The sequence below is a fragment of the Pseudodesulfovibrio indicus genome (assembly GCF_001563225.1).
In the GTDB taxonomy this organism is placed as follows: Bacteria; Desulfobacterota; Desulfovibrionia; order Desulfovibrionales; family Desulfovibrionaceae; genus Pseudodesulfovibrio; species Pseudodesulfovibrio indicus.
This window is the reverse complement of sequence record NZ_CP014206.1, coordinates 1821885-1879555: the sequence shown is the minus strand read 5'-3', so window position 1 is coordinate 1879555 and position 57671 is coordinate 1821885. Positions and strand designations below refer to the sequence as shown.

General features: G+C 64.4%; 47 protein-coding genes and 1 pseudogene (2 of these 48 cut by a window edge). 27 read left to right on the top strand and 21 right to left on the bottom strand.

The window, feature by feature from the left end; all coding sequences use genetic code 11:
- Positions 1 to 340 carry the start of an ATP-binding cassette domain-containing protein gene (locus tag AWY79_RS08375; RefSeq protein WP_066802442.1) on the bottom strand. 1166 nt of this gene lie to the left of the window's left edge, so the window shows 340 of its 1506 coding nt (coding positions 1-340); the start codon lies at positions 338 to 340; the stop codon falls past the left edge of the window.
- Between the two features lie 78 nt (positions 341 to 418).
- Between AWY79_RS08375 and AWY79_RS08370 the strand changes: the two genes are divergently transcribed.
- Genes AWY79_RS08370 through AWY79_RS08360 form a run of 3 tightly spaced genes read left to right on the top strand, consistent with a single transcriptional unit; the run spans position 419 to position 4414 of the window.
- Positions 419 to 1342 (top strand): DUF362 domain-containing protein, encoded by a 924-nt coding sequence (locus AWY79_RS08370; RefSeq protein ID WP_066802440.1) that lies wholly within the window; start codon positions 419 to 421, stop codon positions 1340 to 1342.
- Positions 1343 to 1382: 40 nt separating this feature from the next.
- Positions 1383 to 3701 (top strand): carbamoyltransferase HypF, encoded by a 2319-nt coding sequence (hypF, locus tag AWY79_RS08365; protein ID WP_066802438.1) that lies wholly within the window; start codon positions 1383 to 1385, stop codon positions 3699 to 3701.
- 11 nt (positions 3702 to 3712) lie between these two features.
- Positions 3713 to 4414: a DUF3298 and DUF4163 domain-containing protein gene (locus tag AWY79_RS08360; protein ID WP_066802436.1), complete on the top strand. Its 702-nt coding sequence runs from the start codon at positions 3713 to 3715 to the stop codon at positions 4412 to 4414.
- Between the two features lie 75 nt (positions 4415 to 4489).
- Here AWY79_RS08360 and AWY79_RS08355 read toward each other — a convergent pair whose 3' ends face one another.
- The 3 genes from AWY79_RS08355 to AWY79_RS08345 form a co-directional block, all read right to left on the bottom strand.
- Positions 4490 to 6649: a methyl-accepting chemotaxis protein gene (locus AWY79_RS08355; RefSeq protein ID WP_066802434.1), complete on the bottom strand. Its 2160-nt coding sequence runs from the start codon at positions 6647 to 6649 to the stop codon at positions 4490 to 4492.
- 160 nt (positions 6650 to 6809) lie between these two features.
- Positions 6810 to 7994: a phosphoglycerate dehydrogenase gene (locus AWY79_RS08350; protein ID WP_066802432.1), complete on the bottom strand. Its 1185-nt coding sequence runs from the start codon at positions 7992 to 7994 to the stop codon at positions 6810 to 6812.
- Positions 7995 to 8162: 168 nt separating this feature from the next.
- Positions 8163 to 9305 (bottom strand): pyridoxal-phosphate-dependent aminotransferase family protein, encoded by a 1143-nt coding sequence (locus AWY79_RS08345; RefSeq protein ID WP_066802430.1) that lies wholly within the window; start codon positions 9303 to 9305, stop codon positions 8163 to 8165.
- Between the two features lie 409 nt (positions 9306 to 9714).
- Here AWY79_RS08345 and AWY79_RS08340 point away from each other — a divergent pair, with 409 nt between their 5' ends.
- From AWY79_RS08340 to AWY79_RS08320, 5 genes are all read left to right on the top strand, one after another.
- Positions 9715 to 13239: an FAD-binding and (Fe-S)-binding domain-containing protein gene (locus tag AWY79_RS08340; RefSeq protein WP_066802428.1), complete on the top strand. Its 3525-nt coding sequence runs from the start codon at positions 9715 to 9717 to the stop codon at positions 13237 to 13239.
- Positions 13240 to 13299: 60 nt separating this feature from the next.
- Positions 13300 to 13710, top strand: coding sequence for a PaaI family thioesterase (locus AWY79_RS08335; protein WP_066802426.1), 411 nt, complete (start codon positions 13300 to 13302; stop codon positions 13708 to 13710).
- Between the two features lies 1 nt (position 13711).
- On the top strand, positions 13712 to 14125 hold the full coding sequence (ruvX, locus tag AWY79_RS08330) for a Holliday junction resolvase RuvX (protein WP_066802424.1): 414 nt from the start codon (positions 13712 to 13714) through the stop codon (positions 14123 to 14125).
- A complete protein-coding gene (mltG, locus tag AWY79_RS08325) occupies positions 14101 to 15165 on the top strand; it encodes an endolytic transglycosylase MltG (protein WP_066802422.1) in 1065 nt (354 codons plus the stop codon). The genes ruvX and mltG overlap by 25 nt, the downstream gene beginning before the upstream one ends.
- Positions 15166 to 15242: 77 nt before the next feature.
- Positions 15243 to 16271 (top strand): Ppx/GppA phosphatase family protein, encoded by a 1029-nt coding sequence (locus AWY79_RS08320; protein WP_133987091.1) that lies wholly within the window; start codon positions 15243 to 15245, stop codon positions 16269 to 16271.
- Between the two features lie 4 nt (positions 16272 to 16275).
- On the opposite strand, the gene lepB is transcribed toward AWY79_RS08320, so the two are convergent.
- The 6 genes from lepB to AWY79_RS08290 form a co-directional block, all read right to left on the bottom strand.
- Positions 16276 to 17109 carry a signal peptidase I gene (gene lepB / locus AWY79_RS08315; protein WP_066802418.1) on the bottom strand — a complete coding sequence of 278 codons (834 nt, stop codon included), beginning with the start codon at positions 17107 to 17109 and terminating at the stop codon, positions 16276 to 16278.
- On the bottom strand, positions 17109 to 18230 hold the full coding sequence (locus AWY79_RS08310; protein WP_066802416.1) for a threonine synthase: 1122 nt from the start codon (positions 18228 to 18230) through the stop codon (positions 17109 to 17111). The genes lepB and AWY79_RS08310 overlap by 1 nt, the downstream gene beginning before the upstream one ends.
- The gene (locus AWY79_RS08305; RefSeq protein WP_066802414.1) at positions 18227 to 18631 is read right to left on the bottom strand and encodes a RidA family protein; all 405 of its coding nucleotides are present in this window, start codon (positions 18629 to 18631) and stop codon (positions 18227 to 18229) included. The genes AWY79_RS08310 and AWY79_RS08305 overlap by 4 nt, the downstream gene beginning before the upstream one ends.
- 67 nt (positions 18632 to 18698) lie before the next feature.
- A complete protein-coding gene (locus AWY79_RS08300; protein ID WP_078063711.1) occupies positions 18699 to 19718 on the bottom strand; it encodes a glycosyltransferase family 2 protein in 1020 nt (339 codons plus the stop codon).
- Positions 19719 to 19721: 3 nt separating this feature from the next.
- Positions 19722 to 20639 carry a PP-loop family protein gene (locus tag AWY79_RS08295; RefSeq protein ID WP_066802412.1) on the bottom strand — a complete coding sequence of 306 codons (918 nt, stop codon included), beginning with the start codon at positions 20637 to 20639 and terminating at the stop codon, positions 19722 to 19724.
- A gap of 11 nt (positions 20640 to 20650) precedes the next feature.
- Entirely contained in the window at positions 20651 to 20848 is a 198-nt protein-coding gene (locus AWY79_RS08290) for a hypothetical protein (protein WP_066802407.1), read from the bottom strand.
- 218 nt (positions 20849 to 21066) lie between these two features.
- Between AWY79_RS08290 and AWY79_RS08285 the strand changes: the two genes are divergently transcribed.
- The 6 genes from AWY79_RS08285 to AWY79_RS08260 all read left to right on the top strand — a co-directional run bounded on the left by AWY79_RS08285 (position 21067) and on the right by AWY79_RS08260 (position 26061).
- Complete coding sequence (locus tag AWY79_RS08285) at positions 21067 to 21438, top strand: response regulator (RefSeq protein ID WP_066802405.1); 372 nt, start codon at positions 21067 to 21069, stop codon at positions 21436 to 21438.
- Between the two features lie 175 nt (positions 21439 to 21613).
- Positions 21614 to 22582: an HD-GYP domain-containing protein gene (locus AWY79_RS08280; RefSeq protein WP_066802403.1), complete on the top strand. Its 969-nt coding sequence runs from the start codon at positions 21614 to 21616 to the stop codon at positions 22580 to 22582.
- A gap of 73 nt (positions 22583 to 22655) precedes the next feature.
- Positions 22656 to 23297: a site-2 protease family protein gene (locus AWY79_RS08275; RefSeq protein ID WP_066802401.1), complete on the top strand. Its 642-nt coding sequence runs from the start codon at positions 22656 to 22658 to the stop codon at positions 23295 to 23297.
- A gap of 24 nt (positions 23298 to 23321) precedes the next feature.
- Positions 23322 to 24311: a tryptophan--tRNA ligase gene (gene trpS / locus AWY79_RS08270; RefSeq protein WP_066802400.1), complete on the top strand. Its 990-nt coding sequence runs from the start codon at positions 23322 to 23324 to the stop codon at positions 24309 to 24311.
- Positions 24312 to 24380: 69 nt separating this feature from the next.
- A complete protein-coding gene (locus AWY79_RS08265; RefSeq protein WP_066802398.1) occupies positions 24381 to 24809 on the top strand; it encodes an FKBP-type peptidyl-prolyl cis-trans isomerase in 429 nt (142 codons plus the stop codon).
- Positions 24810 to 24888: 79 nt separating this feature from the next.
- A complete protein-coding gene (locus AWY79_RS08260; RefSeq protein WP_066802396.1) occupies positions 24889 to 26061 on the top strand; it encodes a pyridoxal phosphate-dependent aminotransferase in 1173 nt (390 codons plus the stop codon).
- Between the two features lie 283 nt (positions 26062 to 26344).
- On the opposite strand, the gene AWY79_RS08255 is transcribed toward AWY79_RS08260, so the two are convergent.
- The gene (locus tag AWY79_RS08255) at positions 26345 to 26959 is read right to left on the bottom strand and encodes a hypothetical protein (RefSeq protein ID WP_133987089.1); all 615 of its coding nucleotides are present in this window, start codon (positions 26957 to 26959) and stop codon (positions 26345 to 26347) included.
- Between the two features lie 155 nt (positions 26960 to 27114).
- On the opposite strand from AWY79_RS08255, the gene AWY79_RS08250 reads away from it, so the two are divergent.
- From AWY79_RS08250 to AWY79_RS08240, 3 genes are all read left to right on the top strand, one after another.
- Complete coding sequence (locus AWY79_RS08250) at positions 27115 to 27411, top strand: late competence development ComFB family protein (protein WP_066802392.1); 297 nt, start codon at positions 27115 to 27117, stop codon at positions 27409 to 27411.
- Between the two features lie 148 nt (positions 27412 to 27559).
- Positions 27560 to 28480, top strand: coding sequence for a hypothetical protein (locus AWY79_RS08245; protein WP_066802386.1), 921 nt, complete (start codon positions 27560 to 27562; stop codon positions 28478 to 28480).
- Positions 28481 to 28795: 315 nt separating this feature from the next.
- Positions 28796 to 31969, top strand: a complete 3174-nt coding sequence (locus tag AWY79_RS08240; protein ID WP_233491047.1) for an autotransporter outer membrane beta-barrel domain-containing protein — start codon at positions 28796 to 28798, stop codon at positions 31967 to 31969.
- 126 nt (positions 31970 to 32095) lie between these two features.
- On the opposite strand, the pseudogene AWY79_RS08235 reads toward AWY79_RS08240, so the two are convergent.
- From AWY79_RS08235 to AWY79_RS08220, 4 genes and pseudogenes are all read right to left on the bottom strand, one after another.
- Positions 32096 to 35256 (bottom strand): annotated as a pseudogene (locus AWY79_RS08235) (efflux RND transporter permease subunit).
- Between the two features lie 9 nt (positions 35257 to 35265).
- Positions 35266 to 36327, bottom strand: a complete 1062-nt coding sequence (locus AWY79_RS08230; RefSeq protein WP_066802382.1) for an efflux RND transporter periplasmic adaptor subunit — start codon at positions 36325 to 36327, stop codon at positions 35266 to 35268.
- A complete protein-coding gene (locus AWY79_RS08225; RefSeq protein WP_066802380.1) occupies positions 36327 to 36836 on the bottom strand; it encodes a hypothetical protein in 510 nt (169 codons plus the stop codon). Before AWY79_RS08225 ends, AWY79_RS08230 begins: the two co-directional genes overlap by 1 nt.
- Positions 36833 to 37306, bottom strand: a complete 474-nt coding sequence (locus AWY79_RS08220; RefSeq protein ID WP_066802378.1) for a MarR family winged helix-turn-helix transcriptional regulator — start codon at positions 37304 to 37306, stop codon at positions 36833 to 36835. Before AWY79_RS08220 ends, AWY79_RS08225 begins: the two co-directional genes overlap by 4 nt.
- Before the next feature lie 95 nt (positions 37307 to 37401).
- Here AWY79_RS08220 and AWY79_RS08215 point away from each other — a divergent pair, with 95 nt between their 5' ends.
- Entirely contained in the window at positions 37402 to 40500 is a 3099-nt protein-coding gene (locus AWY79_RS08215; RefSeq protein ID WP_066802376.1) for a UvrD-helicase domain-containing protein, read from the top strand.
- On the opposite strand, the gene AWY79_RS18765 is transcribed toward AWY79_RS08215, so the two are convergent.
- Positions 40497 to 40694, bottom strand: coding sequence for a hypothetical protein (locus AWY79_RS18765; RefSeq protein ID WP_133987085.1), 198 nt, complete (start codon positions 40692 to 40694; stop codon positions 40497 to 40499). The two genes, AWY79_RS08215 and AWY79_RS18765, sit on opposite strands and share 4 nt — an antisense overlap.
- Positions 40695 to 40785: 91 nt before the next feature.
- On the opposite strand from AWY79_RS18765, the gene cbiR reads away from it, so the two are divergent.
- The 6 genes from cbiR (at position 40786) to AWY79_RS18315 (ending at position 48693) form a co-directional block, all read left to right on the top strand.
- Entirely contained in the window at positions 40786 to 41541 is a 756-nt protein-coding gene (gene cbiR, locus AWY79_RS08210; protein ID WP_233491026.1) for a cobamide remodeling phosphodiesterase CbiR, read from the top strand.
- Positions 41538 to 42047, top strand: a complete 510-nt coding sequence (locus AWY79_RS08205; RefSeq protein WP_066802374.1) for a bifunctional adenosylcobinamide kinase/adenosylcobinamide-phosphate guanylyltransferase — start codon at positions 41538 to 41540, stop codon at positions 42045 to 42047. Before cbiR ends, AWY79_RS08205 begins: the two co-directional genes overlap by 4 nt.
- Before the next feature lie 3 nt (positions 42048 to 42050).
- Complete coding sequence (locus AWY79_RS08200) at positions 42051 to 43046, top strand: DHH family phosphoesterase (protein ID WP_066802373.1); 996 nt, start codon at positions 42051 to 42053, stop codon at positions 43044 to 43046.
- A 122-nt stretch (positions 43047 to 43168) separates the two neighbouring features.
- Positions 43169 to 45835, top strand: a complete 2667-nt coding sequence (polA, locus tag AWY79_RS08195) for a DNA polymerase I (protein ID WP_066802372.1) — start codon at positions 43169 to 43171, stop codon at positions 45833 to 45835.
- A 74-nt stretch (positions 45836 to 45909) separates the two neighbouring features.
- The gene (locus AWY79_RS08190) at positions 45910 to 46608 is read left to right on the top strand and encodes an FkbM family methyltransferase (protein ID WP_066802371.1); all 699 of its coding nucleotides are present in this window, start codon (positions 45910 to 45912) and stop codon (positions 46606 to 46608) included.
- A 126-nt stretch (positions 46609 to 46734) separates the two neighbouring features.
- Complete coding sequence (locus tag AWY79_RS18315) at positions 46735 to 48693, top strand: ATP-binding protein (protein ID WP_158509876.1); 1959 nt, start codon at positions 46735 to 46737, stop codon at positions 48691 to 48693.
- A gap of 100 nt (positions 48694 to 48793) precedes the next feature.
- On the opposite strand, the gene AWY79_RS08180 is transcribed toward AWY79_RS18315, so the two are convergent.
- The 3 genes from AWY79_RS08180 to AWY79_RS08170 all read right to left on the bottom strand — a co-directional run bounded on the left by AWY79_RS08180 (position 48794) and on the right by AWY79_RS08170 (position 54051).
- Complete coding sequence (locus AWY79_RS08180; protein ID WP_066802368.1) at positions 48794 to 49603, bottom strand: substrate-binding periplasmic protein; 810 nt, start codon at positions 49601 to 49603, stop codon at positions 48794 to 48796.
- 137 nt (positions 49604 to 49740) lie between these two features.
- Positions 49741 to 52893, bottom strand: coding sequence for an efflux RND transporter permease subunit (locus AWY79_RS08175; protein WP_066802366.1), 3153 nt, complete (start codon positions 52891 to 52893; stop codon positions 49741 to 49743).
- A gap of 3 nt (positions 52894 to 52896) precedes the next feature.
- Positions 52897 to 54051, bottom strand: coding sequence for an efflux RND transporter periplasmic adaptor subunit (locus tag AWY79_RS08170; RefSeq protein WP_099093197.1), 1155 nt, complete (start codon positions 54049 to 54051; stop codon positions 52897 to 52899).
- A 358-nt stretch (positions 54052 to 54409) separates the two neighbouring features.
- Here AWY79_RS08170 and AWY79_RS08165 point away from each other — a divergent pair, with 358 nt between their 5' ends.
- The 3 genes from AWY79_RS08165 to AWY79_RS08155 all read left to right on the top strand — a co-directional run bounded on the left by AWY79_RS08165 (position 54410) and on the right by AWY79_RS08155 (position 56495).
- On the top strand, positions 54410 to 54697 hold the full coding sequence (locus AWY79_RS08165) for a DUF1844 domain-containing protein (RefSeq protein WP_066802357.1): 288 nt from the start codon (positions 54410 to 54412) through the stop codon (positions 54695 to 54697).
- Positions 54698 to 54708: 11 nt separating this feature from the next.
- Positions 54709 to 55761 (top strand): N-acetyl-gamma-glutamyl-phosphate reductase, encoded by a 1053-nt coding sequence (gene argC / locus AWY79_RS08160; RefSeq protein ID WP_066802355.1) that lies wholly within the window; start codon positions 54709 to 54711, stop codon positions 55759 to 55761.
- Positions 55762 to 55883: 122 nt separating this feature from the next.
- Positions 55884 to 56495 carry a nitroreductase family protein gene (locus AWY79_RS08155; RefSeq protein ID WP_066802353.1) on the top strand — a complete coding sequence of 204 codons (612 nt, stop codon included), beginning with the start codon at positions 55884 to 55886 and terminating at the stop codon, positions 56493 to 56495.
- A 401-nt stretch (positions 56496 to 56896) separates the two neighbouring features.
- Here the strand turns inward: AWY79_RS08155 and AWY79_RS08150 are convergent, their stop codons facing one another.
- Positions 56897 to 57232 (bottom strand): tRNA-binding protein, encoded by a 336-nt coding sequence (locus tag AWY79_RS08150; protein ID WP_066802351.1) that lies wholly within the window; start codon positions 57230 to 57232, stop codon positions 56897 to 56899.
- 110 nt (positions 57233 to 57342) lie between these two features.
- Positions 57343 to 57671, bottom strand: the 3' portion of a protein-coding gene (locus AWY79_RS18550) for a 4Fe-4S ferredoxin (protein WP_066802349.1). It continues 136 nt past the right edge of the window; the window shows 329 of its 465 coding nt (coding positions 137-465); the start codon falls outside the window, past its right edge; it ends in the stop codon at positions 57343 to 57345.

The following is a 57671-nucleotide window of genomic DNA, read 5'->3' as shown; positions in this document are numbered from 1 at the left end:
TGGGGGTGTCGAAGAATCCGGCCAGGACCACGTCGCGCCCCTTCACGCGCGGGGTGTGCAGGAAGTAGAACTCCTGCATGTCCGCCGAGACCAGGCCGATGCGCTGCCGAAGCCCCAGCACGGACCGCTGGGGGCCTTGGCCGAAGTCGTAGACCCGCTCGCCGCCGGGGTCGGGCAGCAATTCGCCGCGCAGCAGCCGGAGCAGCGTGGTCTTGCCCGCGCCGTTGCGCCCGGTCACGGCGGTGTGCCTGCCGCGTTCGAGATTCCAGGTCAGCGGGCCGAGCAGCCGCCTGTTGTTGCGGGTCACGCTGACGTCGATCAGGGAAATGAGTGGATTCATTCCCCTATTGTCCTCTTTCCCGGCCCGGCTGGCAACCCTTGACTTGCAAGCGGGGCCGCTCCCGCCTATGCTCCGGCCATGCCCGAAACCGTCGCCGTCGCCCGCCTGGAAGGGTACGACTCCCCAGCCCTGGACCGGGCCGTCGCCCGGCTGCTCGAAACCTGCGGCTACAGGCCCGCGCCCGGCGAGCGGGTGCTGGTCAAGCCCAACCTGGTCAGCGCCGGGAACGCGGTCCACTGCACCACCCACCCGCAGGTGGTCCGCGCGGCCTGCGCCTGGCTCCTGGACCACGGCGCGCGGGTGACCGTGGGCGACTCCCCGGCCTTCGGACCGGCCTCCCGCGTGGCCGATGCCTCGGGGCTGACCTCGGCCGTGGCCCCCCTGGGCCTGAAGGCGACCAGCCTGAAACGGGCCGTCCCGCTGGCGCTGACGCGGGGCGGAACCATCGGCCTGTCCCGCGACGCCCTTGACGCGGACCGCATCCTGAACCTGCCCAAGCTCAAAGTCCACGGCCAGATGACCCTGTCCGGCGCGGTCAAGAACCTGTTCGGCTGCGTTGTCGGCTTTCGCAAGGCCCTGGCCCACAACCGGCTGGGGCACAGCCACGAGCTGTTCCGCTCCATGCTCATGGACGTCTACCTGGCCCTGCCCCGGACCACGCACCTCGTGGACGGCATCCGGACCCTGCACCGCAACGGCCCCATCAACGGCGAGCCGTTCCCCCTGGGGCTGCTGGCCTGTTCGGACAACGGCGTGGCCCTGGACACCATGGCGGGCGCGCTGCTGGGGCTTTCCCCGGACCGGGTTCCCCTGTGGGCCGAGGCCGTGGCCCGGTCCCTGCCCGGCGCGGACCCGGCCGCCCTGCACTACCCCCTGGAGCGGCCCGACGGCTTCGACCTCGACGGGTTCATTTTGTCCGAGGAACGGGAGCTTTCCTTCGCGCCCCTGCGCCTCCTCCAGGGCCGCATCCGCAGCCTGTTGAAACATTTCGCAAAAAACTGATTCCCCTTGCGCAGAAAGGGCTGGAGCGGTATGGACAACCATGCGAATGCGCCAGCGTTTCACCATCACCGGCCAGGTGCAGGGCGTGGGGTTTCGGCCCTTCGTCTACCGCATCGCGCTGGACTCCGGGGTCACGGGCTCGGTCAACAACTCGTCCGACGGAGTGCTCATCGAGGTCCAGGGCGGCCCGGAGCAGGTCACGCGGTTTTCCGATGACCTGGCGGGCAAGCTCCCGCCCCTGGCGCGCATCGTCACCCTCGACTTCGAGGAGCTGGAGGTCGTTGACGGGGAAACGGGGTTCGTGATCCTCGAATCCACCCGCAAGGCAGGCCACTCGGTGCTCATCAGTCCGGACGTGGCCACCTGCCCGGACTGCCTGGCGGACATGGACGACCCGACCGACCGGCGCTACCGCTACCCCTTCACCAACTGCACCAACTGCGGCCCGCGCTACACCATCACGCGGTCCATTCCCTACGACCGGCCCCAGACCTCCATGGCCCGGTTCACGCTCTGCCCGGACTGCGAGGCGGAATACCGCGACCCGCTGGACCGGAGGTTCCACGCCCAGCCCAACGCCTGTCCCCGGTGCGGCCCCAAGACCTGGCTGACCGACGGCGACGGCGTGGTCATCGCCCAGGGCGACGAGTCCCTGCGCAGGCTGGCCGCCGAGCTGGCCGAGGGCAAAATCGCGGCGGTCAAGGGTCTCGGCGGGTTCCACCTGGTCTGCGACGCGGCCTCGGACCGCGCCGTGGACGAGCTGCGCCGCCGCAAGCACCGGCCCGACAAGCCGCTGGCGGTCATGGTCCGGGACATGGACGCGGTCCGGCGGCTGGCCCACGTCACGCCCGCCGAGGAGCAGTGGCTGACCGGCATCCACCGGCCCATCGTGCTGGTGACCAAGAAGCGCCCCTTCCCCCTGGCCAGGAGCGTCGCGCCGGACACGAATTTCGCGGGCATGATGCTGCCCTACACCCCGCTGCACCACGTCCTGCTGGGCGACTACGCCGAGCACAAAGGGCCCGAGGCGGCCCTGGTCATGACCTCCGGCAACATGAGCTCCGAGCCCATCTGCCTGGAGAACGACGAGGCCCTGGCCCGGCTGGGCGGGATCGCCGACCTCTTTCTGTTCCACAACCGGGACATCCTGATCCGCACCGACGACTCCGTGGTCCGGGTCAACCCGGCCACCGGGGACCCGATCTTCATGCGCCGGGCGCGCGGGTTCGTGCCCTCGCCCGTGTTTCTGCCGGTCTCCGGCCCCACGGTCCTCGGCGTCGGCCCGGAGCTGAAGTGCACGCTGACCCTGACCAAGAAGGACCAGGCGTTCACCAGCCAGCACATCGGCAACATGTCCAACCTGGAGACCCTGGAGTTTCACAACGAGATCCGCGCCCACCTCGAGGACATCCTCCAGGTGACGCCCGAGCTCGTCGTCCGCGACCTGCACCCGGACTACATGACCACCGCCCTGGCCGAGGAGCTGGGGACGCGGCTTGGCGTCCCGGTGGCGCCGCTCCAGCACCACTACGCCCACATCCACGCGGTGCTGGCCGAGAACCGGCACGACGGAGCGGTCCTGGGGCTGGCCCTGGACGGCACGGGGTACGGCGAGGACGGGACCATCTGGGGCGGCGAGTGCCTGCTGGTGGACCCGGTGGAGCTGGAGCACCAGCGGCTGGCCCATTTCTCGCGCATCCGGCTGCCCGGCGGCGAGGCCGCGGTCAGAGAACCGTGGCGCATCGCCCAATCCATCTTGTGGGAGCTGGGCGTCAGGGAGCCGGGCAAGTACGATTGGCCGTGGCTCGACCGGTTCGGGGCCGAGAGCCGGATGATCCCGCAGCTCCTGGAAAAGGGCATCAACGCCCCGCAGACCTCCAGCTGCGGGCGGCTGTTCGACGGCGTGGCCGCCCTGTGCGGGTTGACCCAAGCCATCACCTACGAGGGCCAGGCCGCCATCCTGCTGGAAAAGGCGCAGGACATGGACGAGAAGGGGGCGTACCCCTGCCCGCTCAAATCCGACGACCCGGTGGCCCTGGACACCCTCACCCTGGCGCGCGCCGTGCTGGAGGACCTGGAGAACGGCGTGCCGGTGCCCAAGATCGCCCGGCGGTTCCACCTCGGCCTCATGGCCGGGCTGACCGAAATGGCCTTCTCCTTCTCCATGCTCCTGGACATCCACCACGTGGCCCTGTCCGGCGGCGTGATGCAAAATCTCACCCTTGCGGCCGAATTACCCCTCGCCCTGCAGGGCGCGGGTCTGATACCCTTGGTCCATACCCAGCTTCCGCCCAATGACGGATGCATCTCCCTGGGCCAGGCCGCCTGGGGTCTGCGGAGGCTGCTGCTCGAACCGTAAAGGAGGCCCGCATGCGTACCTGGCTGCCGATCGTCCTCGGCCTGCTCCTTTTCTCCGCCGCCGCCCGGGCCGAAGCGCCCTGCACCCCCCTGGTCCTGACCGCCGTAACCATCAGCGAGGAGACCACCGGCTTCTCCATCGACGCGGAATACCCGGTGCTCTGCCGGACCGAGGCCAACCCGGTCATCCGCGACTTCGTGTCCAACACCGTCTTCGACCTCAAGAAGCTCGACCCGGCCCACGACATGCAGTTCTTCCCGCACAAGTACGAACTGATCACCCGCTATGCGGTATGGCCCTCGCCCGGCGCGCGGTTCGTCTCGGTCAAGCTCCACGTCATGGTCTATTCCGGCGGGGCGCACCCCAACAACTGGCCCATGACCTGGGTCTTCGACATGACCGATGGTTCGCAGGTGCCCCTGGACCGGCTGTTCACGGACCCGGAAAAGGCGCTCCCGGCGGTGTCCGCGGCCTGCCGCAAGGCGCTGATCCCGTCCCTGGGCCAGATGTATCTCAAGGACATGCTCGACCCGGGACTCGAACCCATCGAGGACAACTTCGAGCGGTTCGCGCTCACGGTCGAGGGCGTGGCCTTCTTCTTCGCCCCGTACCAGGTGGCCCCCTACGCCGCCGGGGAACAGGTGGTGACCATCCCCTACGCCGACCTCGCCCCCCTGTTTTCGCCTGACGTGGCCCGGGCGCTGGGGCTGTAGTCCCGGAACACGGCGAGAAAAAAGGCCCGGCGGTTCACGCCGGGCCTTTTCCCGTTGTTCGGGAGAGGATGGGGATCAGTACCGCTGAAGGTCCTCTTCCTTTTCTGGCGGCGAAGCCGGAGGCAAGGCCCGGGCCGGCGCGGCGTGACGGCCCTGCGCCCCTTCGAGGTCGAAGAAGCTGACGGTGATCTGCATCTGCTGGGCCTGGCCGGAGAGTTCCTCGGCGGTGGAGGCCAGCTCCTCGGAGGCCGAGGCGTTCTGCTGGATGGTGGTGTCCAGGGCCTGGATGCCGTGGTTGATCTGCGATGCTCCGGCGGACTGCTCGTTGCTGGCGGCGGAGATCTCCTGGATCAACTCGGCGGTCTTGAGGATGTCCGGGACCATCTTCTCCAGCATGGTCCCGGCCCTTTCGGCCACGGCCACGGAGTTGACCGACAGCTCGCTGATCTCGGCGGCGGCCTGGCCGCTGCGCTCGGCGAGCTTGCGCACTTCCGCCGCGACCACGGCGAACCCCTTGCCCTGCTCGCCCGCACGGGCGGCCTCGATGGCCGCGTTCAGGGCCAGCAGGTTGGTCTGCCGGGCGATCTCCTCGATGACCGAAATCTTGTCCGCGATGTCGCGCATGGCCGACACCGTGGCGCTCACGGCCCGGCCGCCCTCTTCGGCGTCCTGGCTCGCCTTGCGCGAGATGGCCTCGGTCTGGGCGGCGTTCTCGGAATTCTGCTGGATGGAGGAGACGATCTCCTCCACGCTGGCCGAGACCTCTTCCACGCCCGCGGCCTGGTGGTTGGCGCCGTGGGCCACGCTCTCGGCCGTGGAGTTCAGCTCACGCGACCCGGAGGAGACGTTGTAGGCCGCCTCGGACACTTCGCCGATGACCGCCACCAGTTTTTGGACCATGGCCAGCATGGCCCCGTAGACCGACCCCTCCCGGATGGTCCCGCCGAACCGGACGCCCAGCTTGCCCTCCGCGATGGCGCGGGTCACGCGGACCAGCTCCAGGGGATCGGTGCCGAGCTGCATCAGCACGCTGCGCATGATGAACACGGCAAAGGCGATGCTCGCGGCAATGGCCAGCAGGCCGAGGATCATGGCCGCGCCGGACAGGGTCCCGGCGTCCGCCTCCACCTGGACGGCGCGCGCCTTGCTGAGCTGCTCCCCGGTGGCGGAAATCTCGGCCACCACCGGCTCGATGGCGTGCACGGCCTTGCGCATGCGCTCGGTGATGGCGGCTATGTTCGCGTCCTCGGCCACCAGAGCGTCGAAGGACTCGCGGTAGGCCGCGACCAGTTCCTTGGCCTCCCTGACGTACCGCTCGTCGGCCACGGAGTTCTCGAAGGCCGCGACCAGCTTGTCGAGGCCGGCGTGGGTCTTGCGAACGTAGGACTCGTCGCCGCGCAGCAGGTAGTCCTTCTCGCCGCGCCGGACCATGAGCAGCAGGGCCTGGACGTCGGGTACGAACACGGATTCAAGCGGCTGCTCGATGGCGGCGGCCGCCTCGCGCACGGCCTGGTAGTCGGCTTCGGAACGACTGTCCCGGAACCGGCTGAACGCGGCGCGGTAGGCGGCCAGGGACTCGCCCATCCGGCCCAGGACCTCATCCTGGTTCTGCCGGAGAGCGAGGTCGTGCTCGAAGCGGTCCATGGTGTCCTGCGCCCGGTTGAGATACTTGTCCGTGCCGGTGCGGTGAAAGTCCTTTTCCCAGCGGCGCAGCAGCAGGAAATCGATGTACAGGTCCTGGACCTCGTGGCGGGTGAACACGGACTCGGCCTGGTGGACCACGTCGCGGAACTTGCCCTGGAGGCCGGACTTGGGGTCGAGACCGCGCCGCTCCCAGGCCGAAACCAGTTCGCCGAACGCCCCCGCGTATTCCGCGGCGGACGCCTTGATGGACTCGGCCTTGGCCGCCAGTTCGGGCTGGCCGATGGCCCGGGACAGAGGCACGATGGCCCCGGCGTATTCATTTACCTTGGCCAGGTTCCCGGAAAAATCATCAAGGTATTTACGGTCCTTGCGCAACAGAAAGTCCTTTTCGTCGCGACGGCACTGCAACATGTAGACCTCGGCCTGCTCCGCGTGGGAGCTGATGGCCGCTTCCTCGTCGAGCAGCCGGTGAAAGCTCCCGATGGCCGTGGACGAGGCGTACTGGTATATGACCACGACGGCCAGCAGCAACAGGCTGGCCGTGCCGAAGCCCAACAGCAGCTTGGTTCTGAGTTTCAGTTTATTGAACATAGAGACCTCCCATCTTCATAGTAGTCATTCTCACAAGCATAACGAATACCGGCATAGAGGCACCATTATAGAATTGTTACGGTCGGGTGACGCGCCCCCGGACACAAAAAAAGGGGGCCGGGATTACCCGGCCCCCCCTTTGCTGTTCAAGGATCGGAAGCTAGATGGAGACGCGGGTCACGCCCTGGATGGACGCCAGGGCCTCGCGCACGGCCTCCGTGGGCTTGGCGTGGACCATGTACACGGTCTGCACCTGGTTGCCGAGCTTGCGGGAATTGTTCTCGCGGATGTTCACGCCCATCTCGCCCATGAGGGTGCCGAACTTGCCGAACATGCCGGGCTTGTCCTCGTGGGTGATGAAGATGGTATAAACCTCGGTGCCTTCCTCTTCGACGGTCTCGCCGACGTTCACGGAGTTGCCGTACTCGCCGCGCTTGAGGTAGCCGGTGACCACCTCGGCGATCTCCATGCCGGTGCGGATGCCCGCGTTGCGGGTGGACGCGCCCAGGTGGGCGGACATGACGATGTTGTCCAGCTCCTGGAGCTTGTTCACGAAGGGCTCGCCCTCGCGCTTGGGCTCGGACTCGTAGCAGTCCAGCGCCGCGCCCGCGATCTGGCCCGTCTTGAGCGCTTCATAGAGCGCGTCCTCGGCCACGTTCTTGCCGCGCGAGGCGTTGATCAGGTAGGCGGAGTCCTTCATCTGCTTGAATTCCTCCACATTGATGACCGGGTCCTTGCCGCCGCAGTGCAGGGACACGAAGTCGGACTGGGCGAGCAATTCGGGAATGGTGTCCACGTAGGTCAGGGGAGCGTCGATGGACCGGTACAGGTCGAAGCCGATGACCTTCATGCCGATGGCCCCCGCCTTGGTGGCCAGGGCCTGGCCGATGCGGCCGCAGCCGATGATGCCGAGCGTCTTGCCGAACAGCTCCACGCCCGCGAACCGCTTCTTGTGCCACGTGCCGCCCATCAGGGTGCGGTGGGCGAACGGCACGCGCCGGGCAACGGCGAACATCAGCCCCAGGGCGTGCTCGGCCGTGGCGTTGGTATTGCCGTTGGGCGCGAACTTGACGATGACGCCCAGTTCCTTGGCCGCCTCCAGGTCGATGTTGTCCGTGCCCACGCCGCCGCGACCGACGATCTTGAGCTTGCCGCCGTTCCTGACCCCGGCCTCGAGCAGGGCGCGGGTGACCTTGGTGGCCGAACGCACCAGGAGCGCGTCGAAGGAGCCGATCTCGCTCATCAGGTCGTCTTCGTCCCGCTTCTCCGTCTCAACGGTGAACCCCTGTTTCTTCAGGTATTTCTGGGCCTCATCCACCAAGCCGTCATTGGCGAGTATGCGCATTCTCTCTTCCCCCGAGTTTGCTTGGGAGGCTGTTAAAAACGGCGATCCGCTACGTGCTCATAAAGTTCAAACTCTCGCGTACAGGAAGCACGCTTCGATCTTGAACTTTTTTCGCGCCTTGCCTCTCACCCTTTTGGAACAGCCTCCGATTATGGATTCTTCAACAATCTATCCGAGTTTTTTCAGCTCCACTTCGAGCTTGCCGAGGTATTCGGTGAGCATGTCGGGCGTGATGTCGCCCATGTGGCCCACGCGGATGACCAGCCTGCGGCCCGCCTCTTCAAGGGCGGTGTTCAGCTTTCCGTAGCCGGGGTCCATGAGGTATCCCTCCTCGCGCAGGGCTTCCTTCACGCCCTTCTTGAGCTGGGCCACGGTCACGCCCGCGGGGCAGAGCACGGTGGACACGGTGGGGGAGCGGAATCCTTCCGGGGCGAACATCTCGAATCCGTCCAGGCCGGCGGCCCAGTCCTCGACCATGCCGCGCATCTCGATGTGGCGGGCGAAGCGGTTCTCCACGCCCTCCTCGTTGACGATGCGGTCGAGCTGGAACCACATCTGGTTGGCCAGGGTGCAGTTGGGGGTGGTCAGGGTCTGGTTCTTGCGGGCCCGGCCCAGGTGCTTGGTGATGTCGTGGTGGTGGCCCTTGTTGGTCACCTTGGCGGCCTTTTCCTCGGCCTCCTTGGAGACGAAACCGATGCCGAACCCGGCGGGCAGGCCGAGGGCCTTCTGGGTGGCGGTGGAGTACATGGCCGCGCCGGAGTTGGACAGGTCCAGGTCCGCGCCGCCGTAGATGGACACGCCGTCCACCAGGGGCATGGCCCCGTGCTTGCGGATCAGCTCGCAGACCGCCTTCATGTCGTTGGTCACGCCGGTGGAGGTCTCGTTGTGGGTGAAGGTGACCACCGCGGGCTTGAGTTCCTTGATCTTGTCCTCGAGCACGTTCATGTCGATGGCCTGGCCGTAGTCGAACTTGAGGTTCTCGGCCTTCTTCCCGTTGTGGGCGGCCAGGTTGTAGTACAGGTCGCCGAAGGCGCCCACGGAGACGTTCAGGACGGTCTCGCCGTCGGCCACCAGGGAGCGCACCGAGGCCTCCATGGCCGTGGAGCCGGAGCCCAGGCACAGGATCGGCTCATAGTCGTCGCCGCACCCGGCCAGCTTGCGCATGTTCTCGCGGATGGGCGCGAAGCGCAGGTCGTTCTCGGTATCGCGGTGCCCGAACTCGGGCAACAGGGCCGCCTCCTTGACATCCTGGCGGATGTAGGTCGGCCCGGTGATGAACAGTTTCAAAGGCGCAAAATTCGGCTTGCTCATGATCTCTACCCTTCAATGCTGATGTGAAAAAAACCCTGCCCATACCAGAAAAAAATGTTTTCGTTCAGTATAACGGAAGGGATCGAAAGTCTAGGCGGGACAGGGGACAATGGTTCATTCTGCCGCACCGGCGTGGACTCGAACAAACTTCACCCCAAGACCGATTCGCCGGGCTTTTGTTTCGAAAAAACACCCCGCCGCACCCGGTTCGCGCTTTTGCGGGTCGCTCCGCCCCGCCCGGCGGGGGAATTCCGACAACACGTCCCGCCGACCGAAAGGGTCCGGCGACCCGCCCGCCGAGCGGATTCCCGATGCGGGCCGGTGAAAATGCCACCCATCCTTAACTTGCCATCCGGTCCAAAAGGTCTTAGTTCTCTCCCTTCACCGACCACCTATGGAGTATTAAGACATGGCCCAGCTTGGCCCGCATATTTCGATTTCCGACGAACAGCTCATCACCCGCGCCCTGGGCGTGGTGGACATGGAGCAGTTCCAGCACTGGCCCGAAAAAGTGAAGAAACTCGCCTCCAACCTGGCGGCGGAGCTCTTCCTGGTGCGCTACAACCCGTTCATCGACCCGGAGCTGGTCCGCAAGTCCGTGGAGAGGCGGCTGAACATGTCCCGGCCCATGCTGGACCGCGAGTTCGCCACCATCCTGACCAAGGGCATCGAGCTGTTCTGGGAACGCCACGGCAACGAGCAGGCCTTCCGCGACGCCATCGTCAACCGGCTCCGCGCCTTCATGCCCGCGAACGGCATCGGCCACGAGCCGCACGCCCGGGTGGAGTCCGCCACGGACGCCACGGACCTGCGCATGGAGCTGCCCATGCTCGTGCTCTTCCCCGAGACCGAGGCCCAAATCCAGGGCATCGTGCGGTTGGCCAACGAGATGCGCTTCGGGATCATCCCGCGCGGCGGCGGCACTGGCGCGACCGGCGGGGCCATCCCGGCCGAGGCGCGCTGCGTGATCCTGTCCCTGTCGCGCTTCAAGAACATCCTCGACATCAACCCGGCCGAGCGGACCATGACCGCCCAGTCCGGCGTGATCACCCTGAACGCCATCCAGGCGGCGGCGAAGAAAGGCTTGCTGTTCACCGTGGACCCTGCCTCCAAGGCGGGCTCGTCGCTGGGCGGCAACATCTCCGAGAACGCGGGGGGGCCGTTCGCCTTCGAATACGGCACGACCATCGACAACATCCTGAGCTACCGCATGGTCCGGCCCGACGGGTCGCTCATCGAGGTGGTCCGCAGGGACCACCCGCGCCACAAGATATATCCCTTTGACGAGGCCGTGTTCGACATCCGCGACGAAAAGGGCGCGCTTTTCGATACCGTGGTCCTCAAGGGCGACGAGATCCGCGGCCAGGGGCTGGGCAAGGACGTGTCCAACAAGTACCTGGGCGGACTGCCCGGCGTGCAGAAGGAAGGCACGGACGGCATCATCACCACCGCCACCTTCGTCTGCCACCCCACACTGGCCCACTCCCAGGTGCTCTGCCTCGAATTCTTCGGCCGGTCCATGCGCAACGCCATGCTGGTCATCAAGGACGTGGTCGCCATGCGCGACGCCATCCGCGAGGAGGGCGACCTGGTCAAGATTTCCGCGCTGGAGGAGTTCGGCCCCAAATACGTCCAGGCCATCGAGTACCAGACCAAGTCCACCCGGTACGAGGGCGATCCCATCTCGGTGATCATCATGCAGCTCGACTCGGACAGCCGGGAAGCCCTGGACGCAGCCTGCCAGACCGTGCTCGCCCTGGCCCAGCCCTATGACGGCGTGGACGTCTTCGCCGCCCGCGACGAGCGCGAGGCCGAGCTGTTCTGGGAGGACCGCCACAAGCTCTCGGCCATCGCCCGGCGCACCTCCGGCTTCAAGATCAACGAGGACGTGGTCATCCCCATGGAGGTCATCCCGGCCTTCTCCGACTTCCTGGAAAACCTGAACCTCATCTACCTGGCCAAGATCTACGCGGCCACCCTGGACAAGGTCGAAGACCTGGAGGGCGTGGCCGAGAAGGACGAGGACATCGCCGAGGCGCGCGTGCGCATCGACGCCATCCTGAGCGGCAAGGTGGACTCCAGGGACTTTTCCGACGTGGAGCAGGAGGCCCAGTGCCGGTTCCTGTTCCTCAAGCTGCGCGACACCTACCCCAAGCTCGACCGCGAGATAAAGGGGCTGTGGCAGGAACTGCAGCAGCGGCGCATCGTCATCGCCAACCACATGCACGCGGGCGACGGCAACTGCCACGTCAACCTGCCGGTCAACTCCAACGACGCGGAGATGCTCGCCTCGGCCCACGAGGCGGCCAACACGGTCATGTCCAAGGTCCTGGAGATGGGCGGCCAGGTGTCCGGCGAGCACGGCATCGGCATCACCAAGATCGGGTTCCTGAGCGAAGAGAAGATCGAGGCCCTGGCCAAATACCGCAAGGCGCTGGACCCGGGCGGGGTGTTCAACCCCGGCAAGCTGACCTCGCGCACCCTGCCGAGCGTGCCCTTCACTTTCTCCTTCAACCGGCTGATCCACGACCTGGACGGCACCGCGCTCAAAGACAAGGAAGCGCTCATGGGGCTCTTGAAAAACATCCAGACCTGCACCCGCTGCGGCAAGTGCAAGCAGGTCTGCCCCATGTACCAGCCCGCGCGCGGCCTGATGTACCACCCGCGCAACAAGAACATCGCGCTGGGCGCGCTCATCGAGGGCATCTATTATTCGCAGATCCAGACCGGCGAGCCCGCCGTGGAGCTGATGAAGGAACTGCGCGACCTCATGGACCACTGCACGGCCTGCGGCAAGTGCCAGGCCGCCTGCCCGGTGAAGATCGACTCCGCCGGGGCCGCCCTGTCCATGCGCTCGTTCCTCGACTCCAAGGGGAGGTCCGGCCACCCGCTCAAGCAGATCGTGCTGCGCAACCTGGCCAAGAACCCGGGCAACACCCTGCCCATGGCCGCCAAGGTGCTCTCCGTGGGCCAGTCGCTCCAGGACAAGACCCTGGGCATGATCCCGGCCCGCTGGCTGTCGCGCATCGAGTCGCCCGTGGTCAAGCACCGCAGCCCGCACATCGACTACCGCAACCTGTTCGAGCGGCTGCACATAGAGGAGCTGGGATCGGTCTTCAAGAACCCCGGCGCGGACCGCGACCAGACCGTGCTCTACTTCCCCGGCTGCGGCGCGTCCCTGTTCTCCCGCTCCATCGGCCTGGCCTCGGTCTACCTGCTGCTCAAGTCCGGGGTGAACGTGGTCCTGCCCGACCACCACATGTGCTGCGGCTATCCCCTGCTCGCCTCGGGCTGCGAGGAGGCGTACAAGACCAACCGCCATCGCAACGTCCAGGAATTCCTTGACCTGCTGGTCAAGACCGGCAAGGCGGGGCTGAAGGCCACCACCCTGCTCACGGCCTGCGGCACCTGCCGCGAGTCCCTGCAGACCTATGATTTCTCCTCGGAGCTGGCCGACCCGCTCAAGCACTACGACGTGGTCCAGTTCCTCATGGAGCGGCTGCCCGGCGTGCGCCAGACCGAGCCGGTGCTCTACCATTCAGCCTGCCACATGGAATGGACCGACGTACCCAAGCTCAAGGCCCCGGAGATGTACCGCTCGACCCTGGCCAAGCTGACCGGCTCGGAAGTGAGCCTGTCGCCCGGCTGCTGCGGCGAGTCCGGCCTGGGGGCCATGACCAGCCCGTCCATCTACAACCTGCTGCGCGAGCGCAAGCAGGAGCAGCTGCGCGAGGACCTCGCCTTCGACCGCCAGCGGCCCATCGTGGTCGGCTGCCCGTCCTGCAAGGTGGGCATCAAGCGGTCCATGCTCCAGATGAAGCTGCCGAACCGGGTCATCCACGCCGTGGAATTCCTGGCCGAATGCGTGGGCGGTCCCAGATGGCAGAGGGAAATGAAGGAGATGCTCGACCGGGTGGAGCGCAAGGGCGCCTGATCCGCGCGCCGCGTCCACGGACCGATGCACCCTGAACCCGAAGCAACGACGGAGGCGACAATGGACTGCGACGGCGTGAAAGCCCTGCTCAACGAGCGCAACGGTTTCGGCGCATTCACCGGGGTCGAGATCACCGACGTCTCGCCCGGCGCGGCTTCCTGCCGCCTGGATATCCGCCCGGAACACATGAACCCCTTCGGCACGGTCAACGCGGCGGCGGTCTACACCCTGGCCGAGACGGCCTTCGGCGCGGCGGCCAACTCCTACGGCCGGGCGGCCCTGGCCGTGAACCTGTCCATCGCCTACCTGAAGCCCGCCAAGGGGCCGCGCCTGATCGCCCACGCCGAGGAACTGTCCGCCGGAGGCCGCATGGCCACCTACTCGGTCAAGGTCCTCGACGCCGAGGGCGTGCTGGTGGCCGACGTGCAGGCCATGGGCTACCGCACCAAGACCGCCCTGGAGGACCTCTAGGGTGCGCGCCCTGGGCATCGATTTCGGGCTCAAACGCGTGGGCCTGGCCGTGTGCGACCCCACCGGGACCCTGGTCTCGCCCCTGCGCACCCTGACGCGGTCCACCCGCCAGGCGCTCTTTGACGAACTCCTCAAAATCATTCAGGATGAATCCATCGAAGCGGTGGTGGTCGGCCTGCCCCTGGCCCTGTCGGGCGAGGAGACCCTGACCACCCGCCAGGCGCGCAATTTCGCCGAGAGCCTTGGCCGCCGCACGGAACTGCCCGTCCACCTTATGGACGAGCGGCTGACCTCGGCCCAGGCCGAAGAGGAACTCAACGCCGCAGGTTTGCGCGGCAAGAAACGAAAGGCCGCCCTGGACAGCCAGGCAGCGACCGTCATCCTTCGCTCATGGCTCGACTCCGCTATTTCCTGATCGCCGTTTTCCTGCTGGCCGTCCTGGCCGGGCTCGTCGCGGGCGGCTACGCCTGGTACAAGACGTGGCAGGAGGAGCAGTTCCTGGCCACCGCCCCGGAGACGCCGGGCCGGGAGGTCCTGTTCCGGGTGGAGCCCGGGCAGCTGTTCACCACCATCGCCGCCAACCTCAAGAACGAGGGGTTGATCACTAACACCCACTTCTTCGCCCGGTTGGCCGTTCGCCGGGGCAAGGGCTCGTCCGCCCGGGCCGGAGTCTTCCGGCTGTCCACGGGCTGGGTCCCGGAGCGGATTCTGGAGGAGCTGACCTCCTCCGCCGGGGTCATGCACCGGGTTTCGGTGCGCGAGGGGCTGACCTGGTGGCAGACCGCACGGGTCCTGGAGGAGGCGGGCATGGGCGACGCCGACGGCTTCGCCGAGGCCGTTGCCGACCCCAAGCTGCTGGCCGCCTACGGGATCACGGCCAGGGACGCCGAAGGATACCTGTTCCCGGAGACCTACCTGCTCACCCCGCCCAAGGAGAATCCGGCCCGGCTCATGGCCGAGGTCATGCTCAAGGAGTTCTTCCGCAACGCCCGAAAGGTCTGGCCCGGCGGGCTGCCGGACTTCGAGGAGATGCAGCGCACGGTCATCCTGGCCTCGCTCATCGAAAAGGAGACCGGCGACACCAGCGAACGGGCTCGCATCTCCGGGGTCTTCCACAACCGGCTCCGGCGCGGCATGCTCATCCAGTGCGACCCGACCATCATCTACGGGCTGGGGCCGGATTTCGACGGCAACCTCAGGAAGAGCGACCTCACGAACCGGGAAAACCCCTACAACACTTACGTCCACCGGGGCCTGCCCCCCGGCCCCATCTGTTCGCCGGGGCTGGACTCCCTGCTGGCCGCCGTACACCCGGAACAGCACGCCTACCTCTACTTCGTGGCCAGGGGCGACGGCTCCCACCATTTCAGCCGGACGCTGGAGGAGCACAACCAGGCTGTCCGGAAGTTCCAGCTCGATCGGAACCGGAAAACATACCGGTCCACCAAGGACTGACCCCTGGTACCCGTTGCACTTCGCGCGATTTTTCTTTAGCTTACAGACATAATTCGACGGGACGAGCCGGGAGGAAGATGTACCTTACACTGAAAGCCGCATTTTTGGCGGGAGCGCTGTTCTGCATCTGCCTTGCCGCTCCGGCGCGCGCCCAGGACGCCACCGTGGTCCGCAGGGCCGCGTTCGACATCGGCTCCGCCGCCATCAAATGCATCATCGCGGACGTGGACATCCCCACCGGCCGCATCGTCAAGCTCGTCGAGACCCTGTCCGAAAAGGTGGATTTCGCCGAGGACCTGGCCCGCTCCTATGACGCCAACCTGAGCAAGGACGTCATGGACCAGGGCATTGCCATCCTGGAAAAACTCAAGCGCACCGCGGTGGAGAAGAACGCCCTGGAATACTCCGCCGTGGGCGGCCGGCTGTTCCAGGAGGCCCAGAACGGGCGCGCCTATTTCGTGCGCATCCGCAAGGAGACCGGCATCCCGGCCCGGGTCATCTCCGAGCAGCAGGCCGCCATGCTCAGCTACCACGCTGTGCGCCAGGAGCTGGGCGACAAGGCCCCGCCGTTCCTGGTCTGGGACATCGGCGGCAACTCCATGCAGATGACCCTGCGCAAGGACGACGGCGACCTGATCTTCTACATCGATCCCATGGCCTCCATCCCGTTCAAGAACGTGGTCATCGAGACCTTCCAGAAAAAATCCATCACCACGACCACCAGCCCCAACCCGGTCAGCCCGGCCGAGGTGGAACAGTCCCTGGCCTTCATCCGCTCCCATGCGGCCATGACCGTGCCGCTGGTCATCTCGGGACGCATCTGCGCCCAGGACATGGTGGTGGCGGGCATCGGCGGCGTGCATTTCTATTCCGTGCCCGAAGTGCTCGGCCTGCACAAGAAGACCTACACCCGCCAGGAAGTGGCCGAAGCCCTGGCCAAGTGGACCGGCAAGCCGGACAAGGCCTTTGACAGCGAATACGCCGACACCCGGCTGACCAACCTCATCCTGGTCCTGGGCTACATGGACGCCCTGGGCATCAAGGAAGTGCGCCCCCTGAAGATCAATCAGGCGGACGGGCTGTTCGCGGCCCGCGAGTTCTGGTAACCCGTCAGCGCAGGTCCGTTCCGAATCGATCCAGCCAGTCCGGCGCGTCCAGGTCGCCGGGGAAGTACACGTATCCCGCGCGTCCGGTGATCCGTTCCCTGGGGACCGGGCCGAGCCAGCGCGAGTCGTAGCTGTCCTCGCGGTTGTCGCCCATGACGAAGAACTCGTCCGCGCCAAGGACCACCGGCGCCAGATTGTCCCGCTCCGGGAACAGGCCCCCCTTGGTGTGTTGCGCATAGGGCTCTATCAGCGCGCGGCCGTCGACCAGCACCTGACGGTCCCGGATCTCCACGGTCTCCCCGGGCAGCCCCACGATCCGCTTGACGAAATCCCTGCCCTGCGTCTCGGGCAGGGTGAAGATCACGATCTCGCCCCTTGAGAGCCGGTCCTCCGGCTCCAGGACCTCGGCCATGAACCGGTCGCCCACCCGGATGGACGGGACCATGGACGCGGACGGCACGGTATAGGCGATGAAGAAATATTCCTGCACCATCCACTTGAAGACCGAGCCGGCCCCCAGGCTGACCAGCAGGCACAGCCCGTAGACCCACCAGTGGTTCCACGGTCCGGGCGTGAAGTCGCGCAGCCGCCGGGCCGTGACGAACGCCTCCCCGGCCACGAACAGGTTGTAGCCCGCCAGGATGGACACGCACAGGAGCATGGCCGCGAAATCGGCCCAGTACAGGACCATGAACATGCCCAGCCCGACCTCGGTCAGGAAGAGCCAGACGCCCTTTCGCCACTGGCCGTTGTAGACCTGGCCCAGCCCCACCGCGACCAGGGACAGGAGCAGCGCCAGCCAGGGCTTGCGCGGCTTGGTTTCATGCAGTCCGGTCATCACACCCCTCCGGCCAGCTTGTGCAGTTTGTCCCCGACCTTCAGCCCGTGGCCGGTGAACACGGTCACCACCACCTCGTCCGCGTCCGCGGTGCGCACGTACTCCGCCGCCCCGGCCACCACCGCCGCCGAGGTCGGCTCGATGCAGAACCCCTTGCGCCCCATGTCCCGGAAGGCGGCCAGGACCGCCTCCTCGGACACGGCCAGGCAGGTGCCGCCGGTCTCGCGCACGGCCTCAAGCATCTGCTCCCCGCGCATGGGCAGGCCGATGGCGATGCCCTCGGCCAGGGTCGGCGCGGTCGCCACCTGCGACACCTCCCGCGCCCCGGCCTCGAAGGCCGCGCACAGGGGCGCGCAGTTGGCGCTCTGGACCGCCACCAACTTCGGCATGCGGTCGATGAGCCCCAGGCCCAGCAGCTCGGTAAAACCGATGTGCGCGCCGAGCAGCAGGGTGCCGTTCCCGGCGGGCAGGACCACGGCGTCCGGCGCCTTCCAGCCGAGCTGTTCGGCCACTTCGTAGGCGAAGGTCTTGGTGCCGTGGAAGAAATACGGATTGTAGACGTGGCTTGCGTAATAGCAGTCCGAGGCCGCCGCCATGCACGCCGAGGCCGTGTCCTCGCGGGAGCCGGGCACGGGGACCAGGTCCGCGCCGTACAGCTCGATCTGGCCGAGCTTGCCCGGCGAGTTGTCGGCTGGCACGAAGATGCGGCAACGGATGCCCGCCTTGGCCGCAAAGGCCGAGACCGCGCACCCCGCGTTGCCCGAGGAGTCCTCGACCACGCGGTCCACGCCGATGTGGGCGGCCATGGCCATCATCACCGCCGCGCCCCGGTCCTTGTACGAGCCGGTGGGGAAGAGCTGCTCCTGCTTGACCAGCACCTCGCGGCCGCCGATTTCCACCGGGAGCATGGGGGTGAACCCCTCGCCCAGGGTCAACTCCGCGCCGTCGGGCACGGGCAGCGCCTCGCGGTAGCGCCACAGGGTGGCGGGCCGCCCGGCGAGCCGGTCCGGGTCCAAGTGCGGGGTGAAGTCCAGGTCCAGCAGTCCGCCGCAGTCGCACCGCCAGCGGGGAACATTCACGTCGAAATCGAGTCCGCAGTCGCGGCAGACGAAACGGGTCATGCGCCCTCCCCGGTTTCGGCCCCGGGTCCCAGGGCCGCCACGCAGTCGATCTCCACCAGGAACCCGTGATGCAGGGGGCCGGTGGGGACCACGGCGCGGGCGGGTTTGTGGTCGCCGAAGAACTCGGCGTAGACCGCGTTGACCCGCCCCCACAGCTCGATATCCGCCACATAGCAGGTGCACTTGAGCACCAGGTCGCGGCCCGATCCGGCTTCCTTGAGCACGGCCTCGACGTTTGCAAGGGCCAGCCGCGTCTGCTCCTCCACGGAGCCGAGCCGCTTCTCGCCGCTGACCGGGTCCACGGCGAGCATGCCGGAGACGTGGACCAGACCGCCGTGCACGATACCTTGTGAATAATGGCCCGCCGGGGCCGGACAATGGGGGGTGGAAACGTATTGCATTCATGCTCCTTGGGCTATGGAGCGAGAGTGCCAGATTCCGGCGGGGAAGGCCAGAAGCGGAAGCGGGCTAGGCGGCGGGAATGTAGTCGCGCCCCAGGACGAAGCCGCGCCCTTCCAGGAACTCGGCGATCTCGGCGCGGGCCCCCCGGCTGGCCACGTAGGGCAGGCAGAACCCCTCGCCGGGCGCGGGCACGTCGTTGCGGTCCAGGACCGGCACGCCGTTGACCGTGTTGCCGATCTTTTTCGGGTCCACGTCGTAGTAGGCCGCAAACTCGATGCCGTGGTCCAGGAGCAGGTCCGCGCGCTTGCGGGTGGTCCGCCCGGAGCCGAGGATGTGGACCGCGGGATGGTGCGGGTTGTTGCGGGAGAGCCAGCGGGCCAGGTAGTCGGTCTTGACCCGGTAGAAGGCGTCCACGTCGTAGCGCGCATGGGTCCGGGACAGGCGGTCGGGCGGATCGTTCCAGATCAGCAGTTCCTCGTCCGCCTTGGCCATGGGGACCCCGGCCTCCTGCCAACGCAGGAGCAGTTCGTAGTCCTCGGGGAAATCGCCGCGCACATAGCCGCCGTAGGTCTCCAGGGCGGTGCGCCGGAACATGATGGACGGGTTGGGCACCGGGAACTCCACGAACCGGTTCAGCCGGATGGCCTCCGGGGTCAGCAGGGTGTTGGTCCAGTCCACGTACAGGGCGTAGCCCCGGCTGCGCCTGCGGTCGCCGCCGAAACGCACCCGGCAGCCGACCAGCCCGAGGTCCGGGCAGTCGTCCAGCAGCCGGGCCTGGGCCGCCAGCCGGTCGGGCAGGCAGACGTCGTCCGCGTCCATGCGCGCCACGTATTCGCCCCGCGCCGCCTGAATGGCCGCGTTGGCCGCGCGGATGACCCCGCCGTGCTCAATCTGGAGGAAACGGACGCGGGAATCCCGGCGCGCGTATTCGGCCAGGATTCCCGCTGTATCGTCGTCGCTGCCGTCGTCCACGGCCACCACCTCGAACTCCGCGTTCCGCTGGGCCAGGAGCGAATCGAGCGCCCGGCCCACCGTCTCCCCGCAGTTGTAGCAGGGCATGGTCACGGAGATTCTCGGCGTGGCCACGGGTTACTCCGCCTGCTCCCGGCTCTGGCGCACGGCCTCGCGGATGCGGCAGACCGAGCAGGTCCCGGCGCTGGTGGGCGAGCCGCACTCGGCACACGGCGCGAGCTGCGCCCCGGTCTCCTTTTCGAGCTGGGCGAAGGCGGGTTTGCCATTCTTCAGGAAGGCCTGGTAGAACTGGAGCTTCTGGCCGGGGGAGCGGTGTTCCAGCTCGCCCCACAGCTCCTTGTGGGCCGTGAAGCTCGCCCCGCCGGAATAGGGGCAGGGATCGGAGTGGATCTCGATCCCCTTGAGGAAGGCGTAGTTGGCGGTCTCGTACTCGCTCAGCCGGAAGAGCGGCTTGACCTTGCGCACGAACCCGTCGGACGCGGGCAGGACCGGCCCCTGGTCGGACAGGTAGGCGGTATCCCACCGCAGGGTGTTGGCGAACAGCCGGGCCACCTCGTCGTCGAGGTTGTGGCCGGTGGCCAGGACGTCGAACCCCTCCTCCACCGCGATGCGGTTGAAGTGGTGGCGCTTGAGCTTGCCGCACACGGCGCAGACCGGGCGTTTGACGTGGGCCTTCACGTCCGGGATGGGCAGCCCCCAGGCCGCCATCTCGAAGACGCGCAGGGCCAGGCCGTGCAGCGCGCAGAAGTCCTCGACCTTCTTCCTCGCCTTGTCCGACGAGTTCGGGATGCCGAGGTCGATGTGCAGGCCGGTGACGTCGTAGCCCAGCAGGTGCAGTTCGAGCATCAGGCTCAGGGAATCCTTGCCCCCGGACAGGGCCACGAGGATGCGGTCGTCAAAGGTGAACATCTTCTGGCGGCGGATGGCCGTCTCCACCTGGCGGGTGAAGAACAGCGGATAGCACTCCGCGCAGAATCCGGAATGGTGGCTCGGCAGGGAGACGTGGGCCGTCTTGCGGCATCTGGTGCACTTCATGACTTCCCCCCCTAGCCTGCCGAGGTTACTTTGCGGACCAGCAGTTCGTCGTTGTTGGCGAGCTTGCGGTCCGGGGTGAGCAGTTCATCGCCGCGCGCGACGATGACCATGGTGGGACGGAGCTGCAGGCGGTTGAGTACAGCCAGCACCGTGCGCGTGTCCGCGAGCTCGATGCGCTTTCCGTCCGGTTCGAGATTAACCGTTATCATATGAGAGTCTCCTTCGCCGCAGGCCATTTTGACGGCCAACGGCTGGCGGACAGTACGCAGGATGGGCGCGGAGTTCAACCCTCGCCCGGAGGCCCCGTCCGCCGGGCGCTGCGCCCGGGCCGATGTTAGAATTCAATTAAAACCGCAAACCACGGTTGACCCTAAAGTGAAATATCGCCTATGTTGGAACCGAGGGCTATTTCCCAAGGAGGAAAACCATGAGCCAACCGAAAATCCTTGTTGTAGACGACGAAAAGCACATCCGCATGCTCTATCGGGAGGAGCTCGAGGCCGACGACTACACCGTGGTCACCTCGGACGGCGAGGAGGACATCCTCGAAGTCCTGGCGCGCGAGACCCCGACCATAGTCATTCTGGACATCAAACTGGGCGTGAACCGCTCCGGCCTGGACCTGCTCCAGGAGATTCGGACCAAGGACCAGCGCATTCCCGTCATCCTCTCCACGGCGTACGACTCTTTCCAGCACGACCTGAAATCCATCGCGGCCGACTACTACGTGGTCAAGTCCGTGGACCTCACCGAGCTGAAGGACAAGGTCAGGATGGCCCTGAACAAGGCTGGCGCCTAGCCCGCGGGCGCGGCAATGTCGATCGGACGCCTCTCCGTTCCTGCGGGGAGGCGTTTCCGTTTCGAGGGAGGACCGACGGGCGGCTAACCGTATTGACAGGGAACCGCTTTCATGGATAGCTCAATGCTCCCCGCAACAACAGGCAACCCAGACAGCGGCGCACACGGAAGGTCCCATGGCCCAACTGACCAAAGCAGAATATTTTCCCATCTCCCCGTTGATCCTGCGGCCCGACTTCAAGGTGCCCTTCGACATCTTCCTGCGCCACGAGAACAACTACGTCCTGTTCAACGCCCTGGGGCGGACCCTGACCAAGGCCAAGCGCAACGAACTGGCCGTGGCGGGCATCGTGACCATCTACATCGACAAGCGCGCCCTCAAGCTCTACCACAACTACATCCAGTCCAACCTGCTTGACCTGCTGGAAGACGAAACCGTGGCCATCCACGAGCGCGCCCAGGCCTGGACCAACACCGCCGCAGCCCTGGCCAAGGAACTGTTCGAGTCCAACCTGCCCGGCCCGGCCTTCAAGCAGCGGTACGGCCGGTTCGAGGAGATGGTCCGCACCAGCGCCTCCTTCATCAAGTCGCCCAATCCGCTCAAGCACCTGGCCCGATTCATCGGCAAGGGGTACGATATCTACCACCACGGCATCAGCACCATGGTCTACACCGTGAACCTGCTGCAGGAGTACAGGCTGCCCGAAGCGGACCTCCTGGCCGCGGGCATGGGCGCGCTGCTCCACGACATCGGCAAGGTCAACATGAGCGACGAGGTCATCAACACCGACCCGGCGGACATGTCCCCGGAGCTGTTCGCCACCTACGCCATGCACCCCATGATCGCGGTGCGCGTCTGCTCCAATTTCGACCTGCCCATCGTGGCCACCAACTGCATCCTCTTCCACCACGAGCGGATGGACGGCAAAGGATTCCCCACCCAGGCCACGGGCGAGGAGATCCCCCTGCCAACGCGCGTCGTGGCCCTGTGCAACCGCTACGACAACATGACCCGGAACCTGCCCTACAGCAGGGCCATGCGCCCCTACGACGCGCTCAAGGCGCTGACCGACGACAAGGGGCTGGTGGAGCCGGACATGCTCAAGCGGTTCATCAAGCTCCTCTCCAAGGCGGAGATCGTGTAAAAAACCCGCGCCGGGCGCGCGCCGGGGCTGAAACATGTTGCCGCGCCACCCCCTTGCATGGTAGCCGCTCGTCATGTTCGACATTACCGCACAGGACATTCAGCTGTATCTGATCATGGCCCCCGGCCTGCTCGTGGCCCTGGTCTTTCACGAGGTGGCCCACGGCTTCGTGGCCTATCTGCTCGGCGACCCCACGGCCAAATCCGCGGGACGGCTGACGCTGAACCCGCTCAAGCACCTGGACCCCATCGGCACCCTGGCCTTCTTCTTCGTCCAGTTCGGCTGGGCCAGGCCGGTGCCGGTCAACGCCCGTTATTTCAAGAACCCGCGCAAGGGGATGATGTACACCGCCATGGCCGGGCCGGGGGTGAACTTCGCCCTGGCCGCGCTGTTCGCCCTGGCCTTTCACGTCATGGTCGCCTTCGGGGTGGGCGGACAGAACCCGCTCTACGCCATGGCCTACTACGCCGTGTTCGTGAACCTCATCCTCGGCGCGTTCAACCTGCTGCCCATTCCGCCCCTGGACGGAAGCAACGTAGTGGCGTACTTTCTCCCTCCGCAGGCCGCCTACAAGTTCATGTCCCTGAGCCGATACGGCTTCATCATCCTCATAGGCATCATCCTGCTCGGACGGTTCACCGGCTTCAGCCTGGTCGGCCGGATCATCCTGCCCTTCGTGCGAGGCTTCGCCTCCGTGCTGGGCGTGCCCCTGTAACCATTTAAGCTACCCCACTTCACCATGAGCGAAAAACAACGAATCCTCTCCGGCATGCGGCCCACCGGCCCCCTCCACCTCGGTCACTACTTCGGCGTCATCGACAACTGGCTCAAGCTCCAGGAGGAATACGACTGTTTCTTCTTCGTGGCCGACTGGCACGCCCTGACCAGCGAATACGCCGACCCGACCCGCATCAAGGGATTCGTCCCCGGCCTGGTCAAGGACTGGGTGGCCGCCGGGCTCGACCCGGAGAAGTGCGCCATCTTCCAGCAGTCCCAGATCAAGGAACACGCCGAGCTGAACCTGATCCTGTCCATGTACACCCCGCTGGGCTGGCTCGAACGCTGCCCGACCTACAAGGACCAGAAGGAACAGCTGGCCCAGAAGGACCTGAACACCCACGGCTTCCTGGGCTACCCGGTGCTCATGTCCGTGGACATTCTCATGTACAAGCCCTTGGCCGTGCCCGTAGGCAAGGACCAGCTGCCGCACCTGGAGCTGACCCGCGAGATCGCGCGCCGCTTCAACCACCTGAACAACACCGACCTGTTCCCGGAACCGGCGGACATGCTCACCGAAGAGCCGGTCCTGCCCGGCCTGGACGGACGCAAGATGTCCAAGTCCTACGGCAACTCCATCATGCTCTCCGAGCCGCTGGACGAGATCATGCCCAAGGTGCGCGGCATGAAGACCGACGAGAACCGGCTGCGCAAGTCCGATCCGGGCGACCCGGACGTCTGCAACCTCTTTCCCTACCACCGGCTCATGACCGACCCGGCCCGGCTCCCCGAGATCATCAAGGGGTGCAAGGACGCGTCCTGGGGCTGCGTGGACTGCAAGAAGCTGCTGATGGAATCCCTGGAGCGGTTCCTCACCCCCCTGCAAGAGCGCCGCGCCGCCTGCACCGACGAGCGGGTCCGGGAGATCCTGGAGGCGGGCAACGCCAAGGCCCGCTTCTACGCCGAAAAGACCATGGACGAGGTCCGCAAGGTCCTCAACTTCGACTTCTAGCCCAAAAAACGCTATACGAGGTCGAATAGCCCGGAACGAACCGGGCGGACAAACTCTCGAGGAGATTCTATGACTGCGAAACAAGGCAGCACCGTCAAGGTCCACTACAACGGCACCCTCAAGGACGACGGCAGCCAGTTCGACTCCAGCGAAGGCCGCGAGCCCCTGGAGTTCACCCTGGGCGAAGGCATGGTCATCGCCGGGTTCGAAAAGGCCGTCATCGGCAAGTCCGCGGGCGACACCGTGACCGTGGAAATCCCGCCCGAGGAAGGGTACGGCGGACTGAGCGAAGAGCTGGTCTTCCAGGTGCGCCGCGAACAACTCCCGCCCACCGTGGAGCTGGAGGAAGGGATCATGCTGGAAATCCGCACCGAAGACGGCGAGCCCGCCTACGTGCGCGTCACCGAGTTCGACGACGAGCTGGTCACCCTGGACGGCAACCATCCCCTGGCCGGACAGACCCTGGTGTTTGATATCGAGGTCGTGGAAGTATCCTAGATCATTGATTCCTGATTAATTTTCCCCGCCCCTTGCGCATCGGCGAGGGGCGGGGATTTCCTTATCCGAGAGACCCGTCATGAGCATTTCCGACAGGTGCTGCAACATCACCCCGTTCCTGGTCATGGAGATCAACGAGAAGGCCGAGGCCATGGAACGCGAAGGGTGCTCCGTCATCCGCATGTGCGTGGGCGAACCGGACTTCGACACGCCCGCCTGCGTCAACCGGGCCGCCTGCCGCGCCCTGGACGAGGGCAAGACCCACTACACCCACTCCCTCGGCATCCGCGAGCTGCGCGAGGCCATCTGCGAGGACTACGCCGAGCGATACGGGGTGACCGTGGACCCGGACAACGTGGCCGTCACCCAGGGCACCAGCCCGGCCATGCTCGTGCTCTTCTCCACCATCCTGGAAACCGGCGACAAGGTCATCACCTCGGACCCCTGCTACGCCTGCTACGACAATTTCATCACCTTCGCGGGCGGCGAACCGGTCAAGGTCCCGGTCAGCGAGGACGACGCCTTCCAGTACCGCGTCTCGGCCATCCGCAAGGCCCTGGCCGAAAACGACCGCATCAAGGCGATTCTCATCAACTCGCCCGCCAACCCCACCGGCACCCTGCTCTCGGAGGAGCGCCTCAAGGCCATCGCCGAGATCGCCGAGGAGCACGGCCTGTGGGTGGTTTCCGACGAAATCTACCACGGTCTGGTCTACGAGGGTAAGGAACACTCCATCCTCGAATACACCGACCGCGCCTTCGTGTTCAACGGGTTCTCCAAGCTCTACGCCATGACCGGCTGGCGGCTCGGCTACGTCATCGCCCCGCCCCACTTCATGCGCACCCTCCGGAACCTCTGCCAGAACTTCTTCATCTCGGCCAACACCATGGCCCAGTGGGCCGGGCTGGCCGCCCTCAAGGAAGCCGGACCGGACGTCGAACGGATGAAGGCCACCTACAACAAGCGGCGCGTCTACATTCTCTCCCGCCTCAAGGGCATGGGGTTGACCGTCAAGCACGAACCCACCGGCGCGTTCTACGTCCTGGTCAACATGCGGCGCTTCGCCCAACGGTTCGACGGCTCGTCCCTGGACCTGGCCTACGACATCCTCGAAAAAGCCCACATCGCCGTCACCCCCGGCATCGACTTCGGCCAGGGCGCCGAAGGCTACATCCGCTTCTCCTACGCCACCTCCATGGACAACATCGAGGAAGGCATGAACCGCCTCGAACGGTACCTGAAAGAATTTTAGGCCTCCGGCGGCCAGGGGGGAAACTTTTGAAAAAGTTTCCCCCCTGGACCCCCCTTCCAAACTTTTTGTGTGCCCTCGGCAAGTCCGCAAGGCAGCCATAAGACGTGCCTTTTTTCCCATTCAAAGAAGCACGGCCTCCCTTCACGCACGCCCTTCGCGAAGCGACCCAAAGAGTTTGGGAGGGATGAGGGGATGGGGGTCCGGGGGAAGGGGAGAAGGGAACCCTGTGCAAAGGGTTCCCTTCTCCCCTTCCCACAGCCGCCGGAGGCATCTTCTCCTCCTCCTAAACCCTGATGTCGAGGCCCTTGTAAGGGGTGTTGCCTGCGCCGACCACGGTGCCGGTGGTGGAGAAGAGTTGCGAGGAGTCCATATTGGTGGTGTACCACCAGGCCATGGCCTCGGTGGTCAGGGGCCGTTCCATGTCGCTGTTGGACAGCCGGTTGCGGGCGGTGGCGGCGAGCTTGCCGTACTGGAGGGTCTTGCCCAGTTCGCGGGCGCGGTCCGGGTTGGCGGCGAAGTAGGCGTTGATCATCTCGCTGTCCGGGTGCGAGCCGGTGACGGTTGCGGCTCCGGCCGGGTCGTGGAGCAGTCGGAAGGGGATTGTTGTGTCCACGCCGAGGGTGGCGAGTTCGCTTTTAACCTCGCCGTTCCAGTCGGTGAGCAGGGCGGCGTGATGATTTTCGACGTCCACGAAGGAGAGGCGGTCCTCCCCGGGGGGCACGGCTTCGGCGAGCAGATCGCGAAGATAGCCGCGCAGCACGGAGCCGGATTGGGGCTGATCGGTGCGGCGGGATTTTGACTCTTCGGGCGCAAGGGAAAACTCGGCGTCCGAGGAGGTTCGTTTCGGGCGCTTGTAGGTATAACCTTGTAGAGTCTGTTCAATAGGTTGCGTGGCCATGGACCATACTCCGGGCTCTGTCAGCAACGTAAAACCGCACACGTTTCCCCGATATTTCGAGCATAAAACGTACCAGTCGATTGCCAAGGCGCACGGAACAGGGTTATGCTATGGTAACTCCTGGTAAACCCGTCAGCCGTCGAGGGAGGCCCGAAATGCTCAAGCAGCCATTGAAGATCAAGGGTGTGGACGTATCCAAGATAAGAAACCGCAACGAGTCGCGCGCAGCGGATCTGATCCCCCAGATTCTGGATGAATATTACGAGGATTACATTTTCGAGGACCTGGACATCCAGGACATCTATGCCCTGACCCTGAACATGATCCCGGCGGGGTATGCCCAACCCGGCTCCATTGTCCTGTCCAACAGGCTGTCCGACTACGAGATCAGGTCCCAGATCCGCAACGCGGTGGAGCGCGTCCTGGACAACCCCACCCGCGCGGGCGATTAGATTCGGATTACACGAGAAGAACGGCCCGTCATGCCCGGCATGGCGGGCCGTTTCCTTGTGGTCCGGCGATATCGATCCCCTTGCCTTTTCCTTGAGGCATATTCCCGCACCTATTGAATTTCCTCTTTTCCTGTCGTAGGTTGCATGCATGACCGGGACAGGAAAAACGGGCAGGCCGTACCTTCGGCGCAACACGGTCGCGGGCAGGAACCTGCGCACCGCGTTGAAGCTCCTGGGCAAAACGTGGCGCAAGGACGTGCACAACCCCAACCACGTCCGCAACTGGGTCGCCTGGACCGACTGCGGCCTGCCCAGCAGCCCGACGACCATCGACTGCGACATGCGCGAGGGCGTGCCCGAACAGCGTATCGCGGCCTACGCCCTGTGCCTGGGCCTGACCCCCGAGACCCTGTGCTCCCCCGAGGCCGACACGGTCGGACTGCTGGGCGCGCCTGCGGCCTCCAGCTCCTTGCCGTTCATGGTTCCCGGCTACGCGGACCGGTATGCCGACCGCGTGCAGGAATACAACCGGCCCTCGTACATCCGCGAGCTGTTCGCGCTCATGGGCGGCGTGTACCACATGGACTGCCTGCTCGCGGGCGTGGAGCTCATCCACCGCTGCACCCTCTGGGTCCACGGAGTCCAGGCCAACTGTCTGCTCATGCGCGGCCAATTCGTCATGTTCGGCGACGAGAATTCCTTGGAAGCCCGGATATTCCGCTGGCACAACAACCTCCACACCCACTACCTCTGCGAAAACGGCCTGGAACTGGGCTACACCATGACCGTGGACCCGCTCAGGCTCAACATCGTTCACAGGCGCAACCCCTTCTGGCTGGGGGGCACGGGCATGACCGACCGGGGTTTGGCGGACAACCAACCCGTCACCTTCGTCTTCCGCATGCAGAAGCTCCCCATGCCCGAATCCGTGAGCCAGGAGCAACTCTGGCTCCGGCACTGCGACAAGATGCGCAAGCGCCCTTTCCTGGCCCCGGGCGAACCCGGCTACGAACGCTCCCGGACCGGGATACTGGCTCCCGAAGACCCGGCCGGGAACCGGTCGGCCTGATACCGGGCCGCTTTTTCCGCCCTCTTGCCACCCGCCGGACACCCTTTCACCCATCCCTCTCCATGCGGCTATTTTTCTGGCGCAAAATTGGGTTCAAACTAGGTTCAAAAACCCGAATAATAGATATTTCATCAACCATGTTGCGCGGTTGTTCTGCCGTGGTATGGAGTTCACACTCACACCCGCGAAAACCGTCCGCCAGGGCGGTCGACAGACAACGGAAGCAGAGGCTGGGCAATGCGCGACATCATACGGACACGGGGCAAGGCGAGAGGACGGAGCGGCATCAATTCGAAGCGGCAACTGTTGGCCGCCGTGATTCTGGCGACATTTCTGGTCGCGGCATTGCCTGGTTCGGCGCGGGCCTTCACCCATATGGTGACCAACACCTTTGACTCGGGGGTCGGGTCCCTGCGCCAAGCCATCAGCGACGCGACGGACGGAGACACCATCCAGTTCGTGGACGGCCTGACCGGGACCATCACCCTGGCCTCGGCCCTGCCGAACCTGAACTCCGTCACTTTCGTGAACGGAACGGACATTCAACTGACCCGTACCGACGGAACCAGCCAGGCCAGCGCGCTCCTGATCGCAGACGGCAAGACCGTGACCGGCGACCTCCCGGCCTCCATGACGGCCACGGCCACAGGTATCAATCGCGCCTACAGCATATACTCAGACGGGGACATGACGGTATCTACCCTCTCCGGCTCGGTTTCGGCCGCGGCGGACTTGTCCAGCGCCATCGGTCTCCGCGCTTTAGGTGGCATAACGCTGGACGACCTGTCCGGAACGGTCTCGGCCACGACGAATGGAGGTCAGGCCTTCGGCCTCTACAGCACGGATTCCATGACGCTGGGCGACCTGTTCGGAACGGTTTCCGCCGATTCCGGGGCCGATGGAGCCTACGGGCTGCTCAGTTTCAGCGACATGGCACTGACCTCGCTGTCCGGCTCGGTCTCGGCCTCGACTGCCGCCGTTGACGCCGAGGCGCTTTACGCCTCCCGGAACCTGACCGTGGGCACCCTCTCCGGGTCGGTCTCGGCCACGGCCGGTACAAACTCCGCCAGGGGGCTCTGCGGCATCCAAACCCTGACCGTGGACACCCTCTCCGGCTCGGTTTCGGCGACGGCGGGCGGGAACACCGCCTTTGGCCTCTCCAGCAGCGGCATCATGACGTTGACCGACCTGTCCGGCTCGGTCTCGGCCTCGGCGGGCGGCGACATGGCCTACGGGCTCTACGGCCTCACCATGAACCTGGGCACCCTGTCCGGCTCGGTCTCGGCCTCCGCGGGCGGCGACATGGCCTACGGGGTCACCGGCAACGGCACCATGACGTTGACCGACCTGTCCGGTTCGGTCTCAGCCACGGCGGGCGACGACATGGCCTACGGGCTCTACGGCCCCACCATGAACCTTGGCACCCTGTCCGGTTCGGTCTCGGCCACGGCGGGCGACGATATAGCCTACGGGCTCTACGGCCTCACCATGAACCTTGGCACCCTGTCCGGCTCGGTCTCGGCCTCGGCGGACGGCAACACCGCCTGGGGGCTCTTCGCCACCGACATTTTCATGGATGTTTTGTCCGGCTCGGTCTCGGCCACGGCGGATGGGGCCGGCGCCCTCGGCGTCAGCGCCCTGAACTCGCTGGACGACGGCGCAGGCGGGGCCATGCGGATCAGCGGCACGGTCTCCGCACGGGCGAACGGCCTGGCGATCGCCGTCAGCTCGGGCCAGGGCATGAACCTGGCCGTCACCGGGACCCTCACGGCGGAGGACACCTCGGGCGCGGGCAACGCCTACGCCATCGCCTCCGGCACCTCCTCCGGCGGCGGCAACTGGACCCCGGGCGGCAACTACGACGACACCGTGACCCTGGGCAGCGGGGCCTCCATCACCGGCGACATCGACCTGGGCGGCGGCACCAATCTGCTGAACCTGGCGGGCGCGGGCACGATGCTCGGCAACATCAACAACATCTCAACCCTGACCAAGTCCGGTTCCGGGACCTGGTCCACCTCGGGCGAAATCAACACAGGCGACCTGGACGTGGACGGCGGCACCCTGTTGGTCAACGTCTCCCAGACCGCCGCCCCGACCGTGAACGCCAGCGGCACGGTGACCAACAACGGCGAGATACGCTTCAGGCTGGATCCGGGCGTCGACACGACCACCCCCTTCACCGTCCTCTCCGCCGCTTCCCTGGCGGGCGCGGGGGACTACACCACGGGCAGCCTGCTCCTCGCCGCCTTGGTTCAGGGCTCGGACGTGAAATTGACCCGGCAGAACTTCTCGTCGCTCCTCGCGGGGTCGGGGCACAACGTTGGGCAGCTGGCCGCCGCCCTGGACGCCAACAAGGCCACGGCGAGCGGCCCCCTGGCCGACCTGATCGACGACCTGGAGCACAGCGCCTCGGTGACCGAACTCAGCGCATCCGCGAACCAGATCGCCTCCCCGCTCCTGTTCCAGGGGGTGCGCATCAGTCTCGGGACGATCCGGACGCAGGCCCTGGCCACCCGGTTGCGCATCGCCGAGGTGCGCGCCGACCAGATCCGGCTGGCCCAGGAGGCCGCCCCGTCTGCGGACGATCCCGACTCCTGGCCCCAAGTCGCCTCCCTGGGCGACCTGTCCGGCCTGCTGAACCGCTCGCCCGAGCAGGCCCCCAACGGGGTCCACCTGCGTGCCCTGGGCCGCAACGGGTCCATGGACACCCACGACGGCCAGACCGGCTACGACTTCGACACCTTTCTCCTCTCCGGCGGCTACGACCGGATGGTCGGCGACGACCTGCTGTTCGGGCTCACCGCGGGCTACGCCGTGACCGGGGCGGACTACGACGACCCGGGCGGCAGCACCTCCCGCCTGGACAGCTATACCCTGGGGCTCTACGGCTCCTGGTTCCGGGACGGCTGGTACGTGGACGGGCTCCTGTCCGGCACCTACAACGACTACGACCTGACGCGCGAACTGCCCGCCCTGGGCCGCACCGCCAAGTCCGATCCCGAGGGGTACGCCCTGTCCGCCAAGACCGAGGCGGGCTACCGCTACGAGCTGGGCAGCTGGGGGCTGGTCCCCATGGCGTCCCTGGAGTACATCCGCTTCCACCAGGACGCCTACACCGAGTCCGGCGCGGGCGCTGCCGACCTCTCCATCGGCAAGACGAACTCCAACTTCCTGGAGAGCGGCCTGGGCGGCTCCGTGGACTACACCTGGGAAACGCCTTACGGCATGCTGATTCCCGAGCTCTCCGCCGAGTGGCTGCACGAATGGCTGACCCAGAGCAGCGACCTGGCCTATTCCCTGACCGGAATGCCCGCAACCAAGCTCTCCCAGTCCGTGGCCCAGCCCGACAAAGACACCCTGCGCCTGGGCGCGGGCGTGCGCTATCTCATGGACAACGGCCTGGCTCTGGGTGCCCGGTACCAGGGCGAGCTGGAAGAGCACGCCCGGAGCCACAGCGTCATGCTCGAAGGCTGGTACGTGTTCTAGGGATGCTCCGAGCCGGTCCCGGTCGGAACAAGAAGATCGCCGACATGGTTCAACCGTGTCGGCGATCTTGTTTTGCAAGGCTCTCGTCCGGGACGAGCCGCAAGGACGCGGACGGCCGCTTCCGGCCTACTCCAAACTCTCGCCCCGGCCCTCCATGGGGATGAAGAACATCAGCAGGGCCGGGATGACGAACACGGTGAAGACCGTGGACAGGGCCAGGCCGCCCAGGACCACCGAGCCGAGGCCGCGGTACAGTTCCGAGCCGGGGCCGGGGGCCACGGCCAGGGGCAGCATGCCGAAGACCGAGGTGGTGGCGGACATGTAGATGGGCCTGAGCCGGGTGCGCGTGGCGTCGAGCACCGCCTCTTTGTATTCCATGCCCCGTTCCCGGACGTTGCCAAGGGACTGGTGCACGATGAGGATGGCGTTGTTCACGACCACGCCGATGAGGATGACGAACCCGAGCATGGTCAGGATGTCCAGGGCCTGCGGCGCGATGAGCAGGTTCTCCAGCCGAAGGCCGAGGAACCCGCCCGCGCCCGCCAGCGGCACGGTGAACATGATGATCAGCGGGTAGACGAAGTTCTCGAACAGCGCGGACATCAGCAGGTAGGTGATGATCAGCGCGAGGACGAAGTTCCACTGCAGGGCGTCGCGGGTCACGGACAGCTTGTCCGCCGCGCCCGACAGCCGCACGGTCACGCCCTGCATCAGCCCGGTCTGCTGCACCTGGGGGATGAGCTGCTGCTCGATGGTCTCCATGGCGGATTGCAGGGGCATGTCCACGGGCGGGGTCACCTGGAGGGTGATGGTCCGCTTGCGCTCAAGGTGGCGAATCTGGGTCACGCCGTAGGTGTTCTCCATCTCGGCCAGGGAGGACAGCGGCACGGCCCATCCCTTGGGGGTGGCCACGAGCTGGGAGTAAAGCTCCTCGGGGTGGCCACGTCCTCGCTGGAGGCCTTGAGCACCAGGTCGATCTTCTTTTTGCCCTCTTCCTTGAAGTCGCCCACCTTGCGGCCGTCGAGGATGACGTCCAGGGCGGTACCCAGGTCGTTTGAGGTCAGGCCCACGGCCTTGACCCGGTCGCGCATGGGGTGGAAGCGCACCTCGGGATAGAGCAGCTCCAGGGACGGGATGGGACGGATCTGCGCGCCGTGGATGGTCTGCATGGTCATGCCGAACATGGTCCCGGCCACGGCCACCAGCTGGTTCAGGTCGTTGCCGGAGAAATCCACGTTGATGACCCGGCCCTCGCCCAGCCCCTGCTCGAAGATGGAGGCCTGGAGCGAGACGCCGAACATGCCCGGAATCGAGTTCATGACGCGCATGAACAGCGGGATGAGCGGCGCGGAGTTCTGCTCCTGGGTGGAGATGGCCCCGAACAGGTTGATGGTCGGCGCGGACACGTAGAAGAGGTTTTCGATGCCGGGAGCGCCGTCCACTTCCTTGCGGAAACGCGGCCTCACCTGGTCGAAGACGTATTTGCCGATGTCGTCCCGCTCCTCGAAGGAGAGGCCCGGCGGCGGAATGAGAATGTTCAGGATCAGGTTGCGGTTGCCCTGGGGCAGGTATTCCATCTTGGGGAACATGGTCACGACCAGGAGCACGGACAGGGCGGTCAGGCCGAAGACCGTGATCAGCCGGGTACGCCAGTTGTCGATGGCCCAGGAGAGCAGCGCGGTGATGAGGTCGGCCAGCTTGCCGCCCACGACGTTGAGGGGCTTGAGCACCCGCTTGGCGATGGACAGCCCGGCCGGGGTCCTCGGCCCGGAGTCCGCCTTGCGCGCCTTCTTTCGCTCCGCAATGGAGTAGAACTGGTTGGCCAGCATGGGGATGACCAGGACCGAGACCAGCATGGACAGGGCGATGGCGCAGGTCACGGCGATGGAGATGTCCTTGAACAGCTGCCCGGCCTCCTGCTCCATGAAGACCACGGGCAGGAACACGGCCACGGTGGTCAGGGTGGAGGCCAGGACCGCGCCCCACACCTCCTTGGCCCCGTCGTAGGCGGCCTCGAACGGCTTCTTGCCCATGTGCCGGTGGCGGTCCACGTTCTCCAGGACCACGATGGCGTTGTCCACGAGCATGCCCACGGCGAACGAGATGCCCGCCATGGAGACGATGTTCAGGGACCGGCCCGCGGCCGCGAACATGATGAACGCGCCGACGATGGACACCGGAATGGACACGGCCACGATGATGGTCGAGCTGAAGGATTGCAGGAAGACGAACAGGACCACGATGGCCAGGACGGAGCCGATGAGGATGTTCTGCTTGACCAGGTCGATGGCGCCGTTGATGTACGGGCGCTGGTCGTAGACCCAGTTGAAGCGCACGCCCTCCTCGGCCAGCGGCCCGGCGTTGAGCTCCTCGATGACCTGATACACGGCGTCGGTCATGCTCAGGACGTTGGTCCCGGGCTCCGGGCGCACGCCCACGACCATGCCGGTCTCGCCGTTGTAGCGCATGGCCACGGTGGGCTTCTCGTTGCCGCGCTCGACCGTGGCCACGTCGCCCAGGGTGACGCGGAACTGGCCCGACGAGGAGATGACCACGGACTCGATGTCCTCGGGCGTCTTGAACTCGGCCGGGGTGCGGATGCGGTAGTCGCGCCGCCCCACGCCCAGGGTGCCCGCGGAGATGGAGACGTTCTCGCTCTTGAGCACGTCGATGAGTTCGGTGGCGGTCAGGTTGTACGAGGCGAGCTTCACGGGATCGACGATGATGTCCATCTCGTCCTCGCGGCCGCCGCCGATGAACAGCTCGGCCACGCCCTCCACGCGCTCGATGTACTGCCTGATCTCGTTCTCGAAAAAGGTCTGGTAGGTGGTCACGTCCCGGTCGTTGCCCGGCAGATTCTCCAGGACCAGCCAGATGACCGGCGAGGTGGAGGCACCCGTGGCCGAGATGATCGGCCGGTCCACGTCGTCGGGGTAGCTCGGCACCTCGTCAAGCTTGTTGGAGACGCGCAGAAGCGCCTCGTCGATCTCGGTGCCGATCTCGAATTTCAGGGTCAGCTCGGACCGGGCGTTGTAGTTGGAGCTCTCCATCTGGATCAGGCCGGGGATGCCCTTGAGCACCTTTTCCTGCTCCTCGACCACGTCGCGCTCCATCTCGTACGGGGTCGCGCCGGTCCAGGTGGTGGTCACGGTGATGACCGGCTCGGTCACGTTGGGCGAGAGCTGGTACGGCAGGCTGAGCAGCGCCACCGCGCCGAACATGACCACGAGGATCACGCCGACCAGGACGGCGACGGGCTTGCGTATGGCGGTTCCGACGATATCCACGGAAGCCTCCTACTGCTGCATGGGCTGCGCGGCCACGGGCTGCTGGGGCTGGAGCCGCTCGTTGCCCTTGACCACCACGTCCATGCCCTCCTCGAGGGTCTTGGACTTCACGCCCGCCTCCATGCCGCGATAGCCCACCACGTAGACGGGCATGGGCACGGCCTTGCCGTCCACCACGGCCCAGACGACCATCTGGCCGCGCGCGGAGATGACCGCGTCGCGGGGCACGATGAGGGTCTTGCCGCCCAGCCCCTTGGGCAGGACCACGCGGGCCTCCATGCCCTCGGCCAGGAAGCCGTCGTTGTGGACCCGGATCTTGACAGGGAAGGTGCGGGTGGCCACGTCGCCCTTGGGGATGGCCGCGAAGACCTTGCCCGGGATTTCCCGCCCGGCCACATCGACGGTCACTTCCAGGCCGGGCTTGACCACGCCGAAGGCCTCGCGCGGGGCGTTGACCACAACGTCGAATTCCTCGTCGCGGGCCATGACCGTGACCACCGAGCCCACCGAGACCCAGTCGCCCCGGTAGACCTTGCGCTCCAGGACCACGCCGTCGTAGGGCGCGCGGATGACCTTCTTCTCGCGCTCGATCTGGAGCCGGTTGAGGATGGCGCGGGCCGCGATCATCTTCTTCTCGGCGGACAGGGCGGCCAGCCGCTTGGAGTCGTATTCGCCCTCGGCCACGGTGCGGCTCTGAAAGAGCTTGGTGGTCCGCTCGTTGTCGCGCTTGGCCAGCTCGAAGTCGGCCTGGGCCTGGTCCATGAGGGCGCGGGCGTTGGCGATGCTGCGGTCCAGGATGTCGGCGGACAGGGAGACCAGCGGGTCGCCCTTCTTCACGCGCTGGCCCTCTTCCACGTCCAGGGACAGGACCTTGCCCTCGACCTCGGCGGCCACGTTGGAGATTTCGGTGAAGTAGACCGTGCCGATGAACTCGGTCTGGGGGGCCATGTCGCCGCTGGTCACCTTGCCGGTGACCACGGGAGACGGCGGGCGCTCGCCCTGCTGGGCTTGGACGGGCGCGGCCACCAGAACCGCGAAGCAGACAGTCAACAGGGAAAGCAGTTTCTTCATCAAGTACTCTTCCTTAAATTTTTCCATGGCTTGAAGATGGAAACAAAGACCGTGGCCAGCAGGACCGCAACCTGCACGCAACCCCAGGCGAAGTTCATATCCTGGTTGTAGAGATAGGAGACGTTGGTCACCGCGTCCATGCCGAGCTGCCCCGAAATGGTCATCATCGTCCGCTCCCACGGCCCAAGGCCGAGCGTCCCGAAGACGATGGCCGAGAGCGTCACCGCCCATTTGAATAGCACCCAACCGTGTTTGACGAAACCCCATCCCGTCAGCAGCGAGTAGGCCAGGCCGGTGAGCAGGCAGCCGAACGCCCCCGGCACCACGACCACCCACCGGTCCACATGGTGGGCCGCCTGGTTGATCCCGTAGAGCACGCCGCCGTCGGTCACGCCCGGTTTGAGAAAATAGAGCACCAACAGGGAAATGCCGCCGCCGATCCAGCTTGCCACGGCCACGAGGTGCAACCCCTTCAGCCATTTCTGCCCGGCGGCTCCCAGCCGGATCATGACGGCTCCTCCTTGAGCCCGCAGCAGGCCCCCAGGTGCGGCTCGATGATCTGCCACAGGACCCGCTTGCAGACCTCGAACTCGTCCGGGTCCACGTGCTTGACCAGCTCGCGCCGCCCTTCGAGGACGATGTCGAAGGTGAAGTCCACCAGCTCGCGGCCCGATTCGGTGATGTAGATGTACTTCACCCGGCGGTCCTCGCCGCTCGACTCCCGGCGGATCAGGCCGTGTCTCTCCAGCGCCGCCACCAGGCGGCTGACGCCGGTCTTCTCCTGGGAGAGCACCTCGCAGAGCTTCCCCTGCGTCAGGCCGTCCATCTTGTATGCGGGCAACAGGGCGCGCCACTGTTCCACGGTGATCCTGACCCCGGCCTCGGCGAAGCGGGCGGCCAGATCGTTCGCGAACACGCGCGCAACCTTCCAGGCGAGGAAGCCTATGGACTCCCTCGGATTCATGCGATCAAATTTCATGGCGAAAGTTGTATCTGCAACAAACCTATGCGTCAACCCATTTCGGTGGCCGGTACGGGTTGCAATAATGGGAGTATGGCTATACTGTTCAGCCCATGGAAAGATTCACCGCGGACCTCCACATCCACTCCCGTTTCTCGCGCGCCACGAGCAAGAACCTGACCATCCGAAACCTGGCCGCCTGGGGCCGTCTCAAGGGGCTTTCCGTGCTCGGCACGGGCGACTTCACGCACCCCGAATGGCTGGCCGAGATCGAGGAGCACCTGGAAGACAACGGCAAGGGGCTGCTCGTCCTGCGCGAGCCCAAGGGGCTGGAGCGGGAGATTCCCGCCTTTGCGGGAGACATCCCCGGCCGAGTCCGGTTCATGCTCCAGACGGAGATCAGCTCCATCTACAAGCGCGGGGGCAAGGTCCGCAAGGTCCACAACCTGGTCTACATGCCCAACCTGGACGCGGTGCGGCGGTTCAACGAGAAGCTGGCCCAGGTGGGCAACCTGGCCTCTGACGGCCGCCCCATCCTCGGCCTGGACTCCCGCGACCTCATGGACATGGTCCTGGACACCCACCCCCAGGCGTTCCTGGTCCCGGCCCACATCTGGACCCCGTGGTTCTCCCTGTTCGGCTCAAAGTCCGGGTTCGACTCCATCCGCGAATGTTTCGGCGACTACGCCGAGGAAATCTTCGCCATGGAGACCGGCCTCTCCTCTGACCCGGAGATGAACTGGACCTGGTCCGAGCTGGACCGCATCCGGCTGATCTCCAACTCCGACGCCCACTCCGGCGAAAAGCTGGGCCGCGAGGCCAACCTCTTCCGGGGCGAAATCTCCTATGAGGGCATCTACCGCGCCCTGCGCGGCGAGGGACTGGGACACAAATTTCTGGGCACCGTGGAGTTCTTCCCCGAGGAGGGCAAGTACCACATGGACGGCCACCGCAAGTGCGGCGTGTCCATGGACCCCCACGAGACCATCGCCCGCGACGGCATCTGCCCGGTCTGCGGCAAGCCCGTGACCGTGGGCGTGTACAACCGCATCCTGGAGCTGGCCGACCGCGATGAACCGGTCCAGCCCACGGGCGCGCCCGGTTTCTCCTCCCTCATCCCGCTCAAGGAGATCCTGTCCGAGGTCCTCGGCGTGGGCGCGGGGTCCAAGAAGGTCAACGAGCTGTACATGAAGCTCATCCTCGACTTCGGCAACGAGCTGGACATCCTCCAGCGTGCGCCCGCCGAGGAGCTGAGCCGCTATTCCTGCCACCTGGCCGAGGGGCTGACCCGCATGCGCGACGGCCAGGTCATCCGCAAGGCCGGGTTCGACGGCGAATACGGCGTGATCTCGGTCTTCTCCGAGAAGGAGCGCGCCGAGATCAAGAGCGGCGGCACCCTGGTCCACATCCCCAGGCCCGAGGCCCGGCCCGACCCGGGCGAGACCGCGGCCTGCCCCGCCATGCCGAAGCCCAAGCCCACGGAGCAGCCCATCGACTTCAACGCGGCCCAGCGCGCGGCCATCAACGCCGGTCCCGGACCGGTGCTCGTCCTGGCCGGACCCGGCACGGGCAAGACCCAGACCCTCATGGGCCGCATCGAGCGCCTCATCGACGAAGGGGTCAATCCCAAACGCATCCTGGCCCTGACCTTCACCCGGCGCGCGGCCCAGGAGCTGCGCGACCGCCTCAAGGGGCTGCGCGGCGAAGGCGCGGACATGCCCCAGGCCGGGACGCTCCATTCGCTCTGCTTCGACTACTGGAAGCACGCCTACTCCGAGACCCCCATCGTGGTCCCGGAGGCGGCGGCCAAGAAATTGTTCGCCGAGGTCAACCCGGAGTTCGCGGGCAAGAATCTCGACTACTACTGGAACAAGTACATCCTGGCCCGAGAGCAGCTGGCCGGGCTGCCCGACGACCTGGCCGACGCGCACATCAGCTACGGCAACCAGAAGAACCACTGGGATTTGGTGGACTACACCGACCTGCTGGAATTCATGCTCGAACAGGCGGGCGCGCCCACCTTCCGCATGCCCTACTCCCACGTGCTGGTGGACGAGGTCCAGGACCTCACCCCGCTGCAGCTGGCGGTCATCAAGGGGATCGCGGGCGAGACCGGCGAAGGCGTGTTCTGCATCGGCGACCCCAAGCAGTCCATCTACGGATTCCGGGGCGCGGTCAGCGACGTGGAGGCGCACCTCAAGGGGCTGTGGCCGGACATGGCCCCGATCACCCTGACCGACAACTACCGCTCGGGCCAGTCCATCCTCGACGGCGCGGGCAACCTCTTTCCCGATTCCCCCAAGCTCACGGCCCGCAAGGACATCAAGGCGACCATGCACCTCTTCGAGGCACCCGACGGCGTGCGCGAGGCCACCTGGATCAGCGACAAGATCAAGGGGCTCATCGGGGCCACCAGCCACTCCATCGTGGACGAGGAAGGCGCGGGCGACCTGGCCCCCGGCGACATCGCCGTGCTGGTCCGGTTCAAGGCGCTCATCCCGATCATCGAGAAGGCCCTGAAGCGCGCGGGCGTACCGGTCTCCACCCCGGAGCTGGAAGGGTTCTGGCAGGAGCCGCGCGTGGCCTCCATCCTCAAGGCCGCCGAGCAGTTCCTGGGCATGACCCTGTCCGGGGCCGAGGACGTGGTCGAAGTCCCGGATCACATCCTGGCCAAAGGGCCGGTGGGGCTGGCCGCCTTTCTCAACGAAACCCCGCCGTTCGACCAGTTCTTCTGGGAAAGCCGCCAGTTCAAGGAACTGAAGAAGGAATTCGACCGCAGGGGCGGCTGGCAGGGACTGGTCAACTGGGTCTCGCTGCAGACCGAGCTGGAGCTGGTCCGCAAGTCCGCCGAGAAGGTCCAGATCATGACCCTGCACGCGGCCAAGGGGCTGGAGTTCGAGGCCGTGTTCCTGCCCTCCTGCGAGGAGGGCATCCTGCCGTTCGCGGGCATGGACCTGCTCACGGCCACCGTCACCCTGACCCCGGGCCGGGGCCAGCGGTTTCCCGAGGAGCGCCGACTGATGTACGTGGGCATGACCCGCGCCCGGCGCAACCTCTACATCAGCTTTGCCAAGACCCGGCAGCTCTACGGCAAGACCCTGAATCTGCCCCAATCCAGATACCTGCGCGAAATACCGGAACACCTGCTGACCAAATCCACCCTGGCCGCCCGCAAGGTGACCAAGGAAAAGCAGCTCGGGCTGCTGGATTAGAGAATGAAGCGGTACAGGGCGCGCTCGTAGGCCCAGCAGAGATGACGGGCCGCGCCGCTGGAAAGCCCTGCCCGCCGCAACCGGCAAAAGATGTGCAACGGGTTGAACTTATGCTGAAAATACGCTCGAAAACCGATCATTTTTCCGCTCCCGGTCGTTCGATTGACCATTGAACGATCCGGTGCAATAGCCATGCCCCGCACCCCTAAGCCAACAAAACCGACGGGTTCTCATCCGGCCCCCCGCAGCGAGCGGGAAAAATCTGCGCAGATCGCGTCGCGATCCGTGGATTCGGTCCAGGAAAAATGGGGTACCCGGTTCCCCTTCACCCTGGCCGCGCCCTCCTTTGCCATCCCGGCGGGAGTGGCCGAGAACTGCCGGTTCCTGGTCAATCATTTCCACGAGATAGACCTGCTTTTCTACGAGACCGAGTCGTGCCTGGCCTACACGGACGAGGACCTGCCGCCCGATCTGGCCGAGCTTGCCTGCTCCTGGCATGTGCACCTGCCCCTGGACCTGCCCTGGAAGGCCGGGTTCGAGACCGCGTGGCGGAAAATCGACGGGCTGCTCGACAAGTGCGCCTACCTCTCGCCCCACGCCTACGTCCTGCACCCGCCTGCGGTGCCGGGCATGCTCGCCCCCTTGGGCGCGCGGCTCGCGGACCGGGGCGTGGACCCTGCGGCCTTCCTGGTGGAAAACATCGGCAAGTGCAGCCTGGTCCCTGTCTGGGACGAGGTGACCGCAGCGGGGTTCTCCGCCTGCCTGGACATCGGCCACGTCCTGGCCTATGGGCAACGCGACGTGCTCGACCTGGACGGGCTGTGGGACCGCGTCCGCATGCTGCACGTCTACGGGGCCGAACGACGCTGCCGCCACTGGCCGCTGGCCGAGCTGGACGCGGACGGGCAGGAATTGCTGCGGACCGTGCTCGAAGCCTTCAACGGGCCGACCGTGACCCTGGAACTCTTCGGACAGGCGGACCTGTTCGAGTCGCTGGACCTGCTGGCCCGGTGGCGTGCAACGTGGAGCGAGAAAAAATGATCACCCTCATCCTCGGCGGCAACAAATCGGGCAAATCCGATTTCGCCCTTGATTTGCTGGCCGAAATGGACGGCCCGCCCCTGTTTGTGGCCACCGGAAAGGCCCGCGACATGGAATTTCGGGAGCAGATTCGGCAACACCGGCTTTCGCGCTCCCCAATGCTGGAAGTGACGGAAGTCTCCGAGGGGTTGCCTCAAGTGCTCCAAAAGGCTAAATTGAACTTTCCGGCCGTGCTGGTGGACAGCCTCGACTTTTGGTTGTTCGCCTGCCGCGAATCCGGGTGCGAGCCGGATAAAGTCAAAGAATTCATGGCAGTTCTTGACGATTGGGGCTCCACTGAACTGATACTGGTCTCCTGTGAGACGGGACTTGGCCCGCTGCCGGCAAGCAGCGCCGTGAGGTCCTTCGTACGGAGTCTGGGCGCGCTCAACAAGGGCGTGGCCGCGCGCGCCGACCAGGCCTTCCTGGTGGCTGCCGGACTGCCGTTAACCCTGAAACAGGGATAGGTTGTGGCACTTTTTCGACAACTCGACGAGCAGGTCGATCAGCTTCTCGACCTCTTCAAGAAAGACGAGAACTGGCTGATCGTGATCAACGCCGACCCCGACGCGCTCGGTTCGGCGCTGGCCCTGCGGCGAATGATGGCCCGGCGCGTGAACGCCGTGGCCATTGCGCAGATCAACGAGATCAAGCGGCCCGACAACCTGTCCATGATCAGGTACTGCCGCATCCCCACCCAGAAACTCATCCCGAACCTGGCGGCCCAGTACGACAAGTTCGCCCTGGTGGACTCCCAGCCCCACCACAATCCGGAGTTCAAGCCGTTCCAGTTCTCGGTGGTCATCGACCACCACCCGCTGCAACAGGAAAACCTGGTCCAGGCCGACTTCGTGGACATCCGGCCCAAGTACGGCGCGGTCTGCACCATGATGACCGAGTACCTGTACAACATGAACATCCGCCCGGCCAAACTGCTGGCCACGGCGCTCATGTACGGCATCCGCTGCGACACCAAGACCTTCGAGCGCGAGTTCATCGACGCGGACATGGCCGCCTTCAAGTACCTGAGCAAGTTCGCGGACTCCAAGCTGATGAACCGCATCAGCCGCAGCGAGTTCCACCTGGACTGGATGCGCTATTTCTCCCGCGCCTTCTACAACCTGCGGCGCATCGGCCACGGGCTGTTCGCCCACTGCGGCAACGTGGACAACCCCGACATCCTGGTCATCGTGGCCGACTTCTTCACCCGCGTGCACAACGTGCCCTGGGTGGTGGTCTCCGGCACGGCGGACGACAAGCTGGTCTGCATCTTCCGGGGCGACGGGCTGCGCCGCGACATGGGCACCATGGCCCAGAAGCTGATGAACGGGCTCGGCTCGGCGGGCGGGCACAAGCAAGCCGCGCGCGCCGAGGTGGAGCTGTCCGCCCTGGACGGCGTGGACCCGGAAATCTTCATGCTCAAGCGGCTGGGCCAGGGGCGCAAGTCCGCCATCCGCCGCATCTGACCCGTCCCCTGCCCCGAACCCAACAAGGCCGGTCCGCATGCCCGGCCCCTTGCCCCGCGCCGTTGCGCTGGCGTTGAGGACCATTTTCCTGTAAGGAAATGCAAACTCCGAGAGTGTGATTTATGTCGCTGAAAGAACGTCTGAATTTCTCCGAGGAACCCGTCTATCTCATCGACGGCACCGCCCTGCTCTACCGCGCCTTCTACGCCCGCGCGGACCTGTCCCGGTCGGACGGCTTCCCGACCAACGCCATCAACACGGTCATGCGCGTGGTCATGAACCTGCTCAAGGACGAGAACCCGCGCCACGTGGCGTTCCTCATGGACGGCAAGGGACCGACCTTCCGCAACGAGAAGTACGACCTGTACAAGGCCAACCGCCCGGCCATGCCCGAGCCGCTGGCCGAACAGGTGGAGCCGGTGCGGCGCGGGGTGCAGCTGCTCGGCGTCAAGCTGCTGGTCTCCGACGGTGTGGAGGCGGACGACTGCATCTGCGCCCTGGCGGGCCGCTACAAGCGCGAGCGCCCGGTGATCATCCTGGCCTCGGACAAGGACATCAAGCAGTGCCTGGACGACCGGGTGGTCATGGTCAGCCAGCACGGCCGCAACGAGACCATCCACACCCTGGATTCCTTCCGCGAGGCCGAGGGCATGGAGCCCGCCACCTGGCCCGATTTCCAGGCGGTCATCGGCGACTCGGCGGACAACATCCCCGGCATCCCCAAGATCGGCCCGGTCACGGCGCGCAAGATATTCGCGGCCACCGGCCCCACCCTGGAGGAGCTGCGCGACAACATGGACAAGCTGCCGGACAAGCTGCGCGAGAAGGTCGAGCCGGAGCTGGACAACGTCTTCGTCTACCGCGAGCTGACGCGCATGAAGACCGACTGCTGCGACCTGCCGGTGGACGAATTCCAGGTCCGGCAGCCGGACTTCGACGCCCTGAACGAATTTTTCGAGGAATACGAGCTGCGCGGGTTGCAGCGGCTGCTGCCCGAGGGCACGCCGGTCGTTTCCCCCGAGTCCCCCAAAGCCGCCGACACCCGGGCCTCCGCATCGGCCAAGCCGTCCGCCGGGTCCGGCATGCAGCTCTCGCTGTTCGCCGAGCCGGAAAGCCGGAAGACCGAGGCCCCCCTTGAGGTCACGGTGGTCAAATCCGTGTCCGAGCTGCCCGCGCTGGGCGGCGAGGACGTGGGGTTGACCTTCGAGGACAACGGCTTCTTCATCGGCGTGAACGGCGGGGAGTACCGCTTCTCCGGCCCCGCCGCCGAGCTGATCCCGGCCCTGGAGCACGCCTCGATCATCGCCACGCCCAGCGTGCAGGATCTTATGCGCGACGACCAGGGGTGGGACTACATCCTGTCCCGCCAGTGGTTCGACCTGAGCCTGGCCGCCTATCTCCTGGACCCCGAGGCGCGCAACTACACCTGGGCGCGGCTCAGGCAGTCCATGTTCCAGGACGGCCGCCCGGAATTCGCGGACGCGGCCCGCGACCTGCACCCCCAGTCCCAGGGACTGGCCGCCCTGGCCTACATGAAGTCCGTTCGGGGCCAGGTGGAGGGCGCGGACCTGACCCGGCTCATGCGCGATCTGGAGCTGCCGCTCATCCCGGTGCTGGTGTCCATGGAGCGGGCGGGCATCTCCATTGATCCCGATGCCTTCCAGGCGTTTCTCGACGACGTCTCCGGTCAATTGGACGAGCTGACCCGGAGCATCATCGGGTTCGCGGGCGCTGAGTTCAACATCCGCTCCAGCCAGCAGCTCGCCGTGGTCCTGTTCGACGACCTGGGCATCAAGGCCGGGTCCAAGACCTCCACCGGGCTGCGCTCCACGGCCAACCAGGTGCTGGAAAAGATCCGCGACCAGCATCCCATCGTGGACGCGGTCCTGGAGTTCCGCATGCTGGAGAAGCTGCGCTCCACCTACCTGGAGCCCATGCCCAAGATGGTCGGCGACGACGGGCGGCTGCACACCCATTTCAACCAGCTCTCCACGGCCACGGGGCGGCTCTCCAGCTCCCAGCCGAACCTCCAGAACATCCCCATTCGCGGGGTGCACGGCCCGCGCATGCGCGCCTGCTTCAACGCGGCTCCCGGCAACCGGCTGGCCGCCGCCGACTATTCGCAGATCGAGCTGCGCGTGCTGGCCCATTTCTCCAAGGACCCGGCGCTCATCGACGCCTTCCGCCACGACGAGGACATCCACGCGCGCACCGCGGCCCTGATCCACGACAAGACCCTGGACAAGGTCACCTCGGACGAGCGGCGCGGGGCCAAGACCATCAACTTCGGCCTGATTTACGGCATGGGCGTCCAGAAGCTGGCCCGCGAGCTGCACATCAAGCAGACCGAGGCCCAGGAGTTCACGGACCGCTACTTCGAAAAGATGGCCACGCTCAAGGCGTACTACGACACCATCGTCAAGGACGCCGAGACCCACGGCTTCGTGACCACCCTGGCCGGACGCCGCCGACTGCTCCCGGAGCTGCACTCGCGCAACAACCAGCTCTCGGCCCAGGCCCGCCGCCAGGCCGTGAACACGGTCATCCAGGGGTCCGCCGCGGACATCATCAAGATGGCCATGGTGGCGGCCCACAAGGACCGCGAGCTCAAGTCCCTCGAAGCCCGGCTCATTCTCCAGGTGCACGATGAACTGATCGTGGAAGCCCCTGCGGACGCCATTGAGCTGGCGGGCGCACGGCTCAAGGAGATCATGCAGGACGTGGCCAAACTCGACGTGCCGCTCAAGGTGGACCTGGGATTAGGGAAGAATTGGGCCGAGGCGCACTGATCGCCCGGCTAGGCCGCCACGGATTTCCCACACGTTGAACGACCGGGCATGATCGACACCGTTCCGGAGGAATGATGAAGACACTTGAGAGCAGAAAGAAGCACCTGGACAGGCTGATGACCATCAAGGCCCTTGTGGAGGCGAACCCGTTCCCCGGCCTGAACGGCCTCGACAGGCGGCTGCTCAATCACATCAAGCACAGGAACGGCTTTTTCATCGAATGCGGCGCCAACAACGGGTACGTGCAGAGCAACACGTTCTACCTCGAGTACTGCATGGACTGGAAGGGCGTGCTGGTCGAGCCGATCCCCGAGCTGTACAACAAGTGCAAGTATCTGCGGATGAATTCCCAGGTCTTCAACTGCGCCTTGGTGAGCAGCGACTTCAAGGAAGACCACATCACCATGCGCTATGCCGGGCTTATGTCCATCGTCAAGGGCAACAAGGCCAAGGACGTGGAGGACGCGTGGATCGAACGCGGCGCGGCCCGCGAGAACATCGCCGACCCTTACGAGATCGAGGTCAGAACCAGAACCCTGACCTCCATCCTCGACGAGGTGGCCCCGGAACACATCGACCTCTTCTCCTTGGACGTCGAGGGCTACGAACTGGAAGTGCTCAAGGGCCTGGACCTGGACAAATACCGCCCTGACTTCATCCTGGTCGAGATGCACGACAAGGACGCGATCATCAACCACCTCCAGGACCTCTACGAGGTCCACGCCGAACTCACCCCCGGCTGGGACATCCTCTTCCGGCGTAAGGGGATTTAGTCGCAGGGCAGGTGTTTTACTGCTATCATGTGAGTCATGAAAAAGCCGTCCGTCGCGATCAAAGTTGATTTGGAATTAGGCAAGAACTGGGCTGAAACGCATCAATAAGGACCAATCATGGCACATATGCTTACCAACCTTCAGAGAGTCATCAATGAGGACATCAGCAATCGGACTAATCAACTTGATGTCATACTAGAAGGGATAACCAACGCCATACACGCTAATGCGACAGTAATAACTTGTCATCTAACTTGCTTAGAACTGCCATTATTAACAAATTCCACAGATGAGGAATTCAACCCCGAACGGAAAGTTGACACAATAAAGGTGACTGATAATGGAGATGGTTTCACTACAGAGAACTACCAATCTTTTGGTATATATAGAACCGATTTTAAGCAGAATAAATTTGGCTGTAAAGGGGTTGGGAGATTAGCTTTCTTAAAGGTTTACAAGGAAGCTAAGTTTGAAAGCTTCGTTAAAAGTGAAAACAAACACAAAAAATTTGTTTTTACTGTTAATTTTGAAAGTGAAGACATAAAATCCAAAACGATAAACGTTGATGAAAGTAAAACTATTTTAGAGCTTACAACGCTAAAAAGGAATTATCACGATCCCAAAAAGCGTATTGATAGAAGAATCATACTAAATATTGACGCTATAAAAGATAGTATTTTACTAAATCTTACCCCAACACTCTTCTTTTATAAGGACATTGGCAGAGAAATAAATATTGACATAGTTGATACGCAAACCAATGATACAGTAAGTATTACCGTCGACGACATCCCGAACTTCAATAAGCGCAGCTTTCTAGTTAAATCCAATCAAAATGAAGATTTTGAATTCACTCTATACTACGACATAAATACAGAATGCGTAGGTACAAATGCCTATTACTGCGCAAATATGCGTACCGTATGTGAATTTCACGATAAAGATTTCAAATTATCGCTACCGAACAAGTACTCTGCATTTTTATTACTATCCTCTAATTACTTCGACGAATATGTCGACAATGAAAGAAACGATTTTAAAATCCATCCGAAGACAACAGATTTATATCAGAAACTTTCTTGGGATGACATCAATTCTGAATTGCGCAACTGCTTATCAACAATAATAAAACAAGAAATTCCAAACTCAGACTCGACCAACAAAGCCAAACTTGCCGAGATAGAGAATGAGCGACCGTATTTACTAGAATATATCGATGAAGATGACATCAACGTTCTTGGATTCATAAATAAGGACAGCATAATTAAAAAAGCTAAAAAACGTTTTGAATCCGCAAAAGACAAACTAATACGACACTCTGGCAAAAAGGAGTACTCCGAAGAAGACCTACAAGAAGCAATACAAATTGCGCAAAATGAACTTGTTGCATACATCCACGATCGCACAATGGTGATTGAGAGATTAAAAGCAATGTTCAACAAGAAAGAAAAAAACGAAAAGATAATCCATAACCTGTTTATGGAAAGATACACAGACGACGCTGAGTACTCGATCGGAAAAAACAACCTATGGCTGTTAGACGACAGGTTCATTAGTTACAGTTACGCAGCAAGTGACAAAAGAATACATAAAATTTTGAGTAAATTTGATGAAAAGACAAATACAAAGTACGACTTAGACAGACCCGATATAGCTCTTTTCTTCTCACATAACCCTAACAATAAATCGGCATTAAAAGCGGCTGTCGTCGAGATTAAACCCTTTGACTATAAAAACAAACCAGGTCGCCAAAAATTTGCTGGCCTACAACAACTGTTAGACAACATTGAAGCTTTTAAAGAAGCTGAGCAAATTCAAGAGATTTGGGCTTTCCTCATAACGGAAATAGACGAGGACCTAGCTAACAGACTCACAAGAGACGGCTATGCTGAACTATTCTCAACCGACAGGCCGATCTATTACCGCTCTTTTGGCAATTCTTCCATCTACGTTGTGTGCGTAAAAACATTGATTGCCGACGCAGAAGCTCGCAACAAAATATTCCTCAATATCATAAATAAAAATAGCAGGCTTAAAAAAATCTTGAACCCAAACCAGCCCCCACTCCACGAGTCTAGAAGCTGACGGAAATGAGGAGCGGCTCTTCCGATCCTCAATGGAAATGAAGCGGAACGAATCGGAAGCGTTCGACTAACGCTTGGGGTGAGAAAAGCCGAGAAATCAACTACTGCTTAACCACGTACTTGGAGATGATCCGGTCGATGCGGCCCTCGGCCTGCATCTTTTTGATGAACTCGTTGAACTCGTCCATGCGGGCGGCGTAGGGGGAGCGGCGGGAGACGAGGAGGTGGAAGGGCATGGCCTCCAGGGAGACGTCGGTCTCGACTATGGCCTTGGACACGCCGCCCTCGTCGATGAGCGGCCAGGCCGCCATGGGCCATTCGATGGCGATGTCCCCGCGCTGGTTGGCCAGCATCAGCCAGATGTTCTTGATCCGGGGGGATTCGTAGGTCTTGATGCCCCGCGAGCGGATGTACTTATCGTTCCATCCGTTGCCGTGGTAGGTGACCACGGTCAGCCCCAGGTCGAAGATGTCGTCGATGGACTTGATCCGCCTGATCTCGTCCAGCCTGGGATTGCCCGCGTAGGTGAACACCTTGAGTTTCTTCAGGTAGAACGGGTCCGCGTGGGTGGCGGTGTAGACTAGGCGCTCTGCCGTGGGCACGGTGACCATGGCGTCGGCCTCGCCCGACTGGACCAGGGCCTGACAGCGGCTCCACGGATAGTCGCGCCACTCCGAGCCGATGCCCATGCGGTTCAGCGCCTCGGACACGATGTCGTAAAAGAATCCCTGCATGATGCCGTCTTCGTTTCGGGAGAAGAACGGCCAGTAGTCGGGATAGGCCACGCGCAGGGGCAGGCCGGAACCCGCGTCTGCCGCAAGGGGCAGGCCGAGCATCAGGACCAGGGCGAGACAGAGAGAGGCGAGCAGACGGCCTCGGATTCCCGGTTTGAGGACAACTTTCCAAGACATGCTGCAAGGGTACCAGAATAAAACCGACCGTCAACAGATAACCGCATAATATGTGGGGGAATTGCACGCCGCCCCGCTGCTGCCCAAGCACGAAAAAGGCCGCCCGGAGGCGGCCTGAATGACGGGGATTACCCGACCTATATTTCCTTCTTGTTGGCGATGCGCTTGCGCAGCAGCCCGCCGAACTTGGCCCCCATACCCTGGATGGCCGTGTACAGGGACGGGACCACCAGCACGCCGAGCACCGTGGCCGCGATCATGCCGCCGAAGACCGAGGTCCCCAGGGCGTGGCGGCTGGACGAACCCGCGCCCGAGGCGCGGACCAGCGGGATGACGCCCAGGATGAAGGCGAAGGAGGTCATCAGGATGGGCCGGAAGCGCAGCGAGGCGGCTTCCTTGGCCGCGTCCATGATGGACATGCCCTCCTTGTCGTGCTTCTCCTTGGCGTATTCCACGATCAGAATCGCGTTCTTGGCCGCCAGGCCGATGAGCATGATCAGGCCGATCTGGGCGTAGACGTTATTGTCCAACCCCCGCAGCCATTGGGCCGACATGGCCCCGCAGATGCCGAGGGGGACGCACAGGATGACCGCGAACGGCGTGGTCCAGCTCTCGTACTGCGCGGCCAGCACCAGGAAGACCATGACGATGGCCAGGGCGAAGATCAGCCCGGTCTGCCCGGACGCGTACTTCTCCTGGTAGGCGATGGCCGTCCAGTCGAAGCCGTAGCCCTGGGGCAGGGTCTCGTCTGCCACTTCCTCCATGGCCGCCATGGTCTGGCCGGAGCTGTAGCCCGGAGGCGTGGCCGCGTTGATCTCGACCGTGCGGAACACGTTGTAGCGCTGGATGTATTCCGGCCCGGCGATCTGCCGCGACTTGCTCAGGGTGGAGAGCGGGACCATCCGGCCGTCGCTGGAACGCATGTAGAACCGGTCCAGGTCCTCAAGCCGCGTCCGGAACTGGGACTCGGCCTGGGCCAGGACGCGGTAGGTGCGCCCGTACTTGTTGAAGTCGTTGATGTAGTACCCGCCCAGGTAGGTCTGGAGGGTCTTGAACACGTCGGTGATGGGCACGCCCAGCTTCTTGGCCTTGTCGCGGTCGATCTCCACGAAGTACTGCGGCACGCTGTCGCTGAACGTGGTGAACAGGTTGGCGATCTCGGGCCGCTTGGAGGCCGCCGCCATATACTGCTGGGTCACGGACGCCAGCTCGCCCACGGTGTTGCCGGAGCGGTCCTGGAGCTCGAACTGGAGGCCGCCGGTGGAGCTCAGGCCCGGAATGGGCGGCGGGGAGAAGCCCATGACGATGGCTTCCTGGATGCCGAAGAACGCCTTCTGCGCGTTGCCCATGATCGAGGCCAGGGACAGGTCCGGGGTCTGGCGCTCGGCCCAGTCGTCCAGGACCACGAAGACCGCCGAGGTGTACGAGGAGTACGCGCCGGTCAACAGGTTGAACCCGCCGAGCACGACGTAGTTGTGCACGCCGGGAGCGTCCTTGAGGTACGCCTCGATCTTCTCCATGACCTCGTTGCTGCGTTCGAGCGAAGCGCCCTCTGGCAGCGAGGCGTTGATGATGAAGTATCCCTGGTCCTCGTCGGGCACGAAGCTCGACGGCAGGATGGAGAACAGCCCGCCGCACGCGCCGATGACCACGGCCACCACGAGCAGCCCCAGGGCCGCCCGGCGGACCATGGCCGCGACCGCCGCGTTGTACCGCTTGGTGACCCAGTCGAAGACCGTGTTGAACTTGTCGAAGAACCAGCCGAGCGGCCCCCGGATCGGGGTGTAGGGCCGCAGCAGCAGCGCCGACAGGGCGGGCGACAGGGTCAGGGCGTTGATGGACGAGATGGCCACGGACACGGACAGGGTCAGGGCGAACTGCTTGTACAGCTGGCCGGTGATGCCGCCCATGAAGCCGACGGGCACGAACACCGCAATGAGCACCAGGGTACTGGCGATGACCGGGCCCGTGACCTCGGCCATGGCCTTCTTGGTGGCCTCCTTGGGGCTCATACCCTCCTCGTCGATGTTGCGCTGCGTGGCCTCGACCACGACGATGGCGTCATCGACCACGATGCCGATGGCCAGCACCAGGCCGAACAGGGTCAGGGTGTTGATGGAGAACCCGAGCATGGGGAACAGGGCGAAGGTGCCGACCAGCGAGACCGGCACGCAGACCATGGGAATGATCGTGGTCCGCCAGTTCTGCAGGAAGATGAAGACCACCAGGAACACCAGGATCAGCGCCTCGTACAGGGTGTCCATGACTTCCTCGATGGACGAATGCACGAACCGGGTGGTGTCGTAGGGGATGGAATAGTGCACCCCTTCCGGGAAGTATTGGGACAGCTCCTCCATGGTCGCCTTGACCTGCTTGGCCACGTCCAGGGCATTGGACCCGGGCAGCTGGTAGATGAGCATGGAGGCGTTGGGCTGGCCGTTGAGGCGCGCGAAGGTGAAATAGTTCTTGGCCCCCAGCTCCACGCGGGCCACGTCCTTGATGGACACCGTGGACCCGTCCGGGGACGCCTTGAGGATGATGTTGCCGAACTCCTCGGGCTCCACCAGGCGGCCCTTGACCCGAAGGGTCATCTGGAACTGCTGGTCCTTGGGCGCGGGCGGCAGGCCGATCTGACCCGCCGGGGCCTGGACGTTCTGCTCCTCCACCGCGCTGATCACGTCCGTTACCGTCAGGCCGTAGGAGGCCAGCCGGTCCGGATCGAGCCAGATGCGCATGCCGTAGTCGAGGTCGCCGAACATGTTGACGTCGCCGACGCCTTCGATGCGCCGGAGTGCGTCATAAATGTTGATGGTGCCGTAGTTGTTCAGGAAAAGGGTGTCGTACTCGGGCTTGTCCGAAGTCAGGGAAACGATGAGCACGAACTCCGGGGACTGCTTGCGCACCGAGATGCCGGTATTGCGCACGTCCTGCGGCAGCTGGGGCGAGGCCAGATTGACGCGGTTCTGCACGTCCACGGTGGCCAGCTCCAGGTCGCGGCCCAGCTCGAAGGTGACGGTCAGGTTCAGGGAGCCGTCGTTGGCCGAGATGGACTTCATGTACATCATGTCCTGAGCGCCGTTGACCTGCTCCTCGATAGGCGCGGCAACGGATTCCTCCACGGTGGCGGCGTCGGCGCCGGTGTAGGTGGCGCGCACGGACACCGAAGGCGGCGATATCTGCGGATATTGGGCGATGGGCAGGGCGAACAGGGAGAGCACGCCCACCAGCAGGATGATGATCGCCACCACCGATGCGAAGATGGGGCGGTCGATGAAGAAGCGTACGAACATGGGCTACTCCGCCGCCTTGTCCGCACCGCCGCTTCCGGCCGTGGCCGGAGTGTCGGCAGGGCTGTTCTGGGCGGGCTGCGAAGCGGCGTCCTGGGCCTGCGCGGCCGCGTTCTGCTCGCCGTCGGGCGCGGCCTTGGGCGTCTCCGCGTTCATGGGCACCACCACGGGCTTGATGGTCATGCCCGGCTTGACCCGGCGGATGCCCTCGGAAAGGATCATGTCTCCCGCCTTGACGCCCTCGGTGACCACGGCCACGTCCGCGGACTGGTAACCGAGCTTGACCGGCTGGTTGCGGATGGTGCCGTCGGGGTCCACCAGGTACACGGACTTCATGCCCTGCACGTCCATGATGCCCCGCACCGGGACGACCACGGCGTTCTCGTTGTTGGAGACGCGCACCCGGACCTTGGCGTACTGGCCCGGCTTGAGCAGCCCGTCGGGATTGGGGAAGATGACCCGGATGCCGAGGGTGCCGGTCTGGGGGTCGATGGTCGGGTCGATCATGTCGAACCGCCCCTCCTGGTTGTACTCGCCGCCGTCGGCCAGGATCAGCCGGATGAGCCGCTCGCTGCCGCCCTGTGCCTGGCGGTCGCGCATGGCCCGGATATAGTCGGCTTCGCTGACGTTGAAGCTGACGTAGACAGGGTCCATGGTGGAGATGGTCGCCAGCAGGGTGTTCTCGCCCTGGCCCACCAGGTTGCCCACGTCCACCTGCACCCGGCCGATGACGCCGTCGATGGGGGAGTAGATGCTGGTGTAGCCGAGCTGGATCCTGGCGTTCTCGACCTTGGCCTTGTTGTCTCTCAGCTGCGCCTTGTAGGTCGCCGCCTGAGTCTGGTAGCTCTCGAACTCGTCGCGGCTGACCACGCCTTCCTCGTAGAGCTTCTTGAACCGGACGAAGTCCTTTTCCGCCTTGTTGTACAACGCCTGGTTGTATTCAAGCCCGGACTGGGCCTGCTTCAGGTCTTCCTGAAACGGCTTGGGATCAATGACAAAGAGCAGGTCGCCTTTCTTGACGTCCCTGCCCTCCTCGAAATTCCGCTTGATAAGGAACCCCGCAACCCGCGCGCGCACCTCCACGGTCTCGTGAGCGCTGATCTGACCGACCCACTCGCCCCAATTGGGCATGTCGCGGGTCTCGGCCTTGACCACTTTCATGGGCAAGGGGCCTTGGGGAGCCTGCTGCGCCGCCTTTTTCTTTTCATCGCCGGAGCAACCGGCGGCCAGAATAAGGCCGAGCAGAAGGAGACTCAGGGCAAATGCGGGACGCACAGCGGAGTTGGGCATAACGAAAACCTTGGATTGACTATGGGTTAAACAAAAGGGGCAACAACGGGTTCAATTACAGGCATATTACTCACATTAGCCGTTCATGTATATATGTTATTTCAAGAAAACGCCCCGGGCGCGCGATGGCCCGGCCAGGACCAAAGCGAGACCGCCGTATTGACTCCGGGCAAGCCAGGCCGTACTTATTCGTCCAGTGACAACCGCACCAATCCGCACGGAGAGAACAATGGCCGAAAACACCTGCCGCGAAAACCCCATGAAAGGCATCCCCATGGGCATCAATTTCACCACTTTCATCTACTCCCTGTCCTCCTCCGCCATGGTCGCCCTGGGCGAGGCCGCCGACCCCGGCACGGGCCAGGTCGCCTTCAACAAGGATCTAGCCAAGCACACCATAGACGTCCTCGGCATGCTCAAGCAGAAGTTCGAGAACGGCCTGGACGACGACGAGAAGAAGCTGCTCTGCGACCTCGTGTACAATCTGCGGATGGCTTACGTTAACAAGACAAAATAACGGGAAGAACAATGTCTCAGATCATCAAGGCCGGGCTGGTGGGCGTCACCGGCTACACCGGCATGGAACTGGCCAGGCTCATGGTCCACCACTCCTCCATGGAGCTGGTCAAGGCCACTTCCCGCTCCGAGGCGGGCAAGACCCTGGCCCAAATCTACCCCTTCCTGAACCGCCTGCCCCTGGGCGACCTGGTCATCACCCAGCCCGATCCGGCGGACCTCGCGGAATGCGACGTGGTCTTCCTGGCCGTGCCGCACAAGACCGCCATGGAGATCGGTTCCGAGCTGCTGGAGGCGGGCGTCAAGGTCGTGGACCTGTCCGCCGACTTCCGCATCAACGACAAGGCGACCTACGAGGCGTGGTACAAGGTGGAGCACACCCGCGCCCACCTGCTCGGCGAGGCGGTCTACGGGCTGCCCGAGCTGTACCTGGACAAGATCATGGGCGCACGGCTCATCGCCAACCCCGGCTGCTACCCGACCTCCGCCATCCTCGGCCTGGCCCCGGCCCTGAAGGCCGGACTGGTCGAGACCGGCGACATCGTCATCGACGCCAAGTCGGGCGCATCGGGCGCGGGACGCGGGGCCAAGGTGGGCAACCTGTTCTGCGAGGTGGCGGACTCCTTCCGCGCCTACGGCCTGCCCACCCACCGCCACACCCCGGAGATCGAGCAGGAGATTTCCAAGCTGGCCGGGACCGACATCACGGTCTCGTTCAACACCCACCTGCTGCCCATCGACCGGGGCATCCTGTCCACCATCTACACCCGGCTCAAGTCGGCCGCGACCGTGGAACAGGTCCATGAGATTTACACCGAATTCTACGCCGACAAGCCGCTGGTGCGCGTGCTGCCCCTGGGCCAGCTGCCCGAGACCCGGCACGTGCGCGGCACGGTCTTCTGCGACATCGGATTGGTGGTCGACCCCCGCACCAACCGGCTGATCGTGCTCTCGGCCATCGACAACCTCTGCCGCGGGGCGTCCGGCCAGGCACTGATGAACGCCAACCTGATCTGCGGCCTGGACCTCGACGAGGGGCTGCCCATGGCGCCCATGATGCCCTAGCCGCCCTCCCCTTTGCGACATTTGAGAGGCCGTGTTCATCACGGCCTTTTCTTTTTCCGCGCAGTGGTTATATTGTCAGGTATTGCGAACGACCCCCAATCCCTTATCCGGAGGATACCCATATGGATTACAATGAGATCCTTGAACGACGCAGAGCCATCAACTTTTTCGATCCCACCCAGGACGTGCCCGAAGAGCTGCTCCGCGAGGTGCTGGAGGACGCGGCCAAGGCCCCTTCGAGCTTCAACCTCCAGCCGTGGAAGGTGAAGATCGTCCGCGACCCGGAGCGCAAGGCCGCCCTTCGCGCCCTGGCCTTTGACCAGCCCAAGGTAACCGAGGCCCCGGTGGTGCTCATCGTGCTCGGCGACCGCGACGGCTGGAAGGAAGGCAACCCCACCTTCGAGGGCCATTTCAAGCACAACATGAAGCCCGAGCAGCGCGATTATCTGGTCAACTCCGCCAAGGCCCTGTACGGCAACGACTCGGAGGCGACCCTGGCCTTCGCCGCCAAGAACGCCGGGCTGTTCGCCATGTCCTTCATGTTCGCCGCCTGCGCCCGTGGCCTGGACACCCACCCCATGGACGGCTTCGACCGCGACGGTGTGGCCAAGGAGTTCAACATCCCGGACAACTACTGGATACCCATGCTCATCGCCGTAGGCCATCGCAAGGCGGATCTGGTCGTCCATCCCAAGGCCTGGCGCCAACCATTGGATGACATGATCTTGGAGTAAAGATGGCGGATGGTGCGGGGGGCGGCTTGCGATAGCGGCGCGTCTGCACTTTTTTTCCGGGGGCTTCCATCCTCACGTAGACAGCTACGTTGCGGTGAAAGCCCCCGGAAGAAAATGCACAGCCACACCACTCTCCCAAGCCTATTCCGAGCGCGGGGGAGAGAGCCGCTGTCGGGTGCTGCACACCTGAATCGCTCCAATTCTTGAAACCAATACAAACCGCCTCCGGTCCTTTGTTGGACTGGAGGCGGTTTTTGCTGTCCGCCCCGCCGAAGGCGGCGACAAAGAGTTTCGGAGGGGTGATGGGGATAGGGGGGTCCAGGGGGGAAAGGGGAAGAGGGGAAGCCCTTTGCAAAGGGTTCCCCTCTTCCCCTTTCCCCCCTGGCCGCCGGAGGCCTCTTCTATCCCAGCTTCAGGCCGTTGGGACAGGGTTGGTCGGGGACGGCGAGGACCACGCCGTCCTGGCGGTAGAAGCCGGTGACCAGACATTCGGAGCGCATGGGACCGATCTGCTTGGGCGGAAAGTTGACCACGGCCACGACCTGTTTGCCGACCAACGAATCGGGATCGTAGAGGTCGGTGACCTGGGCGCTGGACTTGCGCTCGCCTATCTCGGGGCCGAAATCCAGCCAGAGCTTGTAGGCGGGCACGCGCGCCTCGGGGAACGGCTCCACGCGCAGGATGGTCCCCACGCGCAGCTCCACCTTCTCGAAATCGTTCCAGGATATGTTTTCCATGTGGACTGCTCCTTTTGTCTGTTGCGGCACAGGGATAGCACGTTTCGCGGAGGCAAGAAAGGGGACCCGAAGGTCCCCTTTCAGGCTATGGGAAGGGAGTGTGACGAAACTTATCGCTTACGCACGGCATAGGCCGACGCGCCCCGGACGAGGGCGACCAGGGCCAGGACGCCGAGCACCATGACCAGGGTGAGGTGCACCCATTCGATGGTCACGATCCACAGCGGGTCCAGGGTGACGTCCGGCAGGTTGCGGTAGACGCGGAGCAGGCCGGACACGGCCAGGCCGCCGACCGCGACCGCGCGGGCCGCGCCGAGCCGGGTCAGGGTCAGCTCGCGACGCCAGGACCGGAGCCAGTTGGCCGCGGCCAGGGCGATGACGAACAGGAAGAGCGCGCCGAGCACGTAGTGCATCCTGTGCACCAGGAAGAAGTCGCCGG

Excerpts from the sequence above, each read along its gene's own strand:
- AWY79_RS08370 (WP_066802440.1), top strand. The coding sequence starts at position 419 with ATGCCCGAAACCGTCGCCGTCGCCCGCCTGGAAGGGTACGACTCCCCA.
- hypF (WP_066802438.1), top strand. The coding sequence starts at position 1,383 with ATGCGAATGCGCCAGCGTTTCACCATCACCGGCCAGGTGCAGGGCGTG.
- AWY79_RS08360 (WP_066802436.1), top strand. The coding sequence starts at position 3,713 with ATGCGTACCTGGCTGCCGATCGTCCTCGGCCTGCTCCTTTTCTCCGCC.
- AWY79_RS08355 (WP_066802434.1), bottom strand. The coding sequence starts at position 6,649 with ATGTTCAATAAACTGAAACTCAGAACCAAGCTGCTGTTGGGCTTCGGC.
- AWY79_RS08350 (WP_066802432.1), bottom strand. The coding sequence starts at position 7,994 with ATGCGCATACTCGCCAATGACGGCTTGGTGGATGAGGCCCAGAAATAC.
- AWY79_RS08345 (WP_066802430.1), bottom strand. The coding sequence starts at position 9,305 with ATGAGCAAGCCGAATTTTGCGCCTTTGAAACTGTTCATCACCGGGCCG.
- AWY79_RS08340 (WP_066802428.1), top strand. The coding sequence starts at position 9,715 with ATGGCCCAGCTTGGCCCGCATATTTCGATTTCCGACGAACAGCTCATC.
- AWY79_RS08335 (WP_066802426.1), top strand. The coding sequence starts at position 13,300 with ATGGACTGCGACGGCGTGAAAGCCCTGCTCAACGAGCGCAACGGTTTC.
- mltG (WP_066802422.1), top strand. The coding sequence starts at position 14,101 with ATGGCTCGACTCCGCTATTTCCTGATCGCCGTTTTCCTGCTGGCCGTC.
- AWY79_RS08320 (WP_133987091.1), top strand. The coding sequence starts at position 15,243 with ATGTACCTTACACTGAAAGCCGCATTTTTGGCGGGAGCGCTGTTCTGC.
- lepB (WP_066802418.1), bottom strand. The coding sequence starts at position 17,109 with ATGACCGGACTGCATGAAACCAAGCCGCGCAAGCCCTGGCTGGCGCTG.
- AWY79_RS08310 (WP_066802416.1), bottom strand. The coding sequence starts at position 18,230 with ATGACCCGTTTCGTCTGCCGCGACTGCGGACTCGATTTCGACGTGAAT.
- AWY79_RS08305 (WP_066802414.1), bottom strand. The coding sequence starts at position 18,631 with ATGCAATACGTTTCCACCCCCCATTGTCCGGCCCCGGCGGGCCATTAT.
- AWY79_RS08295 (WP_066802412.1), bottom strand. The coding sequence starts at position 20,639 with ATGAAGTGCACCAGATGCCGCAAGACGGCCCACGTCTCCCTGCCGAGC.
- AWY79_RS08290 (WP_066802407.1), bottom strand. The coding sequence starts at position 20,848 with ATGATAACGGTTAATCTCGAACCGGACGGAAAGCGCATCGAGCTCGCG.
- AWY79_RS08285 (WP_066802405.1), top strand. The coding sequence starts at position 21,067 with ATGAGCCAACCGAAAATCCTTGTTGTAGACGACGAAAAGCACATCCGC.
- AWY79_RS08280 (WP_066802403.1), top strand. The coding sequence starts at position 21,614 with ATGGCCCAACTGACCAAAGCAGAATATTTTCCCATCTCCCCGTTGATC.
- AWY79_RS08275 (WP_066802401.1), top strand. The coding sequence starts at position 22,656 with ATGTTCGACATTACCGCACAGGACATTCAGCTGTATCTGATCATGGCC.
- trpS (WP_066802400.1), top strand. The coding sequence starts at position 23,322 with ATGAGCGAAAAACAACGAATCCTCTCCGGCATGCGGCCCACCGGCCCC.
- AWY79_RS08265 (WP_066802398.1), top strand. The coding sequence starts at position 24,381 with ATGACTGCGAAACAAGGCAGCACCGTCAAGGTCCACTACAACGGCACC.
- AWY79_RS08260 (WP_066802396.1), top strand. The coding sequence starts at position 24,889 with ATGAGCATTTCCGACAGGTGCTGCAACATCACCCCGTTCCTGGTCATG.
- AWY79_RS08255 (WP_133987089.1), bottom strand. The coding sequence starts at position 26,959 with ATGGCCACGCAACCTATTGAACAGACTCTACAAGGTTATACCTACAAG.
- AWY79_RS08250 (WP_066802392.1), top strand. The coding sequence starts at position 27,115 with ATGCTCAAGCAGCCATTGAAGATCAAGGGTGTGGACGTATCCAAGATA.
- AWY79_RS08245 (WP_066802386.1), top strand. The coding sequence starts at position 27,560 with ATGACCGGGACAGGAAAAACGGGCAGGCCGTACCTTCGGCGCAACACG.
- AWY79_RS08230 (WP_066802382.1), bottom strand. The coding sequence starts at position 36,327 with ATGAAGAAACTGCTTTCCCTGTTGACTGTCTGCTTCGCGGTTCTGGTG.
- AWY79_RS08225 (WP_066802380.1), bottom strand. The coding sequence starts at position 36,836 with ATGATCCGGCTGGGAGCCGCCGGGCAGAAATGGCTGAAGGGGTTGCAC.
- AWY79_RS08220 (WP_066802378.1), bottom strand. The coding sequence starts at position 37,306 with ATGAAATTTGATCGCATGAATCCGAGGGAGTCCATAGGCTTCCTCGCC.
- AWY79_RS08215 (WP_066802376.1), top strand. The coding sequence starts at position 37,402 with ATGGAAAGATTCACCGCGGACCTCCACATCCACTCCCGTTTCTCGCGC.
- AWY79_RS18765 (WP_133987085.1), bottom strand. The coding sequence starts at position 40,694 with ATGGCTATTGCACCGGATCGTTCAATGGTCAATCGAACGACCGGGAGC.
- AWY79_RS08205 (WP_066802374.1), top strand. The coding sequence starts at position 41,538 with ATGATCACCCTCATCCTCGGCGGCAACAAATCGGGCAAATCCGATTTC.
- polA (WP_066802372.1), top strand. The coding sequence starts at position 43,169 with ATGTCGCTGAAAGAACGTCTGAATTTCTCCGAGGAACCCGTCTATCTC.
- AWY79_RS08190 (WP_066802371.1), top strand. The coding sequence starts at position 45,910 with ATGAAGACACTTGAGAGCAGAAAGAAGCACCTGGACAGGCTGATGACC.
- AWY79_RS18315 (WP_158509876.1), top strand. The coding sequence starts at position 46,735 with ATGCTTACCAACCTTCAGAGAGTCATCAATGAGGACATCAGCAATCGG.
- AWY79_RS08180 (WP_066802368.1), bottom strand. The coding sequence starts at position 49,603 with ATGTCTTGGAAAGTTGTCCTCAAACCGGGAATCCGAGGCCGTCTGCTC.
- AWY79_RS08175 (WP_066802366.1), bottom strand. The coding sequence starts at position 52,893 with ATGTTCGTACGCTTCTTCATCGACCGCCCCATCTTCGCATCGGTGGTG.
- AWY79_RS08170 (WP_099093197.1), bottom strand. The coding sequence starts at position 54,051 with ATGAAAGTGGTCAAGGCCGAGACCCGCGACATGCCCAATTGGGGCGAG.
- AWY79_RS08165 (WP_066802357.1), top strand. The coding sequence starts at position 54,410 with ATGGCCGAAAACACCTGCCGCGAAAACCCCATGAAAGGCATCCCCATG.
- argC (WP_066802355.1), top strand. The coding sequence starts at position 54,709 with ATGTCTCAGATCATCAAGGCCGGGCTGGTGGGCGTCACCGGCTACACC.
- AWY79_RS08155 (WP_066802353.1), top strand. The coding sequence starts at position 55,884 with ATGGATTACAATGAGATCCTTGAACGACGCAGAGCCATCAACTTTTTC.
- AWY79_RS08150 (WP_066802351.1), bottom strand. The coding sequence starts at position 57,232 with ATGGAAAACATATCCTGGAACGATTTCGAGAAGGTGGAGCTGCGCGTG.